Origin of the sequence: Arthrobacter sp. CAN_A214, assembly GCF_015751955.1 — a bacterium.
In the GTDB taxonomy this organism is placed as follows: domain Bacteria; phylum Actinomycetota; class Actinomycetes; order Actinomycetales; family Micrococcaceae; genus Arthrobacter_D.
In genome coordinates this window covers 1-57204 of record NZ_JADOUU010000002.1, presented here as the reverse complement: position 1 = coordinate 57204, position 57204 = coordinate 1, and the positions used below count along the sequence as shown (strand labels likewise).

Annotated in this window: 51 protein-coding genes and 2 tRNA genes (1 of these 53 only partly in view); 20 read left to right on the top strand and 33 right to left on the bottom strand. The window is 67.4% G+C overall.

Going from position 1 to position 57204, the window contains the following annotated elements:
• A protein-coding gene (locus tag IWX65_RS02120; protein ID WP_196880825.1) for a 3-isopropylmalate dehydrogenase crosses the window boundary here: on the bottom strand, positions 1–431 show its 5' end (the start). Its footprint begins 643 nt before the window's first position; 431 of the gene's 1074 nt are visible here — the first part of the coding sequence; the start codon lies at positions 429–431; its stop codon lies off the left edge, out of view.
• A 141-nt stretch (positions 432–572) separates the two neighbouring features.
• Here IWX65_RS02120 and IWX65_RS02115 point away from each other — a divergent pair, with 141 nt between their 5' ends.
• Positions 573–1115 (top strand): hypothetical protein, encoded by a 543-nt coding sequence (locus IWX65_RS02115; protein ID WP_196880824.1) that lies wholly within the window; start codon positions 573–575, stop codon positions 1113–1115.
• A 41-nt stretch (positions 1116–1156) separates the two neighbouring features.
• On the opposite strand, the gene metG is transcribed toward IWX65_RS02115, so the two are convergent.
• The 7 genes from metG to ilvD all read right to left on the bottom strand — a co-directional run bounded on the left by metG (position 1157) and on the right by ilvD (position 10935).
• Positions 1157–2731: a methionine--tRNA ligase gene (gene metG, locus IWX65_RS02110; protein ID WP_196880823.1), complete on the bottom strand. Its 1575-nt coding sequence runs from the start codon at positions 2729–2731 to the stop codon at positions 1157–1159.
• A gap of 52 nt (positions 2732–2783) precedes the next feature.
• Complete coding sequence (locus tag IWX65_RS02105; RefSeq protein ID WP_196880822.1) at positions 2784–3716, bottom strand: acetamidase/formamidase family protein; 933 nt, start codon at positions 3714–3716, stop codon at positions 2784–2786.
• Between the two features lie 16 nt (positions 3717–3732).
• Positions 3733–5325 carry a phosphoglycerate dehydrogenase gene (gene serA / locus IWX65_RS02100; protein WP_196880821.1) on the bottom strand — a complete coding sequence of 531 codons (1593 nt, stop codon included), beginning with the start codon at positions 5323–5325 and terminating at the stop codon, positions 3733–3735.
• 95 nt (positions 5326–5420) lie between these two features.
• Positions 5421–6446, bottom strand: a complete 1026-nt coding sequence (ilvC, locus tag IWX65_RS02095) for a ketol-acid reductoisomerase (RefSeq protein ID WP_196821308.1) — start codon at positions 6444–6446, stop codon at positions 5421–5423.
• A 77-nt stretch (positions 6447–6523) separates the two neighbouring features.
• Positions 6524–7036 carry an acetolactate synthase small subunit gene (ilvN, locus tag IWX65_RS02090; protein ID WP_196880820.1) on the bottom strand — a complete coding sequence of 171 codons (513 nt, stop codon included), beginning with the start codon at positions 7034–7036 and terminating at the stop codon, positions 6524–6526.
• A 2-nt stretch (positions 7037–7038) separates the two neighbouring features.
• Positions 7039–8934, bottom strand: coding sequence for an acetolactate synthase large subunit (locus tag IWX65_RS02085; RefSeq protein ID WP_196880819.1), 1896 nt, complete (start codon positions 8932–8934; stop codon positions 7039–7041).
• Between the two features lie 297 nt (positions 8935–9231).
• On the bottom strand, positions 9232–10935 hold the full coding sequence (gene ilvD / locus IWX65_RS02080) for a dihydroxy-acid dehydratase (RefSeq protein WP_196880818.1): 1704 nt from the start codon (positions 10933–10935) through the stop codon (positions 9232–9234).
• A gap of 185 nt (positions 10936–11120) precedes the next feature.
• On the opposite strand from ilvD, the gene IWX65_RS02075 reads away from it, so the two are divergent.
• The gene (locus tag IWX65_RS02075; protein WP_196880817.1) at positions 11121–11594 is read left to right on the top strand and encodes a hypothetical protein; all 474 of its coding nucleotides are present in this window, start codon (positions 11121–11123) and stop codon (positions 11592–11594) included.
• An 87-nt stretch (positions 11595–11681) separates the two neighbouring features.
• Here the strand turns inward: IWX65_RS02075 and IWX65_RS02070 are convergent, their stop codons facing one another.
• Positions 11682–12656, bottom strand: a complete 975-nt coding sequence (locus IWX65_RS02070; RefSeq protein WP_196880816.1) for a 2-hydroxyacid dehydrogenase — start codon at positions 12654–12656, stop codon at positions 11682–11684.
• A gap of 115 nt (positions 12657–12771) precedes the next feature.
• Between IWX65_RS02070 and IWX65_RS02065 the strand changes: the two genes are divergently transcribed.
• Positions 12772–13968: a PQQ-dependent sugar dehydrogenase gene (locus IWX65_RS02065; RefSeq protein WP_196880815.1), complete on the top strand. Its 1197-nt coding sequence runs from the start codon at positions 12772–12774 to the stop codon at positions 13966–13968.
• Between the two features lie 93 nt (positions 13969–14061).
• A tRNA-Lys gene (locus tag IWX65_RS02060) sits at positions 14062–14134 on the top strand.
• Between the two features lie 239 nt (positions 14135–14373).
• Here IWX65_RS02060 and IWX65_RS02055 read toward each other — a convergent pair.
• The 3 genes from IWX65_RS02055 to IWX65_RS02045 all read right to left on the bottom strand — a co-directional run bounded on the left by IWX65_RS02055 (position 14374) and on the right by IWX65_RS02045 (position 18073).
• The gene (locus IWX65_RS02055; RefSeq protein WP_196880814.1) at positions 14374–16533 is read right to left on the bottom strand and encodes a hypothetical protein; all 2160 of its coding nucleotides are present in this window, start codon (positions 16531–16533) and stop codon (positions 14374–14376) included.
• Between the two features lie 265 nt (positions 16534–16798).
• Entirely contained in the window at positions 16799–16963 is a 165-nt protein-coding gene (locus IWX65_RS02050; protein WP_196880813.1) for a DUF4236 domain-containing protein, read from the bottom strand.
• A gap of 141 nt (positions 16964–17104) precedes the next feature.
• Positions 17105–18073, bottom strand: coding sequence for a TIGR03885 family FMN-dependent LLM class oxidoreductase (locus IWX65_RS02045; protein ID WP_196880812.1), 969 nt, complete (start codon positions 18071–18073; stop codon positions 17105–17107).
• Positions 18074–18478: 405 nt separating this feature from the next.
• Here IWX65_RS02045 and IWX65_RS17645 point away from each other — a divergent pair, with 405 nt between their 5' ends.
• Genes IWX65_RS17645 through IWX65_RS02030 form a run of 3 tightly spaced genes read left to right on the top strand, consistent with a single transcriptional unit; the run spans position 18479 to position 19327 of the window.
• Positions 18479–18673 (top strand): hypothetical protein, encoded by a 195-nt coding sequence (locus IWX65_RS17645; RefSeq protein WP_334683594.1) that lies wholly within the window; start codon positions 18479–18481, stop codon positions 18671–18673.
• 6 nt (positions 18674–18679) lie between these two features.
• Positions 18680–18850 (top strand): hypothetical protein, encoded by a 171-nt coding sequence (locus IWX65_RS02035; protein ID WP_196880811.1) that lies wholly within the window; start codon positions 18680–18682, stop codon positions 18848–18850.
• A gap of 60 nt (positions 18851–18910) precedes the next feature.
• A complete protein-coding gene (locus IWX65_RS02030; RefSeq protein ID WP_196880810.1) occupies positions 18911–19327 on the top strand; it encodes a VOC family protein in 417 nt (138 codons plus the stop codon).
• 75 nt (positions 19328–19402) lie between these two features.
• Here IWX65_RS02030 and IWX65_RS02025 read toward each other — a convergent pair whose 3' ends face one another.
• Genes IWX65_RS02025 through IWX65_RS02010 form a run of 4 tightly spaced genes read right to left on the bottom strand, consistent with a single transcriptional unit; the run spans position 19403 to position 23410 of the window.
• Entirely contained in the window at positions 19403–19591 is a 189-nt protein-coding gene (locus IWX65_RS02025; protein ID WP_196880809.1) for a DUF2795 domain-containing protein, read from the bottom strand.
• A gap of 35 nt (positions 19592–19626) precedes the next feature.
• The gene (locus IWX65_RS02020) at positions 19627–20493 is read right to left on the bottom strand and encodes a glycosyltransferase (protein ID WP_196880808.1); all 867 of its coding nucleotides are present in this window, start codon (positions 20491–20493) and stop codon (positions 19627–19629) included.
• Entirely contained in the window at positions 20490–21989 is a 1500-nt protein-coding gene (gene rfaE2 / locus IWX65_RS02015) for a D-glycero-beta-D-manno-heptose 1-phosphate adenylyltransferase (RefSeq protein WP_196880807.1), read from the bottom strand. Before rfaE2 (IWX65_RS02015) ends, IWX65_RS02020 begins: the two co-directional genes overlap by 4 nt.
• Positions 21989–23410, bottom strand: a complete 1422-nt coding sequence (locus tag IWX65_RS02010) for an aldehyde dehydrogenase family protein (protein ID WP_196880806.1) — start codon at positions 23408–23410, stop codon at positions 21989–21991. The genes rfaE2 (IWX65_RS02015) and IWX65_RS02010 overlap by 1 nt, the downstream gene beginning before the upstream one ends.
• Before the next feature lie 222 nt (positions 23411–23632).
• On the opposite strand from IWX65_RS02010, the gene IWX65_RS02005 reads away from it, so the two are divergent.
• A complete protein-coding gene (locus IWX65_RS02005; protein ID WP_196880805.1) occupies positions 23633–24790 on the top strand; it encodes a glycosyltransferase family 9 protein in 1158 nt (385 codons plus the stop codon).
• On the opposite strand, the gene IWX65_RS02000 is transcribed toward IWX65_RS02005, so the two are convergent.
• The 7 genes from IWX65_RS02000 to IWX65_RS01970 are packed head-to-tail and all read right to left on the bottom strand — an operon-like array spanning position 24756 to position 31482.
• Complete coding sequence (locus tag IWX65_RS02000; RefSeq protein WP_196880804.1) at positions 24756–25481, bottom strand: SDR family oxidoreductase; 726 nt, start codon at positions 25479–25481, stop codon at positions 24756–24758. The two genes, IWX65_RS02005 and IWX65_RS02000, sit on opposite strands and share 35 nt — an antisense overlap.
• Before the next feature lie 48 nt (positions 25482–25529).
• Positions 25530–26897: a D-glycero-beta-D-manno-heptose 1-phosphate adenylyltransferase gene (gene rfaE2 / locus IWX65_RS01995; protein ID WP_196880803.1), complete on the bottom strand. Its 1368-nt coding sequence runs from the start codon at positions 26895–26897 to the stop codon at positions 25530–25532.
• Entirely contained in the window at positions 26894–27520 is a 627-nt protein-coding gene (locus IWX65_RS01990; protein ID WP_442859157.1) for a D-sedoheptulose-7-phosphate isomerase, read from the bottom strand. Before IWX65_RS01990 ends, rfaE2 (IWX65_RS01995) begins: the two co-directional genes overlap by 4 nt.
• Positions 27521–27549: 29 nt before the next feature.
• Positions 27550–28842: a glycosyltransferase gene (locus IWX65_RS01985; protein WP_196880802.1), complete on the bottom strand. Its 1293-nt coding sequence runs from the start codon at positions 28840–28842 to the stop codon at positions 27550–27552.
• The gene (locus IWX65_RS01980; RefSeq protein WP_196880801.1) at positions 28839–29840 is read right to left on the bottom strand and encodes a glycosyltransferase; all 1002 of its coding nucleotides are present in this window, start codon (positions 29838–29840) and stop codon (positions 28839–28841) included. The genes IWX65_RS01985 and IWX65_RS01980 overlap by 4 nt, the downstream gene beginning before the upstream one ends.
• The gene (locus IWX65_RS01975; RefSeq protein ID WP_334683593.1) at positions 29837–30937 is read right to left on the bottom strand and encodes a glycosyltransferase family 9 protein; all 1101 of its coding nucleotides are present in this window, start codon (positions 30935–30937) and stop codon (positions 29837–29839) included. The genes IWX65_RS01980 and IWX65_RS01975 overlap by 4 nt, the downstream gene beginning before the upstream one ends.
• Positions 30934–31482 (bottom strand): D-glycero-alpha-D-manno-heptose-1,7-bisphosphate 7-phosphatase, encoded by a 549-nt coding sequence (locus tag IWX65_RS01970; RefSeq protein ID WP_196880800.1) that lies wholly within the window; start codon positions 31480–31482, stop codon positions 30934–30936. Before IWX65_RS01970 ends, IWX65_RS01975 begins: the two co-directional genes overlap by 4 nt.
• A gap of 205 nt (positions 31483–31687) precedes the next feature.
• Between IWX65_RS01970 and IWX65_RS01965 the strand changes: the two genes are divergently transcribed.
• Both IWX65_RS01965 and IWX65_RS01960 read left to right on the top strand, forming a co-directional pair.
• Entirely contained in the window at positions 31688–33169 is a 1482-nt protein-coding gene (locus tag IWX65_RS01965) for a protein adenylyltransferase SelO (protein WP_334683592.1), read from the top strand.
• Between the two features lie 49 nt (positions 33170–33218).
• Positions 33219–34184 (top strand): glycosyltransferase family 9 protein, encoded by a 966-nt coding sequence (locus IWX65_RS01960; RefSeq protein WP_196880798.1) that lies wholly within the window; start codon positions 33219–33221, stop codon positions 34182–34184.
• A gap of 16 nt (positions 34185–34200) precedes the next feature.
• Here IWX65_RS01960 and IWX65_RS01955 read toward each other — a convergent pair whose 3' ends face one another.
• On the bottom strand, positions 34201–34992 hold the full coding sequence (locus tag IWX65_RS01955; RefSeq protein ID WP_196880797.1) for a sigma-70 family RNA polymerase sigma factor: 792 nt from the start codon (positions 34990–34992) through the stop codon (positions 34201–34203).
• 171 nt (positions 34993–35163) lie between these two features.
• Positions 35164–35679 (bottom strand): MarR family winged helix-turn-helix transcriptional regulator, encoded by a 516-nt coding sequence (locus tag IWX65_RS01950; RefSeq protein ID WP_196880796.1) that lies wholly within the window; start codon positions 35677–35679, stop codon positions 35164–35166.
• A gap of 142 nt (positions 35680–35821) precedes the next feature.
• Between IWX65_RS01950 and bcp the strand changes: the two genes are divergently transcribed.
• The 8 genes from bcp to IWX65_RS01910 all read left to right on the top strand — a co-directional run bounded on the left by bcp (position 35822) and on the right by IWX65_RS01910 (position 45734).
• On the top strand, positions 35822–36292 hold the full coding sequence (gene bcp, locus IWX65_RS01945; protein ID WP_196880795.1) for a thioredoxin-dependent thiol peroxidase: 471 nt from the start codon (positions 35822–35824) through the stop codon (positions 36290–36292).
• Positions 36293–36357: 65 nt separating this feature from the next.
• Positions 36358–36439 (top strand) — tRNA-Leu (locus tag IWX65_RS01940).
• Between the two features lie 225 nt (positions 36440–36664).
• Positions 36665–37393 carry a fasciclin domain-containing protein gene (locus IWX65_RS01935; RefSeq protein WP_196880794.1) on the top strand — a complete coding sequence of 243 codons (729 nt, stop codon included), beginning with the start codon at positions 36665–36667 and terminating at the stop codon, positions 37391–37393.
• 212 nt (positions 37394–37605) lie between these two features.
• Positions 37606–39318: an ABC transporter substrate-binding protein gene (locus tag IWX65_RS01930; protein ID WP_334683591.1), complete on the top strand. Its 1713-nt coding sequence runs from the start codon at positions 37606–37608 to the stop codon at positions 39316–39318.
• Between the two features lie 101 nt (positions 39319–39419).
• On the top strand, positions 39420–40916 hold the full coding sequence (locus IWX65_RS01925; RefSeq protein WP_196880793.1) for a malate:quinone oxidoreductase: 1497 nt from the start codon (positions 39420–39422) through the stop codon (positions 40914–40916).
• Between the two features lie 51 nt (positions 40917–40967).
• Positions 40968–44159, top strand: a complete 3192-nt coding sequence (locus tag IWX65_RS01920) for an efflux RND transporter permease subunit (RefSeq protein WP_196880792.1) — start codon at positions 40968–40970, stop codon at positions 44157–44159.
• 147 nt (positions 44160–44306) lie between these two features.
• A complete protein-coding gene (locus IWX65_RS01915) occupies positions 44307–44762 on the top strand; it encodes a MarR family winged helix-turn-helix transcriptional regulator (protein WP_196880791.1) in 456 nt (151 codons plus the stop codon).
• Positions 44763–44813: 51 nt separating this feature from the next.
• Positions 44814–45734: an oxidoreductase gene (locus IWX65_RS01910; RefSeq protein ID WP_196880790.1), complete on the top strand. Its 921-nt coding sequence runs from the start codon at positions 44814–44816 to the stop codon at positions 45732–45734.
• Here the strand turns inward: IWX65_RS01910 and IWX65_RS01905 are convergent.
• The 6 genes from IWX65_RS01905 to IWX65_RS01880 are packed head-to-tail and all read right to left on the bottom strand — an operon-like array spanning position 45722 to position 52243.
• The gene (locus IWX65_RS01905) at positions 45722–46489 is read right to left on the bottom strand and encodes a hypothetical protein (RefSeq protein WP_196880789.1); all 768 of its coding nucleotides are present in this window, start codon (positions 46487–46489) and stop codon (positions 45722–45724) included. The genes IWX65_RS01910 and IWX65_RS01905 overlap by 13 nt on opposite strands.
• A 4-nt stretch (positions 46490–46493) precedes the next feature.
• Positions 46494–47672 (bottom strand): cysteine desulfurase family protein, encoded by a 1179-nt coding sequence (locus IWX65_RS01900; RefSeq protein ID WP_196880788.1) that lies wholly within the window; start codon positions 47670–47672, stop codon positions 46494–46496.
• Positions 47669–48589, bottom strand: coding sequence for a carboxylating nicotinate-nucleotide diphosphorylase (gene nadC, locus IWX65_RS01895; protein WP_196880787.1), 921 nt, complete (start codon positions 48587–48589; stop codon positions 47669–47671). The genes IWX65_RS01900 and nadC overlap by 4 nt, the downstream gene beginning before the upstream one ends.
• A complete protein-coding gene (gene nadB, locus IWX65_RS01890) occupies positions 48586–50205 on the bottom strand; it encodes an L-aspartate oxidase (RefSeq protein ID WP_196880786.1) in 1620 nt (539 codons plus the stop codon). The genes nadC and nadB overlap by 4 nt, the downstream gene beginning before the upstream one ends.
• On the bottom strand, positions 50202–51491 hold the full coding sequence (gene nadA / locus IWX65_RS01885; protein ID WP_196880785.1) for a quinolinate synthase NadA: 1290 nt from the start codon (positions 51489–51491) through the stop codon (positions 50202–50204). Before nadA ends, nadB begins: the two co-directional genes overlap by 4 nt.
• The gene (locus IWX65_RS01880) at positions 51488–52243 is read right to left on the bottom strand and encodes an NUDIX hydrolase (protein ID WP_196880784.1); all 756 of its coding nucleotides are present in this window, start codon (positions 52241–52243) and stop codon (positions 51488–51490) included. The genes nadA and IWX65_RS01880 overlap by 4 nt, the downstream gene beginning before the upstream one ends.
• Before the next feature lie 470 nt (positions 52244–52713).
• Here IWX65_RS01880 and IWX65_RS01875 point away from each other — a divergent pair, with 470 nt between their 5' ends.
• Both IWX65_RS01875 and IWX65_RS01870 read left to right on the top strand, forming a co-directional pair.
• Positions 52714–53520 carry an alpha/beta fold hydrolase gene (locus IWX65_RS01875; protein WP_196880783.1) on the top strand — a complete coding sequence of 269 codons (807 nt, stop codon included), beginning with the start codon at positions 52714–52716 and terminating at the stop codon, positions 53518–53520.
• Between the two features lie 151 nt (positions 53521–53671).
• Positions 53672–54697 (top strand): serine/threonine-protein kinase, encoded by a 1026-nt coding sequence (locus tag IWX65_RS01870; protein ID WP_196880782.1) that lies wholly within the window; start codon positions 53672–53674, stop codon positions 54695–54697.
• A 76-nt stretch (positions 54698–54773) separates the two neighbouring features.
• Here IWX65_RS01870 and IWX65_RS01865 read toward each other — a convergent pair whose 3' ends face one another.
• Positions 54774–56102: an MFS transporter gene (locus tag IWX65_RS01865; protein WP_196880781.1), complete on the bottom strand. Its 1329-nt coding sequence runs from the start codon at positions 56100–56102 to the stop codon at positions 54774–54776.
• An 87-nt stretch (positions 56103–56189) separates the two neighbouring features.
• A complete protein-coding gene (locus tag IWX65_RS01860; RefSeq protein ID WP_334683590.1) occupies positions 56190–57122 on the bottom strand; it encodes an MFS transporter in 933 nt (310 codons plus the stop codon).
• Positions 57123–57204: the final 82 nt, after the last annotated feature.

The following is a 57204-nucleotide window of genomic DNA, read 5'->3' as shown; positions in this document are numbered from 1 at the left end:
TCGGTGCCCTCGCGCACTACGAGGAAGTCGATCTCGCCAGGATTGGCGAGCGTGCTGGCTACGCCGGGATAGAGGCGGGAGGGCCGCAGGTTCACGTAGTGATCGAACGAGAAGCGCAGTTTCAGCAGCATTTCCCGCTCGATGAGGCCTGAGGGGATGCGGGTGTCTCCAGGAGCGGCCCCGACGGCACCGAAGAGGATGGCGTCGTGCTGACGAAGCTTCGCGAGGGTCTCATCGGGGAGCGTCTCCCCCGTGGCGAGCCAATGTTCGGCACCGAGGTTGTAGTGCGTCGGCGTCACCTCCACGTCCCCGGCCGTGACGGCCCGCAGTACCTTGAGCGCCTCCGCCGTTACTTCGGGGCCGATGCCGTCCCCTGGAATGACTGCGAGGTCGATGGCGGAGCCGGAGCCCTGGTACGTTGATTTGCTCATTCCCCAAGATTAGGGAAACGTCCGTCTGCTGGACAAACCGTCTCAGTTAGTGGATAACTCTTTCTGGCGGTGGCACCGTGTCCCCGCCGTCGGCTAGCGTAGCGCAGCAGAACATCGACGCATCATTGAAGGGAACCAGGAATGAAACAGAGATCCGAACCTGCTGACGGTACTGCAGGGCGCATCGATCGGGAGACGTTGAACTCCTACCTTGACATGCACCTTTTCGGCGCGACGAACGGTGTCCGGCTGTTCGAGGCGGCCGCACGCTCGTGGGTCGACACGAAGCACGGCCACGTCATCGCGGGTCTCGAGAAGGACATCGCTGGGGAGCGCCGGCAGCTTCGGCGCGTGATCGAGCGGTCCGGGCACCGACCGGGGCGGATCAAGATGTTCGTCGCCCATGTCATGGCGAGGCTGGCCGAGGTGAATCCCGTCAATCCTTTGCGCCGGAAGACCAGCACCGGCGCCCAGCTGGAGCTGGAGTCGCTGCTGTCCCTGCTCCGCGGGAAAGAATCCCTCTGGGAGACGCTGATCGCCCTCCGCTCCATTGATCCCTCGGCGGATGGGCTTGAATTCAGCGACGAGGAGCTGCAGCAGCTTCTGAAGGAAGCCCGCGAACAGCAGTCCCGAATCGCCGAAGTCATCAGCAGCACCGCCGCGGACCGCTTCCTCAAAAGCTGAAGCGCCCCTCGGGCCAGTAATTCAGGCCGGCTGAAGCATCCTCAGCCGGCTTCGGGCTCCCCCGCGTACTTGGGGAACACCGGAACAGGTGCGGGCAGTTCGGTTCCGGGCACCAGCGGAGTTCCGATCGCCGCGAAGGTGCGCAGGGCGTCGTCGTCCGCCGTTCCCTGGCCCAACGCGGTCAGGAGCTGTGCTGCACCGCCGGGCATCACCGGCTGAGCCAGGATCGAGACGATGCGGAGGACTTCGAGGGTGACGTACAGCACCGTCTCCATCCGTGCCGGATCGGTTTTGCGGAGGACCCAGGGCTGCTGGTCGGCGAAGTAGGCATTGGTGTCTCCGAGCACCTTCCACACGGCCTCCAGGGCCCGGGAGAACTCCTGCTTCTCGAACGCGGTCCTGCAGGTTTCCAGCAGGCCGGCCGCCTGGGCGAGGATCGCGGTGTCGGCGGCGTCCAGCGCACCCCGTCGGGGAGCCCTGCCCCCGCAATTCTTCGCGACCATGGAAAGGGACCGCTGGGCGAGGTTGCCGTAATTGTTCGCGAGGTCCGCATCCATCCGGCCCACGACGGCGTCGTGGTTGTAGGAGCCGTCCGCGCCGAAGGGCACCTCACGCAGGAGGAAGAACCGGACCTGGTCGAGACCGTACTGGTCCACCCAGTCCTGGGGCGCCACGGTGTTGCCGAGCGACTTGGACATCTTGACGCCCTTGTTGTGCAGGTGCCCGTGGATCATGATGCGCCTGGGCAGTTCGAGCTGCGCGGACATCAGGAAGGCCGGCCAGTAGATGGCATGGAAGCGTGAGATGTCCTTGCCGATCACGTGGATGTCGGCGGGCCAGTACTTCCGGAACGCTTCGGACTCGGTGTCCGGGAACCCGGCCCCGGTCAGGTAGTTGGTGAGGGCATCGACCCAGACGTACATGACGTGGCGCTCGTTGCCCGGTACCGGCACACCCCAGTCGAAGGTGGTGCGGCTGATGGAAAGGTCCTCGAGTCCGCGCTTCACGAAACTGATGACCTCGTTGAAACGGGACTGCGGCGCACCGAACTCCGGCTGCTCCTCGTACAGGGCGAGGAGCTTGTCCTGGTAGGCGGACAACCGGAAGAAGTAGCTCTCCTCCTCCGTCCAGGTGACTTCGGTGTCGGTCTCCGTGGCGTACCGGAGGCCGTCAGCGCGGACTTCGGTATCGTCCTCGACCCAGAACGCTTCGTCGCGTACCGAGTACCAGCCTGAGTACTTGTCGAGGTAGATGTCGCCGGAGGCTTCCATCCGGCGCCAGATCTCGGTTGCGGCAGCATAGTGGTCCGCGTCGGTGGTGCGGATGAACCGGCTGTAGGAGGAACCGACGACGTCGTTCATGGTCTGGAAGGACCGCGCGTTGCGCGTGGCGAGCTCGCGCACGGGGACGCCCTCCCGATCAGCCGTCTGCTGCATCTTCAGGCCATGCTCGTCAGTGCCGGTGAGGAACAGGACGTCATACCCGTCGAGGCGCTTGAAGCGGGCCATGGTGTCAGTTGCGATCGCCTCGTAGGCGTGCCCGATGTGCGGCACGCCGTTGGGGTAGGAGATGGCGGTGGTGATGTAGAAGGGGGGCTGGGCGCCTGAGGAAGTCACCCTACGAAATTACCCTGTCCAGGCGGGCATCGCCGATTGTTGCCCGCCGGCGTCAGCGGTTCCGAACGACGGCGTCATCGGCAAGGACCGCGTGTACTCCCCAGGTCTCGTTGGCGATCTGGGTGATGCGGAGGTCCACCACCGAACTTGCGAGGGCCAGGGCGTGCGTCCGCGACAGGCCCAGCAGCGCCTGCAGCCAGGTGAGCATCGCACCGAGCGCCTCGGCGGTTGCCGCATTGAGATCGGCATTGAAGCCGAAGGTGATGCGGGCCCCGGGCGTCACGGCGTGGATTGCCTGGAGGGGCGGGTTCGGCTCGAGGCCGAGGACGAGCCGGGAGGTCATGGGACATTCGATGGCGGTGCCACCCACTTCGCCGTCACCCTGTGCCGCGTGGCCGTCGCCCACGCTGAGGAGGGCTCCGGGGACTGTCACGGGGAGGAACAGCGTCGAGCCCGCCACCAGCTCCCGGCAGTCGATGTTTCCACCGCCCGCCGCGCGGGGAGGGGTGGTGGAGAACTCCCCGGCTTCGGGCTGCGGCATGCCGACGACGCCGAGGAAGGGCCTCAGCTGAACCGTGTGGCCGAACTGGTTCGTCCCGGTTCTCCGCTCCCGGTCCAGTTCCCACAGGAGCCATTCGGGCTCACCTCCCGCGACTCCCAGCGACCGCGTGAAGGCGTCGTCGCGCCGCCCTGCCACGGTGAAGCCCCAGCCGCCGGGGGTGAGCGCTTCGAAGTGGACGGACAGCATGTCCCCCGGTTGCGCGCCGCGCACCTCGATGGGACCGGTGAGGCAGTGGCCCCGCCGGTCGGTGAACATCAGCGGACGCACCTCACCGGGGAAGGACTGAGGCTCCAGGTGACCGGAGGCATCGAGGGACTCCACCACCACCGTGTCGCCGGGATCCACTGCCAGCACTGCCGGGGTGTCACGCGAGAAGACCTGGGTGACGGTGCCGGGGCGCACCTCGAGCTGGTGAATGGTCATCGCCGTCCTTTCGGATTCAGTCGTGCAGGTCCACTTCGCGGGCCACGCTCGCGCCGATCTCGGTCCGGATGGCGTCGAGCACCTCCTGGGGCACCGAACTGTCGACCGTGAGGAGGGACAGCGCCTGTCCGCCCTCGTTGTTCCGGGCCACCTGCATTCCGGCGATGTTGATGTTCCGTTCACCGAGGAGGCGGCCGAGCGTCCCGATCACGCCGGGGCGGTCGGCGTACAGGATCACCAGGAGGTGCTCGCTGATGGGGATTTCGAGGTCGTAACCGTTGACACCCACGAGCTTCTCGATCTGCTTCGGGCCCGTGAGGGTGCCGGCCACCGAGATCTGCGTGCCGTCGGACAGCGCCCCCCGCAGCCGGAGCACGTTCCGGTACTCCTCCGACTCGGAGGTGGTGATGAGCCGCGTGCTGATGCCACGCTGCTCCGCCAGCAGCGGCGCGTTGACGTAGGACACCTGCTCCGAGACGACGTCGGTGAAGACCCCCTTGAGTGCCGCCAGCTCAAGCGCCTTCACATCGAGCGAGGCGATCTCGCCGGCCACCTCGATCTCGACCGAGGTGAGCGAGTCGTGGGTCAGCGCGGTGAAGATACGCCCCAGCTTCTCCATCAGCGGGATACCGGGACGCACCTTCGGATCGATCACTCCGCCAGCCACGTTGACGGCGTCGGGCACCAGTTCACCAGCCAGGGCGAGCCGCACCGATTTCGCCACGGAGATGCCGGCCTTCTCCTGTGCCTCTTCGGTGGACGCTCCGAGGTGGGGAGTCACCACCACGTTGTCCAGGGCGAAGAACGGGAGGTCGGTGCTCGGCTCGGAGAGGAACACGTCGATGCCGGCGCCTGCGATCTGTCCCTCGGTCAACGCGGTGTGCAGGGCTGCTTCATCCACGAGCCCGCCGCGCGCCACGTTGACCACGTACGCCGTCGTCTTCATCTTCTCGAAGGCCGCGCTTCCGAGCATGCCCAGGGTTTCCGGGGTTTTCGGCATGTGGATGGTAATGAAGTCTGATTCCCTCAGGAGTTCATCGAGGCTCACGAGCCGCACGTTCAGCTGCTGCGCCCGGGCGGAGGTGACGTATGGGTCGTACGCGAGGATCTCGGTACCGAAGCCCTGCATGCGCTCGGCGACAAGTGCGCCGATGCGGCCGAGGCCGATGATGCCGATCTTCTTCTCATACAGCTCGATGCCCGAGTACTTCGACCGCTTCCACTCCCCCGCCTTCAGTGCCCCGCTGGCCTGCGGAATGTTCCGCGCAAGGCTGAGGATGTGACCCACCGTCAGCTCAGCTGCCGAGACGATGTTCGACGTCGGCGCGTTGACCACCATGACGCCGGCGCTTGTCGCGGCCTTGATATCGACGTTGTCGAGGCCGACTCCGGCACGCGCGATGACCTTCAGCTTCGGCGCCGCTGCGATGGCTTCGGCGTCCATCCGCGTTGCTGAGCGCACCAGCACGGCGTCGACGTCGGCGAGGGCCGCGAGCAGTTTGGAGCGGTCCGCCCCGTCCGTGGTGCGGATATCGAAGTCCGGTCCGAGCGCCTCGACGGTGGCAGGTGAAAGTTCCTCTGCGAGCAGGACGACAGGTTTTGGGTTCACTGGAAAAAGATCCTTGCAGCTGGTGGGATGAGAACGGGAATACACCCTGACAGGGCGCACCGTCCGGCGCGCCCTGTCGGTTGTGGCTGGTGGTGCTAGCGGGCTACCGAGCCTTCGGTGTAGTCGTCATTCGTCTTGATCCAGGAGAACAGCTTTCGCAGTTCGCGCCCCGTGCTCTCGATCGGGTGGTCCTCACCCTTCTTGCGCAGCGCTGTGAACTCGGGAGCACCGGCATCCTGGTCGTCGATGAAGCGCTTGGCGAACGCGCCGTTCTGGATGTCGGCGAGGACGGCCTTCATGTTCTCCTTGACCGACGGGTCGATGACGCGGGGGCCCGACACGTAGTCGCCGTACTCGGCGGTGTCGGAGACGCTCCAGCGCTGCTTGGCGATGCCGCCCTCGACCATCAGGTCGACGATCAGCTTGAGCTCGTGCAGTACCTCGAAGTAGGCGACCTCGGGCTTGTAGCCTGCCTCGGTGAGCGTCTCGAAGCCGTACTGGATGAGCTGCGAGGCGCCGCCGCACAGCACTGCCTGCTCACCGAAGAGGTCGGTTTCGGTCTCTTCGGTGAAGGTGGTCTCGATCACGCCGGCGCGGGTTCCACCGATGGCCTTCGCATAGGAGAGCGCGAGCTCCCTCGCCTTTCCGGACGGGTTCTGCTCGACCGCGATCAGGTCCGGAACGCCGCGCCCGGCCTCGAATTCGCGGCGGACGATGTGGCCCGGGCCCTTCGGCGCGACCAGTGCGACGTCGACGTCGGCCGGTGCCTGGATGTAGCCGTAGCGGACGTTGAAGCCGTGCCCGAAGAACAGGGCGTCGCCGGCCTGCAGGTTCGGCGCGATGTCCTCCTTGTAGACGTGGCGCTGGACCTGGTCCGGGGTGAGCACCATGATGAGGTCGGCTTCGGCGGTTGCCTCGGCGACCGAAAGGACGCGTAGCCCCTCGGCTTCGGCCTTGGCGCGTGACGCCGAGCCCTCCTTCAGGCCTACGCGCACGTCGACGCCGGAATCGCGGAGGCTGAGTGCGTGGGCATGGCCCTGGCTGCCATAGCCGATGACGGCGACGGTGCGTGCCTGGATGATGGAAAGGTCTGCATCGTCGTCATAGAACATCTCGGTCACGGGTGTTTCTCCTCTAGGTGGATGGTGCTGAAAATCGTTACGGTCCTGAATGCTAGTGCGGTGCGGCCCGGGCGGGCTCAGGCGGTGCGCAGGGCGCGGTCGCTCATCGACTTCGCGCCACGGCTGATCGCGAGGGTGCCCGATTGGACGATCTCGCGGACGCCGAACGGCTCGAGGACGGACAGCAGGGCGCTGAGCTTCTCCGGCGTTCCGGTGGCCTCGATGATGAGCGAGTCGGTGGAGACGTCGACCACCGACGCGCGGAACAGGTCGGCCGCCTGGGTCACCTGCAGCCGGGTTGCGGCATCAGCACGGACCTTGACCAGGATGTGGTCACGCTGCACTGACGTCTCGGGAGTCAGCTCAACGATCTTGAGAACGTTGATGAGCTTGTTGAGTTGCTTGGTGACCTGCTCGAGGAGGTCACCCTCAGCCTCGACCACCACGGTGATTCGGGACATGCCCGAGATCTCCGTGGGGCCGACGGCAAGGGAGTTGATGTTGAACGCGCGGCGGGCGAAGAGGCTCGCAACGCGCGTCAGGACGCCCGGAACGTCTTCGACCAGGACGGAAAGCGTATGACGGGCCATGGTTAGTCCTCCTGCTCCCACTGTGGGGTCATGTTCCGGGCGATCTGGATGAGGTCGTTGCTGACGCCCGAGGGCACCATCGGCCAGACCATCGAGTCGCGGCTCACCACGAAGTCGACGACGACGGGGCGGTCATTGATCTCGAGGGCCTGCTGGATGGTGGCGTCGATGTCCTCGTCGCGCTCGCAGCGCAGACCCGCACAGCCGTAGGCATCCGCGAGCTTGACGAAGTCGGGAACCCGCGCGGTGTCGTGGCCGGTGTTGAGGTCGGTGTTGGAGTAGCGGCCCTCGTAGAACAGGGTCTGCCACTGCCGGACCATTCCGAGCGACGAGTTGTTGATGACCGCTACCTTGATGGGGATGTTGTTGATGACGCAGGTGGCGAGTTCCTGGTTGGTCATCTGGAAGCAGCCGTCGCCGTCGATGGCCCAGACCACGCGGTCCGGGTTTCCGACCTTGGCGCCCATGGCCGCGGGCACCGAGTAGCCCATGGTGCCGAGCCCTCCCGAGTTGAGCCAGGAGTCCGGGCGCTCGTACTGGATGAACTGGGCCGCCCACATCTGGTGCTGCCCGACCCCGGCGACGTAGACACCCTCGGGTCCGGTGATCTCACCGATCCGCTTGATGACCTGTTGGGGTGCTGAAAGGCCGTCGTCGGGCTGGACGAAGCCCATGGGATAGGTTTTCCGAAGGTGGTTCAGGGTGCTCCACCACGCGGCGATGTCCGGGGCATCCCCGGCAGCATGCTGGTCCCGCACCGCCTGGGTCAGTTCAGGGATGATCTCCTTGACGGAGCCGACAATCGGGACGTCCGCGGTGCGGTTCTTCGAGATTTCCGCGGGGTCGATGTCCGCGTGGATGACCTTCGCCGCCGGGGCGAAGCTTGAGAGGACGCCGGTGACGCGGTCATCGAACCGAGCTCCGAGCGTGATGAGGAGGTCGGCCTGCTGGAGCGCGGTCACTGCGGAGACCGCTCCGTGCATACCCGGCATGCCCACGTGCTGGTGGTGCGAATCAGGGAAGACGCCGCGGGCCATCAGGGTGGTGACCACCGGAGCGCCGACGAGCTCGGCGAGTTCCTTCAGTTCCGCTGCGGCATGGGCCTTCATGACGCCGCCGCCCACATAGAAGACGGGCCGGGTTGATTTGGCGATCAGCCGTGCCGCCTCACGGACCTGCTTGGAGTGTCCGCGCAGTACCGGCCGGTACCCCTGGAGTTCCACTTTCGGCGGCCACGAGAAGGTCATCGAACCCTGCTGGGCGTCCTTGGCGATATCGACCAGCACTGGGCCGGGGCGACCGGTGGAAGCGATATGGAAGGCCTCTGCAAGGACCCGGGGGATGTCGTCGGGGTTGGTGACCAGGTAGGAGTGCTTGGTGATGGGCATGGTGATGCCCACGATGTCGGCTTCCTGGAACGCATCCGAACCGATGAAGGCGCTGGACACCTGTCCGGTGATGACGACCATGGGAACCGAGTCCATGTGCGCGTCGGCGATCGCCGTAACCAGGTTCGTGGCCCCAGGGCCCGAGGTCACGATGCAGACGCCCGGTTTGCCGGTCACCATTGCGTAGCCCTGGGCTGCGTGGCCGGCACCCTGTTCATGCCGGACGAGGATGTGGCGCAGCTTGGTGGACGCCATCAGCGGATCATAGGTAGGCAGGATGGCTCCGCCCGGAAGTCCGAAGATATCGTCGACGCCGAGCTCTTCGAGGGAGCGGACGATCGCCGCCGATCCGAGCATCTGGATGGGTCCCACGACCTTGTTCGGTCCGCGGACAGCGCTCGGCGGGACGGCAGGCGGCGCTGCATCCCTGCCGGAGGGTGCCGACGGTGCGGCTGGTGCGGCTGGTCTTGCTGCCATCAGCGCAGGGCTGATGGGCGATCCCTTGGACATCGGTAACTTCCTTTGGAACGGTACTGCACGAACTTCCTGGACACTGCGCTTCTGCCGGTTCCAACAAAAAAACCCCTCAGCCCGGTGAGGCTCTGTGAGGGGTTGCGCGTGACGTAAAGTCGACCGGTCGGGCTTTAGGCCACGCGCTGGGTAAGGACGACGACTACGGATACAAGCTGCATACCTGTAGTTTCCACGCACCCGGGAAAGGGTGTCAACTGGCCCCCTGTCCATCTCACATACTGGACAGGGAGTCCAGTTAGTGGACATTAACCCGAGCGGCCGCCATTTCGGCCGCTAACCGCAGTAGGCGCCTTCGGACGCGGAGTGCACGAGCTTGGCGTACTTCGCGAGGACGCCCTTGGTGTAGGTCGCGGGGAGCGGCTCCCAACCGATCTTGCGGCCCTCGAGTTCCGCTTCGTCCACCAGGAGGTCGAAGCTCTTGTTCGGGATGTCGACGCGGATGCGGTCGCCGTCCTTCACGAAGGCGATGGGTCCGCCGTCGACGGCCTCGGGCGCCACGTGCCCGATGCACAGGCCGGTGGTGCCGCCGGAAAAGCGTCCGTCGGTGAGCAGCAGGACGTCCTTTCCGAGGCCCGCGCCCTTGATCGCACCGGTGATTGCGAGCATCTCGCGCATCCCCGGCCCACCCTTGGGTCCCTCATAGCGGATGACGACGACGTCGCCGGCGTGGATACGCCCGGCGTCGAGGGCGTCGAGGGCTCCCTGCTCGCGCTCGAAGACCCGGGCGGTGCCCTCGAAGATGTCTGCATCGAAGCCGGCACTCTTCACGACGGCGCCTTCCGGAGCCAGCGAACCGTGCAGGATGGTGATGCCGCCGGTCCTGTGGACCGGATTGTCGAGTGCGCGGAGGATCTTGCCGTCGAGATCCGGCGGGTTGATTGCCGCGAGGTTCTCGGCCACCGTCTTGCCCGTGACCGTGAGGCAATCGCCGTGGATCAGGCCGGCGTCGAGGAGCGCCCGCATGATCACCGGCACGCCGCCCACCTTGTCGACGTCGGTCATGACATAGCGCCCGAAGGGCTTGAGGTCGCCGAGGTGCGGGACGCGGTCACCGATGCGGTTGAAGTCCTCAAGGGTCAGCTCGACTTCGGCCTCGCGTGCAATCGCCAGCAGGTGCAGCACGGCGTTCGTTGAACCACCGAAAGCCATGGTCACCGCAATGGCGTTCTCGAAGGCCTTGCGCGTCATGATGTCGCGCGCGGTGATGCCGAGGCGAAGCAGGTTCACCACCGCCTCCCCGGACTTCCGCGCGAACTCGTCGCGACGACGGTCGGCCGACGGGGGTGCCGCCGAGCCGGGCAGCGACATTCCGAGGGCTTCGCCGATGCAGGCCATGGTGTTCGCGGTGTACATGCCGCCGCAGGCGCCTTCGCCGGGACAGATCGCCTTTTCGATGCGCGTCAGGTCACCCTCGGACATCTTCCCGGCAGCGCAGGCGCCCACCGCCTCGAAGGCGTCGATGAGCGTGACTTCCTTCTCAGTGCCGTCCTCGAGCTTGACCCAACCGGGCATGATCGTGCCGGCGTAAAGGAAAACGCTGGCGAGGTCCAGCCGGGCGGCGGCCATCAGCATGCCGGGCAGCGATTTGTCACAGCCGGCCAGGAGTACCGAGCCGTCGATCCGTTCGGCTTCCATGACGGTTTCAACCGAATCGGCGATGACCTCGCGTGAAACGAGCGAAAAGTGCATGCCCTGGTGGCCCATGGAGATGCCGTCGGACACGGAGATGGTGCCGAACTGCATGGGGAACCCGCCGCCGGCGTGAACGCCCTCCTTGGCACCCTGCGCCAGCCGGTTGAGGGACAGGTTGCAGGGCGTGATCTCGTTCCAGGAGCTGGCGACGCCGATCTGCGGCTTCGCGAAATCGTCGTCGCCCATTCCGATCGCCCGGAACATCCCGCGTGCAGGCGCCGCATGGATTCCGTCGGTTACTACTCGGCTTCTCGGTTTGATGTCAGGAGTTGTTTCCACGCTCATGGGTCAAAGTCTAGGCCCACAGGCGCCCCCCGCCGTGCTCTATGACCCCGCTGTTACTCGTTGGAAGGGGTCGAAAGGGCCCGGGCGGTACAGTGGAAATCCGGGGGCCGGCACTTAGGTGGCCACCGGCTGTGCGCCCAGCACTTCATGCGAACCTGCTGGTATCCCTACCTTGATGGCGTGATATGACTTCCGACGAGGCCGGCGGCCGATTCGAACAACTGCACGGAGGACGTGGCCTGAAGAACGCCCTGCGGCGCGTCTTCGACACGCAGATCCCCAATTACGGCGACTACAACCTGGTATTCGCATCGCATGAGCGGGAGGGAGGCGAGCTTCGGCCTCCCCTCAACGCTGTGGGTTCCTATGTGCTCGGCTACCGCTGGCAGCCTGCCGAAATCATGATGGCGCCCGTTGACGTGGCAAGCGTCACCGGAGCCGGAATCCCGGTCGAGGTCAATATGACCAACCTCGCGCACGCGCTGCAGTGGAATGACGGCAGCTACGAGGTGGGCACGAGCACCGGCCGCATCTTCCGGTTCCGGGTCCGTCCGCAACCCACACTCGACGTCGGGCCGGGTAACGCACTCGTGCTCGAACAGGATGAGGACGTGATCGACTTCGACGCCTTCATGGAGGCGTTCATCGCGATGGCTTAGGTGCATCGGCCCAGGTTCATCAGCCCAGGATGAAGCCGTTCGGCGGCAGTGGTCAGTCTTCGGCCGTGGATCAGTCAGCGGCCGGGGTCAGACTTCGGCCCACGGACCGGCCTGTACCAGGTTGACGGGCGCCCCGCCCTCTCCCAGCAGCCGGATCTGCTGGTCGAGCAGCCGAACGATCCGCGGCCAGAAAGCACCGGTGTTGCCTCCGACGTGCGGGGTGATGATTGCACCCTCCTGCTTCCACAGAAGATGGTCCGGCGGCAGCGGTTCGGGATCGACGACGTCGATCGCGGCCCGCAGCCGCCCTGCTGCCACCTCCTGGGTCAGTGCGTCGGTATCGACCACTGCTCCCCGAGCCACGTTGACGAGCAGCGCACCGTCCGGCATGGCAGCCAGGATCTCCCGGCTGATCAGGCCGCGCGTGGCGTCGCTGAGCGGGGTGATCACGATGATGACGTCGTGGTGCGGGGCAAGGGCAGCGAGTGCCGAAGAGGCATGGACATGGCCGGAGGCGTCGTCGCGCGCCGTACTTCCCACCCTCGTCAGGACCACCTCGAACGGCTCGAGGCGCCGCTGGATCTCGACGCCGATGCCGCCGACCCCGACGAGCAGGACGCGGCGGTCCGCGAGTCCGGCATACCGATGGGACTTCCAGACGCCCCGCTGCTGGTTGCGGACGGCGACGTCGATGCCCCGCAGCGAGGCGATGGCAAGCCCGACGGCCAGCTCGGCGGTGGCTGCGGCATGCACGCCTGCCGCGGTGGCGATCGCAGTACCGGAGGACACGAGCGCCGGCACACCGTCATAACCGGTGGACTGGGTCTGCACCAGTGTCAGGTTTGGCACGCTGGCCAGCGCCGGTCCCGGATCAGCGCCGCCCCCGTAGGGAAGGACGACGGCGTCGATGGTGCCGCGCGCTGTGGCCTCGGGTTCGGAGCCCAGATCCCAGTGGACGACGTCGATGTTCGGACTGGAGTCCACGAGCGCGTCCCGCAATTCGACGGTAGGAACGGTGAGCGTGGCGACGGGGCGGCTCGATGACCGGAGGCGGTGCTGCATGCGCCAAGCCTAGTTGGAGGAAGCCGGGACGGCGTGCCGCACTCCCCGATCGGGAAGGTTTCCTCGTGTATCGGACTTCTGGACTCTCCGGCAGGCTGCCCGTAGGGTCGGAACCATGCTTGGCGAAAGGATTCCTCCCGGCGTCCGCGTGGGTGGTTTCTGCGTGCTCCTCGGACTCCTCGCCGGCTGCTCCGGTGGATCCAGCGCTGAACCGATCTTCCAGGGATCGACTGCACCCGAATCGGCCGTGTCGACGGCACCGGCCGCTCCGGCCGGACCTGCTGCTTCTGCGTCGACGCAAGCTCCCGGAACTGCCTCGGGCGAGGATGTTCCGCCGTCGTCCGCGGGTCCCGCCGTCCTGCCCACGGTGACCTACGACGGCGATGAAGTGACGGGACTCGGCGTGCCCTGGTCCATCGCCGTCCTTCCGGACGGGGCCCTCCTGTTCTCCGACCGGGAGACCGGTGAAGTCACGCGGACGGCGGCCGGTGAGACAACCGTCGTCGGGGGACTGCCCGACGCCGCTGATGCCTCCGGCGAGGGCGGCCTGCTCGGGCTCGCCGTCGCCGAAAATTTCAGCGACGACCCGGTGGTGTACGCGTACTACACCTCCGCCGAAGATAACCGCGTGGTGCGGATGCCGTATGAGGACAATGCTCTGGGTGAGCCCGAGGCCGTCCTGACCGGCATTCCGAGGGGAACCATCCACAACGGCGGAAGGATCGCTTTCGGTCCCGACGGCCGGCTGTACATCGGCACGGGAGATGCCGGCGACGGCCGCAACGCACAGGACACGGACAGCCTGGGCGGAAAGGTGCTTCGACTGTCGCCGGACGGAAGCGTGCCCACCGACAACCCCATCCCCGGCTCCCCGATCTACAGTCTGGGGCATCGCAACGTGCAGGGGCTCGCCTGGGACTCCGAGGAGCGGTTGTGGGCCACGGAATTCGGGCCCGACGTCGACGACGAACTCAACCTGGTGGTTCCGGGCAGCAACTACGGCTGGCCGGAGGTGACGGGCGCGCCGGGCAGGGACGGGTTCGTCGATGCCCAGGTGGTGTGGCCTTCCACCGCGACCTCGTCCCCGAGCGGCATGACGATCATCGATGACACGGCCTACATCGGCGGCTTGCGGGGGCAGCGGTTGTGGCAGGTGCCGCTCGCCGGCGGGCAGGCCGGCAGGCCCGTCAGCCATTTCGACGGCGAGTTCGGACGCCTGAGGGATGTCGCGGAAGGGCCCGACGGCGGCTTGCTCGTCGCCACGAACGAAAACGACGGCCGCGCGCGGATACTTCGGGCAGCGCTCGACTGAGGTGTTCGATTTCGGCTTTCCGGCGCGATGCTGGTAGAGTTTCTTGCTGTTGCGGATGACCAAGTCAGCCGCGAATCGCAGGAAAAATGCCAAGCACCTCTAGCTCAATTGGCAGAGCAATTGACTCTTAATCAATGGGTTTCGGGTTCAAGTCCCGAGGGGTGCACTGCGAAACCCCGTACTTCCAGTCTCGCCGCTGGCAGTGCGGGGTTTTGTTTTGCCCTCCGGCTTTCCGTTCCCGGCGCCAGCGGTCGATCGAATCGAACGACCGCGCGCACCGCACCGCCGTCGAAGTCGGTTGTTGCGGTGCGCGGTGTCCGGGTATAGTCCAACGACTCCTTGAACACTTCCTGTCGGGGCTCATCGTCGGTAAGCAGGACCCTTCGGCGGATCTGCGGACACTGATCAGCGGAAAGTCGCTACTCCTCCGCTTTCTCCGGTCCAGGTGATGTAGCCGCCCTGGTAGTCCTGCCGTACCCCGCCGGCGACGCCGTACTCGTTGGACGTCGGGTACCCCAACCGCCCGTTCTCGAGGCCGACACGGGCGTAGGCTTCGCGGATCCCGCCGAAGGACAGACGGGCGCCGCTGGCCGGTGACCAGAGGATCGCGCCATTCTGGAACGCCTGGTACTTGCCGCCATCTTTCAGGCCGCTGATCACCCCGGAGGTGGGATACCCGAGGAAACCGGCTTGGGAACCATAGGCCTTGTAGGTGTCCAGGATGGGCCCGTTCAGGGTGACCTGCCCGCCGGTCGCGGCCGACCAGAAGATCCCGCCATGTTGGAACTGCTGGTAGGCACCGCCCTTCACCGCGGTTTCCCGACCTGTGGGGTAGCCGAGGCTCCCGTTTTCGGAGCCGCTGCCGACATAGGTGGCTCGCATCCCGCCGAAGACCAGGTGTGCTCCGCCGGCCGGCGACCACATCAGGGTGCCGTTCTGGAACGTCTGGTACTTCCCGCCGTCCTTCAACCCGCTGAGTTCGTTGGAGGTCGGGAAGCCCAGGAACCCGGTCTGCGCTCCGTAGGAATTGTAGGAATCCAGGATGAAACCCTTCAGGGTGACCTGACCGCCGGTGGTGGCCGACCAGAAGATTCCGCCGTGCTGGAACTGCTGGTACGCGCCGCCCGCGATTCCCGCTTCCCTGGCCGTGGGGTAGCCGAGACTCCCGTTTTCGGAGCCGCTGCCGACATAGGTGGCTCGCATCCCGCCGAAGACCAGGTGTGCTCCGTCGGCCGGCGACCACAGGATGGTGCCGTTCTGGAAGGTCTGGTACTTCCCCCCGTCCTTCAGGCCTCCCAATTCACCCGAGGTAGGGAAGCCCATCAAACCGGACTGGAACCCGTAGGCGTAGTAGGTGTCGCGGAGGGGCCCGTGCGGACTGACCTGCCCGCCGGTGGTCGGTGACCAGAAGACTCCGCCGTGCTGGAACTGCTGGTACGAGCCGCCAGCAACGCTCACCTCGTCGGCCGTCGGGTAGCCCAGCGGCCCGGCGGTGGCCCGTGCGCCAACATAGGTGGCATGCATGGCGCCCCTCACAGCGACCGCACCGGCGCCGGACCAGAAGATCGAGCCCCGCTCATAATCCTGGCGCGCACCACCCGGAAGGACGGTCTCACCACCCACCGGCGCGCCGAGCAGGCCTGGAACTCCCGGCTGCCCGTACTTCGCCTCGATCGCAGTGCGGACCGGGACGCTGGATACAGCCGGCGTTGCTGACGAGAACCGATTCACCGGGGCGTATCCGGCCCTGGTGCCGGTCACATTCACTGTCATGGCGCCACCCGCGTCAGCACCGGTCAGCGGATAGGTGGAGCCGGTTGCACCGGCAACAGCCTCGCCTGACCGGTACCACTGGTACTCCAGTGGAATGGGTGCAGGTGTCCACGCTCCGGGAACGGCAGTAAGAACCGACCCCGTCGCTGGAGACCCGGAGATCGTCGGCGCCGCCGAACCGATCGTGCCCGGTGCGATGAGCTTTCCGTCGGACGTCGTCGCTACGGTGGGGTAACCGCTCTTGGAGCCGGTCACCGATACCCGGACGAACTCGTTCACGTCATCGGCAGTGAGTTCGTACGTTCTTCCAGTTGCCCCGGCGATGACGAAGTTGCCACGCAGCCATTGATAGGCGAGGGTGACAGGCGCGGGTCCCCAGGCTCCGGCGTTGGCCGTCAGGGTGGCGTCCATCGTCGGAATTCCGGCGATGATCGGGACCGCCGAGGTGAGGCTTCCGGCAACTGCGGCGGCGGACCGGACCTGGCCGACGTCGCTGACGAGCGGTGGAGGCGTGACCTCTGGTGAAGCTCCTACTTCCGGCGAAGCCGTGACCTGTGGCGACGACGCCACCTCCGGTGAATCCGCCACCGTTGGTAAATCCGCCACCTTTGGTGAGTCCGAATCGTCCGGTGGAGCCGTCACGTCCGGTGAGACGGCAACCAGCGGCGGAGCGGTCGTTTCCGGCGCGGCTTCCACGGCAGCGGCCGGCACGGTGGACAGGGAGCCGGCAAGGAGCGCCACAACCGCGGCGGCCACTGCTCTTCGGGTCAAGCGGCGGGACTGGATTGGCATGCGCATCCTGGAGACTCGTTCCCACGAACAATGGGTGATCAGTGGGGAGGCCGATGCTGTCCCCGCGGGAAGCATAACCGAGGAACTCCTGTTACCAAAGGTGCGAATGTGAAAGCAGCGCTTAAAGCTTCCTCCGGCCCGGGTCACGGGAACCGTTGCTACGGCTTCCCGCACCGCAACCGGCATGCTCCCGTCAGAAGTTATCTACCCCGTCGACAGTGCGACAGTGCGACACTGCAACGGCGCGGCAGCACGCCTGATACTGCTACCGAAAGCGCCAGGAAATTCCCTCGCCGGGCCGGAGCGATGCCCGTCCACGGCTGTTCACGACCAGCGGACCGAAGATCCTCGAGTTCGACAGCCCACTTTTCGACAGATTCAACCTGGTGGTCTCGCCGAGCTTCTTCGACTTCCGAAATACGAGTCCCACGAATGTTCCTTTCGGATGAATGCTGACCGAGCTGCTAACCCTTCGGGTGGTGCGGTTGAACTACCGGCGTGCCGCCCCGCTGGTCCATAGGGACAAGCGGCTGGCTTACGAGGGACAGGACCAGCGACGTCGCCCGCAGAATCACACGCCGCGCAGTTGAGGCAGTACCTCCTTGCCGAACGTGTCGATGAAAGCGTGCTGGTCCTGGCCGACATGGTGAAGGTACAGCTCGTCGAAACCGAGCTCCCCGTATTCGTGCAGCCACTGGGCATGCCGGGCAGTATCGCTCGAGACATTGACCGCCTGCCGCACCTGCTCCCGGGAAATCTCCTTCCGCTCCGCCAATTCGACGAAGTCCTGCGCCGTTGCTGTGTCCCAGGTCAGCGGAGGCCCCACCGAATTTGTGCACCACTGTCCGTAGGCGAGGTCGTCGGCGTCGTCGTCGGAATCCGCCCAGCTGAGGTGGACCTGGAGCACCGCCTTGCCGCGGCCCCCCTCTTCCCGATAGGCACCCAGAAGCTTCCGGAGCGTGTCGGCGTCCTGGTTGGTGGTGATCAGCCCGTCCGCCCAGGTTGCCGCGCGGCGCGCAGTCTCCACCGACATCACCGGTGCGATCAGGGACGGCGGAACCTCCGGCAGATCCCAGAGCCTGGCCCGCTCCACGGTCACCAGCCCGCGGTGGGTCACCTCCTCCCCCGCATGGAGGCGCCGGATGACGTCCACGCACTCTTCAAGGCGTTGCTGGCGGACCGCCTTCTCCGGCCAGGGATCACCGGTGATGCGCTCGTTCATGTTCTGGCCACTGCCCAACGCAGCCCAGAACCGCTCCGGGAACATGGCGGACAGCGTGGCTGTCGCCTGGGCGGTGATGGCCGGGTGGTAGCGCTGCCCCGGGGCGGTGACGACGCCGAATCGGAGCTCCGTCGTCGCAAGCGCCGCGCCGAGCCAGGTCCAGGCATACCCGGCATGTCCCTGGGAGGGCGACCACGGCTCGAAGTGGTCCGAGCACATGGCCGCCTGGAAACCGGCCGATTCGGCATGCTGGACGTCCAGGAGGAGCTGCGCAGGAGAGATTTGTTCATGCGAGGCATGGAAACCGATTAGAGGCATGATCAATGTCTAACACCGCGGCGAAACGGCTGTCGAGGACCGTTTTCCAGGATCGGCTCCCGGACCCTCGGCAGGACCACAGCGCTCCTTTCGCCGGCAGTGCCGCTGTGGTGCAAGGCACACCGGCGGCACCACCATGGATTCGTGGAGCCCCTCTTCGATTTTCTCGGTAGTTACTGGTGACTCGCCTTCCCCCTGAGTGGTGCCTTCGCAGCCTGGGGAAGTTCCTGGTCGAAGGCGAGCGAGCGGCGGCACCAGCGCAAGCTCTACCGGCTCAAGCACCAGGGCCTCGCCGTCGAGCAGGCGCGCAGCGGTGAGATCCAGGCTCTACTGACCGCGCACGACGCCGTCGACAAGCGCTGGCTGGAGTACGAACTCGACGCCGCCAAGCTCATCGACTACCCCATGAGGACCGACGTGCGGGAGCCCCTGACCGTCGCCGTCGACGAGGCAGCGACCCCTGCGGAACGCCAGACCGCCTACAAGAGGGCACGCCGCGAGCTCGACAGGCTGATCGTCCTTCCCGATGCCACCATCGCTTCCCTCGAGGAAAAGGTGGCGCGCATGCTCGGTGCGGGACCCTCGAAGGCGCAGGCCTGAGTGCGGATGGCGGCTTTCGACCACGACGTCGCTGCTGGATCCAGCGTCTACATTCCGGGCAACGCAGTTCATGGGATCCGCAACGCCGGGAACGGGATCCTGCGGTTCTTCTACGCGCTGGCCGCCGACTCCTTCGACGAGATCGACTATCACTTCGTAGGGACCGACGCCGGATAGCTTCCCGGGCGGGGCCACCTGACCCATAATCGGAGCATCCGAGAGAAAAGGAGTGCTCCCATGACCACCCGACTCAATTCCTACCTCAGCTTCCGAGACACCGCAGCTCCCGCCATGGCGTTCTACCAATCAGTGTTCGGCGGCAACCTCGTAAAGAACACTTTCAGTGAGTTCCATGCGAGCGAGGATCCTGCCGAGCAGGACAAGCTCATGCACGCCGAGCTCACCACACCCAACGGAATGGTGCTGATGGCAGCAGATACTCCCAACAGCATGGACCTGACCGTGGGCACCAACCACTCGCTGTCGCTCAGCGGCGAGGACGAACAGGAGTTGCGGGGCTACTGGGACAGACTGTCCGACAGCGGCACCGTCATGGAACCGCTAGCGCAGGCACCATGGGGAGACAGCTTCGGCATGTGCGTGGATAGGTTCGGTGTTCACTGGATGGTGAACATCGCAGGACCGAAAGCCTGATCCCGCCGAGATCCGAGGAAACGGGGGAACCGGCCGGCGGCCGGCTTCCCCGTCGTCGTCCTCGGCAGCTGCTGCCTACTTCGCGGCTTCCTTGTTGACGTCGGTGGGGGAATCGTACTCCCGGTCCGGAAGGTTGTTCAGGGTTTCCATCACGGAGTCGTTGGCTCCGGATCCTTCGGCGTGCTTGACCAGGTTCTCCTTGGATACCGGGTAGTCGATGCCGCCCAGTGCCTTCTGGATATCGATGGGGCTCGGATTTGCCATGGGTTCCGTCCTTTACTTGAGGGTTTGCCTTGCATTCACTGCTTCGGTTGCCCGTGGACAACTGAAACGGCGTCTATGGCACGGTCGGTGACCGTGGTGGGCGATTCGAGGTGCACGGCGCCGGAGGGAAGAACTCCTGCTCCGCCGTACCGCTCCATCACACGCCACTGCGCCGCGACATCTTCTCCGGCGTGGGCTTCCGGCAGGTCCTCCCAGAAGTCGAATCCTCCGCAGTTCACCAGTGCCTCGCGGTCGAACAGGACGCAACCGCCGATCCACGCAACCTTGTAGAGCACCCAGGACCCAGGGTCGAGGTCAAGGTCCTGCGCGGCGTGCACGAGGTTCGCGGCATTGTGCAGCTTCCACCGCGGGAAGCCCTCGGCATCGGGCCGGATGCGTTCGGGGAGCACTTCCCCGCCCTCCCAGAATTCGAGCTGCACCCGCTCACTGGGGCGTCCATCGTCGAGATAGGACAACCCCTGCACCGCGGAACCGACAAAACCGCATCCCGCGCGCCGCAGCGCCGAACAGAGGCGCAGGAGGGTACCCGGCTCAAGCCATACGTCGTTGTCGAGGAACAGGACGAAGGGGGCGGTCGAGAGTCCGAGCAGGAAGCTCCGGTGCTCCGCCAGGCCGCGGAGTGGAAAATGCTGTTCAAGGAGCACCTCGGCGCCCTGCGCCCGCAGCACGCGGACCATCGCCTGCACCGCGGGGTGGTCGTAGGCCGGTTCGTTCTCCGTCTGGTCGCTCACGATCACCCGAAAATCGGTGCCGTCCTGCGCGGCGAGCCCCGCCAACGTCACCGCGAGCTCCGCGGGACGGGTGAACGAGGGAATGAGGACGTCCATCTCCGGATCCGCCTCCGCGGCGGCCCTCCCCCACCCTCCGGACCAGCGGGTCATGGCGCGCCCTCTGCCGCCGGTTCCGCGGAGGTCCTGATCTTTCGCACCACCGCCGTCGTCGACCGCTCCGGGACGTAGTCCAGAATGCGCACGGATCCCCCGAAGGCCTCCACCACCGGGGTCTCCTCGAGCATCTGCGCGGAGTAATCGCCGCCCTTTGCATAGATGTCCGGGCGCAGCGCCTCGATCAGCGGGATGGGAGTGTCGGTCGCGAAGACAGTCACGTAGTCCACGCAGCTCAACGCGGCGATCACCCCGGCGCGGTCGGCGAGCACATTGATCGGCCGGTCTGGGCCCTTCAGCCGGCGGACGCCGTCGTCATCGTTGAGTGCCACCACCAGAACGTCACCCAGCTGTTTGGCCTGGTTGAGGTAACGGGTGTGACCGCGGTGCAGGACGTCGAAACACCCGTTCGTCAGCACGATGCGGAGGCCGGCCTCCCGATCACGGGCGACGCGCCGGGCGAGGCCCTCCGCGCTGAGGGCAGTGTCGGCGAAGCTGCCAAGGTGCACGGCGAGGTCCTCCGTCGAGCACACCGAGGTCCCGGGCCGGTGCACGACGACGTCGGCCGCCGCCTGGGCGAGATCAAGGCTGGTCGTCAGGGGCAGTCCGGCGGCCCGTGCCGCGGTGAGGCAGGCCACGAAAGTATCTCCGGCACCGGAAGCCTGCCGTTCCACGGCCGGCCGGGCCCACGTCCGGTGTTCCTCGGAATCCTTCGTGAACAGGACGGTGCCATCACGGTCAAGGGTGACCACCACGGCGGATGCCCCGGTGGCGGCGAGCAGTTCGGTGCGCCGGGCCTGCACTGCTTCGGCGCGGTTGCTGCGCGCGTCGAGCCGACAGTCGAGTACGCGGGAGGCCTCCTCCGCGTTCGGCGTCACGATATCGGGGCGAAGCTCGGCCCAGGCAGCGGGATCATGCGAATCGACCACGGTCAGCGGCGGCAGGTCGGCCTCCATCAGGGCTTTGCGAACCGGACCGCGCACCGCCCCGGTGCCGTAGTCGCACACCACGACGGCGTCGCTGCCGGCGATTGCCGCTGCCACCCGGCCTGCAACCCGGAGTGCCGCTGCTTCCGGAATCTTCTCGGGGGTGTCGTCGAGCCGGAGCATCACCTGGTCTCCACCGACGATGCGGTACTTGGTGGTGGTACGCACGCCGTCATCCGCAACGAGCCCCGTCACGTCCACGCCGGCGTCGGTCAGGATCGAGCGCAACCGGCGGCCGGCGTCGTCGTTCCCCGTCAGCCCGCAGATCCGTACCCGCGCACCGAGCGCCGCGAGATTCACTGCGGTGTTCGCCGCTCCGCCGGCAGCGTACTCGCGGCGCTGGACGTCGACGACGGGCGCGGGAGCCTCACGGCAGAACCGCTCGATGCTCCCGGTCCACCAACCGTCCAGAATGACGTCGCCCACCACAGTCACCGCAGGGGCAGCCTCGGCGATCCGCTGCGGCACCCAGCCGGCGAGTCCGCGGACGTCCTTCAGCCCCTCCATCAGGAGCCCCCGGCTCCAGGGATGCCGATGTGCACTACCTTCACGAGGGTGAACTCGTCGAGCAGTTCCGGCCCGTACCCGAAGCCCGCCCCGCTGATGCCGCGCGGCTGCGCGGAGCCACCCGGCGCTCCGCCGAAGACGGCGTTGACCTTGACCGTTCCGACGGGGAGAGCCGCGATGGCGCGCTGCGCGGAGGCGATGCTGCCCGTCAGCACCGAGGCGGCCAAACCGTAGGGCCCCGACGCCGCGAGGACAAGGCCCTCCTCGAAGCTGTCCACCACGGTCACCGGCGCTACGGGCCCGAATGTCTCCTCGGTCATCACGGTCATGACGTCGCTGCAGCCGGACAGCACCGTAGCGGGATAGGAGGCGCCGGCGCCCTCCGGGACGACACCGCCCTCCAGGCAGCGCGCACCGAAGGAAACGGCCTCGGTGACCTGCGCGTGCACGGCGTCGCGGAGCCGGCGGTCCACGAGGGGTGCAACCGATCCACTGGTGTTCCGCCGTCGGGCCTCGGCCGCCAGGGCGTCGAGGAACGGCTCGGCGACTGCGCGGTGCACGTAGATCCGCTCCACCGCCGTGCAGATCTGTCCGCTGTTGCTGAATGCACCGACCGCGGCCTGTCCGGCGGCCCAGACCGGGTCCACGTCGGCGTCGACCAGCAGTGGATCGTTGCCGCCGTTCTCCCGGATCACATGGCTCCCCGTGAGCGCGGCGGCCTCGGCGATGCGGGCACCGGTGGCACTTGAACCAACGTGCGCGAGCACGTCGACGTCCGTCTCCGACGTGATCAGCCGCCCGACATCGGCTCCCCCGGTGAGGGTCGAGAAAACTCCCTCCGGGAAACAGGGGGCAAGGAGTTCCCCCAGGTGGATGCCGAGGTGCGGGCAGCGCTCGCTGGGCTTGTGGACGACCGTGTTCCCCGTCACCAGCGCCGCTCCGAGGAGCCCGGCTGCAACGGCGACGGGATCGTTCCAGGGCGTGAGCATGGCGGCAACACCGCGGGGCTCGGTCACCGTGAAATTCGAGGCGAGCAGCGAGCCGCGCAGGCTGAGGCCGCGGTGGAGCGGACCAAGCTCCGCGTACTGCTCGAGTGTCGACACGCCCGCCTCGACGCCGGCGAGCGCCTCATCGATCGGGCGCCCGGTTTCACGGTTGTTCAGCTCGGCCAAGGCGCGGGCACCACCGCGGAGGGCGTTCGCCGCCTCCCGCAGCATGCTCCCCCGCACTGCAGGATCGGTTCCGGCCCAGCCGGGCTGGGCCGCCCGGGCATGGGAGAGTGCGGTGAGTACCTGTTCCCGATCGGCGCACTGCACCGTCCCCACCTCGCTGCCGTCGCTAGGATCGAAGATGGTGATGGTTCCCTCGTCGACGGTCTCGTCGACTAGGTCGTGCTGCGTGAGACCCGGGTGGGTGGACATAATGCTCCTCAGCTTCCGTGCCGATCGTTCCGGCGCCGCGGCAACGGTGGGCCCGGCTGTTCCTCAAGTACCCAGCACTCCTCCCGTTTACACATCAACCGGTGCCTTTTTCACACTTCTTGCCCTGTGCGGGCACCTCCTCGCCGATGGCTGATCGTTTTCATCAGCAGGCTTAGGATGTCAGGGAGGAAGCGGCTTCGCAACAAGTTTCAGGAGGTAACGATGGGATCGGAAACCCGGGCGGAATTCGGTGGGTCGGCTGAGCAGTCGAGGCTGGTGGGCCCCGTCCTCGAGCGGTTCCGGAACGTGCGCCGCATTGCCGTTCTGCGGGGCGGCGGTCTGGGGGACCTGATGTTCGCCCTGCCTGCGGTCGAGGCGCTCAGGGCCACCTACCCTGAGGCCGCCATCACGCTCCTCGGCACTCCGCTCTCCGCCGCGCTGCTCAAGGACCGGCCCGGTCCCATCAGCCGGGCCGAGATCCTCCCGTATGCGGAAGGCGTACGGCCGGGTGTTCCCGATGCCGCCGCCGTGGAGGAATTCTTCACGGGGATGGTGCGGGAGAAGTTCGACCTCGCCGTCCAGCTGCACGGCGGGGGCAGGAACTCCAATCCGTTCCTCTTGAGGTTGGAGGCGCGCCACACCGTGGGGAGTCGCACGGCCGACGCCGCTGCCCTCGAGCGCACTATCCCCTATGTCTACTACCAGCACGAGGTGTTCCGTGCCCTGGAGGTGGTGGGCCTGGCCGGCGCCGAACCGCAGTCGCTCGAGCCCCGGCTCGAGGTCACCCCCGAGGAGACGGCCGCAGCGACGGAGCGCCTGGGCGGCACCGCTCCCCTGGTCGGCATCCACCCGGGCGCGACGGACCCACGGCGGCGATGGCCGGCGTCGTCCTTCGCCGCTGTCGCCGCGCTCGCCGCAGGGGACGGAAGCCGCGTCGTGGTGGTGGGCGACGACGGCGATGCCGCGGCCGCCGACGAGATTGTGCGGCTCGCCCTGGCGAGCGCACCGGGCACCGACATCCGCTCACTGGCCGGAAAGCTGTCCCTGGGGGAACTCACCGGCGTGCTGGAGGCGTGCGCCGTCCTGGTCGGCAACGACAGCGGCCCGCGGCACCTGGCGCAGGCGGTCGGCACCCCGACCGTGGGCATCTACTGGATCGGGAATGTCATCAACGCCGGCGCCCTGGGACGCACCCTGCACCGGGTCCACCTCTCCTGGGTGACGGTCTGCCCCGTCTGCGGCGTGGACGTCACCCAGGTGGGCTGGACCGCCGAGCGCTGCGAGCACGATGACTCCCTCGTGCACGCGGTCCGCCCCGCGGATGTCTACGAGGACGTCCGCGAACTCACGGCCACGAGCCTTCTTCTTCGTGGGCGATGAGCATCTGGCGGATCTCGCACCCCTTGGGCTGTGAGAGCGCAAACAGGATGGCTTCGGCAACTCGCTCGGGATCATTGAGCCGGGAGTCGTCCTGCGGCTTGTACTGCTCGTCGCGGTCGTCGAAGAACCGCGTCTTCATGCCGCCGGGAATGATGGTGGTGACGCCGATCTGGCCGGTGGTCTCCGCCGCCAGCGCATGCGAGAACCCGATCACCCCGAACTTCGATGCGCAGTAGGCGGTGGCGTCGGCCACCGCCTTGATGCCGAGTGTCGACGCGATGGTCACCACCCGTCCATGCGTCTTCCGGAGGTACGGAAGCGCGGCACGGGCAGTTGAGACGGTGCCGAACAGGTTGACGCCCACCACCTTCTCCCACTGGTCCGCGGGCACGTCGGCGAGCGCACCGCAGCGGTCGATCCCGGCGGCGGTCACCACGGCATCGAGCCCGTCCATCGTCTCGGCGGCCTCGGTGACGGCGGCCTCGACCGCGGCGCGGTCCGCGACGTCCACCGCGAACGCCTTGACGCCGGTGACCCGGCTGATGTCGAGGTCGAGTACTACGGGAGTTCCCCCTGCCGCGAGCACGGCCTGGACGACGGCGGCTCCGAGCCCGGAGCCTCCGCCCGTCACGAGGACGCGTCCCGGGTTGTAGGGACTGCCGGTCGCGGAGCCTGCTGTTTCGAGCGTCATGTCTTCCTTTCGATTGCCTTGCTGGAATTCTCTGGAGGTTGGAGCTGCTCAGCCCACCTTGGCGAGCGCGGCGGCGAGTTTGGTGGTCGACCGCGCGGGGATATAGGGAACGGTGACGGTGCGGCCGCCCCAGCTGCTGACGAGCTTCGCCTCCGGAAGGTCCTCGGCCGCGTAGTCGCCGCCCTTGACCCAGATGTCGGGGCGGAGCCGGGCAATGGCCTCTTCGGGCGTCGACTCGTCGAAGACCAGCACTGCGTCCACGCATTCAAGGGCCGCCAGCAGTTCGGCGCGGTCCTCCTCCCCCATGATGGGCCTGGAGTCACCCTTGAGCCGCCGGACCGAGGAGTCCGAGTTGAGGCAGACGATCAGGCAGTCGCCGAGCCTCCGGGCCGCGGCGAGGGTGCGTGCGTGTCCGGCGTGGATCAGGTCGAAGCACCCGCCGGTCGCCACCACGGTGCCACCGGCCTCCCGGGTGCGCCGGGCGATGTTCAGTGCGTCGAGGCCAGGCACGTTCAGTTCGCGGGGCTCATCCGGCGGCGGTGCGAACAGGGCTGACACGCCTCCTGCCGCAAGGAATGACGCCGCGGCCTCCGCTGCCGCCTGTGCCGCCGCATCAACGGCGAGGCCGGCCGCGAGGTTCACGGCGAGCGACGACGCGAAACGGTCCCCCGCGCCGCAGGGGTCCGCTGCCGGGACCCGCGGAGCCGGGACGACCTGCGGAAGGGTGCCGTGGGCCGCAACAAGGGCGCCCTGCTCACCCAGGGTGACCACGACGGCGCGGCTCTTCCATCGCGCGAGCAGCACCTCGGCTGCCGAGGCGGCCGCCTGCGTGCCGGTCCCCTCCACTCCGGTGAAACGCAGGGCCTCTCCGAGGTTGGGGGTGATGGCGGTGACTCCGGGAATCGGGTCGGCCCCGGCCGGGTGCGGATCCCAGACCACGGGGATTCGTCCGAGCTGCCGCGCCAACGCCGCCCGTAGGTCAGGATTGGCCGTGAGCCCGCGGCCGTAGTCGGCCACGACGATCGCGTCGGCGGATTCGAGGGCTGCCAACATGTCGGCCGTGCACTCCGGTACGGGCGGTTTCGCGCACCCCTCGTCGAAGCGCACCACCGGGTGGCCTGCCGCCCGGACACGTGTCTTGACCGGTGTGGGAGCTCCTGACGGCCCGGACGTCACGGTGATGCCGTCGAGTTCGGCGCGCAGCAGCCCGGCGGCGTCGTCGCTTCCGAAGACTGTGACCAGGCCGCTCTCGTGCCCGTCGATCTGCAGCATCCGGGCCACCAGCCCTGCTCCTCCGGCTCGGCGCTGCACGACGTCGACGTCGACCACGGGAACCGGCGCATCGGGCGACAGCCTGCCCGCGTCTCCCGAGAGGTCAGTGTCCAGCAGGACATCGCCCACCACGAGGATCTTCATCGTCCTGCCCTCCGCCGGCCCAGCACCTCGGCGTCGAACGCCCGGCAGATCGCATGCAGCGCCATCAGGTGGCCTTCCTGGGCGTTCGCCGACCCCGCCTCGATGGCCACGTACTCGTCCACGCAGTCGGTCAGCGGGTTGGGCCCGGTTCCCGTCAGGGCCCAGGTGGTGATCCCCGCGTCCCGCGCTGCCGCCGCCGCGTGCAGGAGGTTCGGGCTCTTGCCGCTGGTGCTCAGCAGCACCAGGATGTCCCCGCGCCTCCCGTGTGCCCGGACCTGCCGCGCGAACATTTGGTCGAAGCCGTAGTCGTTCGCGATGGCAGTGACGGCAGAGGTTTCCGCGTGAAGCGAGATGGCTGAGAAGGGTTCCCGTTCACCGTCGAAGCGGCCCACGAGCTCCGCCGTCAGATGCTGCGCCTCGGCGGCCGAACCCCCGTTGCCGGCGGCGAGCACGCGATGGCCGGCCATCAGGCGGTCGGCGAGTTCAATCCCCCACTGCGCGAGGTGGTCGGACTGGGCGAACAGCGATTGAAGGGCCGGCATCACTCCCCGGAGGTGGTTCCGGACCAGTTCTCCCGGGTCCGGCTCCCGAGAGGGGGGCGCCTGCGGCTCAGCAACGTGCAGGGGCGTCAGGAGGCTGCTCGCTTCGGCGCTCACAGTGCCCTCCCTCCCGTGCTCTCCAGGTGCCGGGCGGCTCCCGGCGAATCGGAATCCGCCGAAACGGCGCTGCCGCTGCGCAGGGCCGACTGGTAGGCCTTTTCGGTGTCGGCTGCGATCCTGCTCCACGAATACCGCGCGCGCACCCTGCGGTACCCGTTCCGGCCCAGGCCGGCGGCCCACTCGGGGTCGGCAAGGATTTCCGCGACGGCACCGGCGATGGCTGCAGGGTCCCGCGGCGGAACGTGCAGCCCGGTGCGGCCGTCCACCACCGTGTCCACGAGCCCGCCCACGGCAGCGGCGACCACCGGCACTCCGCAGCCCATCGCCTCCAACGGCACAATGCCGAACGGTTCGTACCAGGGAGCGCAGACCACGGCGTCGGCGCTGCGCAGGAGGGCAGGCATCTCGCCCCGCTGCACCTGCCCTCGCAGCTCCACCCGGTCCTCGACGCCCAGCGTCCGGGCAAGGGATTTCAGCCGCTGCGCTTCCGGATCACCCTCCAGCCCCGTAGAACTGCCGGGACCGCCCACGATCACGAGTTCGACGTCGTCGTGCCCGGCGTCCTTCAGCTCGCGCAGGGCACGGATCACCAGATCCATGCCCTTGCGCGGCACCAGGCGCCCCACGCTGACGATGCGGTGGGACCTACCCCTGGATTCGACGGGACCGGTGGGTGTGAAGAGTTCCAGGTCGACGCCGCAGGGTGCAATGGATACCCGGTTCCCGGCGACCCCCATCGATTTGAGTTCGAAGACCTCGTCGGAACAGGTGGCCACCACGCGGCGCGCACTCCGCGCCACCATCGCCTCGAGCAGGATGCGGTCGGCGGGGCTGGTGTCGTCGGTTCCCTGGTGCCGTTGCTTGACCGTGCCCAGCGCGTGGAAGGTCTGGACCACCTCGACAGGCCTGCCGGCGGCGCGCGAACGGCCTGCGGCATCGAGCGCCGCCAGACCGGACATCCAGAAGTGCCCGTGCACGATGTCCGGCGGCCGGTTGCCCCAGTCGGCGAAGATGCCCTCGGCGAGCGCGCCCATGTAGGGCAGCAGTCCGTCCTTGGGAACTCCGCGCGCCGGCCCGGCCGTCACGTGGACCACCTCGAGCCGGGACCCGGTGCGCACGCGGTCGGGGAGGAAGGGGTCATCACGCCGGGTGTACACCGTGACATCGTGCCCGCGCCGGGACAGCGCGAGTGAAAGCTCCGCCACGTGCACGTTCTGGCCGCCGGCGTCCACTCCTCCGAGCGCCGCCAATGGACTGGCATGCTCCGACACCATGGATATCTTCACTGGGCTCTCCTCTCGGTTACTGCCAGGACGCGGGAGCGCCCTGCTGTCCGCCCAAGGACGCTGTCCCAGTCGGCAAGGAATCGGTTGAGTCCGTAGCGTCCGAGGGCCGCCGCTCGCGCGACTGCTCCGCGCGCCCGGGCCTCGTCCGGATTCTCGATGAGCACCCTCGCCGCGCGGCGGAGATCCTCGACGTCCGTTGATACAGCGCCGGCACCAGGAGGGACGGCGCGTGACGCCTCGGTGGTTGCCAGCGCGAGCACCGGCATGCCGAGATGCATCGCCTCGAGCAGTGCCAGTCCGAGAGAGGTCCACCGGAGCGGGTGGAGATAGGCGCGGGAACGGGCCAGCCGGGCATGGAGTTGCGCCGTCGGGAGGTCCCCGCCGATCCGCACGCGTACCGGGTCGAGGCCCGTGCCTTCGGCCAGGCCGGCGGTGCCCATGCCGAACACCTCGAGCGGGGCAAGGTCAGTGAAGCGTCCCAGGAGGTCGGTTCCGGTGACGCGGCCCCTGCGGACGGGCTCGTTGATGACCACCGCGAGCTGTTCCAGCTCTCCCGTGTACCGGTGGCCCGGGTCCACGATTCCGTGCTCGATCACCGTGGTCGGCGCGATCCCGTTATCCCAGAACAGGTCGTTGAAATGCGTGACGTGCACGATCGGGATCTCGGTCTGGCTCCGCAGCGGATGCTGCGTGCCGGGTACCCCGCCCTTGGGGGTGTTGTGCTCGAGGAAGACTGCTGGGATGTCCCGGCCCGGCGTCCGCCCCAGCAACCGCGTGCACTCGGCGACCTCCTCGACCCGCTGGAGGACGACGACGTCGAATTCCTGGTCCCGCAGGTCCTCGTGCGCCACCTCGAGGACGGAGGGCGGCCAGGCGCGGCCCGCCCGTCCGAGTCCCCAGGGACCGCCCTCGGCGCTGGTGGGCAGGACGTAGGTATGGTCCCCCCGCACGAAGGCGTCGGTCCACCCGCCATGAACGTGCCACAGCAGTATCTTCATCGGGTTCCCCTCCTCTGGCGCCTGCCGTCGGTGCGCCCGATACTGCGGCGCGAGCCCAGGGAGGTCACACCCGAGCTGAGCCTCAGCACCGCTTCCACCACGTCCTCGGGGGACACCCCGGACAGGCAGGGATGCCCCTGCACAGGGCAGATCCGCGCCCTGCTTCCGGCGCAGGCCGCGTGCTGGTCCCCCAGCAGTTCGACCGGAACCCGGTACGGCGCCCAGCGCACCGCCGGCACCACGGGCGCGAACAGGCAGACCACCGGCGTTCCGACGGCGGCGGCGAGGTGCGCCGGCCCCGTGTTCCCGGTGACCACCACGGTGGCGCCCTGCAACACGGCTCCGAGGAAGGGAAGATCGGTGCGGCCGCCCAGGTCGACCCCCTCGGGTCCTGCAACCGTGGCCGTCAGCTCCCGCTCGCCCGGGCCACCCGTCACCACTACCCGGAAACCCGCCGCGGTGAGAAGCTCCACTGCGGCAGCGTGGTGGAGCGGCGGCCACGCCCGTGAAGGGACGGCCGCTCCCGGATGGACCGCGATATAGGGTCCCTCCCCCACCAGGTGGCGAACGTCTGGAAGTTCCGTCACCTGGAGGCGGCCGTCGTCGTCGTCGGGCAGGGGAAAGCCCGCCGCAGCAGCGATACCGAGCGCACGCTCCGCTTCGGGCTGGTCCTCGGGGAAATCCTCGCCGGGCTTGAGGCGCACGTCGAGGAGGCTTCCCGCGTAATCGACCGACGCGCCGGTGATGCGGTCCACCCCGGCAAGCCGCAGCAGCAGTGCCAGCGGAAGCGGCGACTGATGGAACGAGGTCAGGATCACCGCTTCCTCGATCCCCGCCCCGGCAACGGCGTCCGTCAGGTTGCCGGTCAGTGCCGGAGTCACCGCCGGTGCGGGGTCGACGATCCATGGGGCCTCCCAGATGAGGACATCAGTCACCCCCGGGAGCAGTCGCGCCGCCGGCGCACCCTGCGGCCCGCACACCATCAAGACGTCGTTCGGCGCACCGTTCCGGCCTGCCGCGACGGCACGCACGGCGGGCCCTGCCAGCAGCACGTCTCCGGCGCTGTCCAGCCGGGCCACGAGCACCTTTGCGCTCACTGCGCTTCCCTCCACAGGAGCTCGAGGGCGCCCGAAAGGTCAGGGGCGACGAGCTCTGCCGCCTCGACTTCTTCAGGACGGGTTACTCCGGTAGGGACGAGCACCCCCCGGGCGCCGGCAGCCACGGCGGCGTCGACGTCGGCTCCGATATCACCGATCAGCGCCACGTTCGAGGGGTCGATGCCGAGCCTGCGCGAGGCACTCAGGACCATGCCAGGCTCCGGCTTCCTGCAGGCACACCCGTCACCGGCGCCGTGCGGACACACCTCCCATACCTGGAACGGACCAAGGAGTTCCTCCACCCGGGCATTGACGGCGTCCACCTGGCCACGGGTGAGAAGGCCGCGGGCGATGCCCGACTGGTTGGTCACCACACCGACGGGTACGCCGGCCTCCCGCAGTGCGTCGAGCACCTGCCGGGCTCCTTCCACTTCCCGCACGAGCTCCGGATCGCCGTTGTAGGGCACATCGACCACGATGGTGCCGTCGCGGTCGAAGAGGACCGCCCGGGGCGCCGCAGCGGATCCGATGGGGAGAAACGTCATACAAGCTCTGTTCCCGAGAAGAAGCAGTGCTAAACACTTGGGAACGAACTTCTTCTCCTCCTTCTGCTTTTCCGTTCTCACTCGACCCGCGGCTCCCTTCCTTCTCCTCCTTCTCCGGCGGCCGGGATGTCAAGTGCCGGTGTCTGTTCCGTGGGGCTGCGGCGGACCGTGGCCGGTCGGCGCGTCCCGCGGTAACGTGGAGAACGTGAGCGTTGCATCGGCACCAACAGTTCCCCTTTCCAGCCACTTCGCCCGGGACCTTCCGGAGCTGGCCCTTCCGTGGGAGGCAGAGGAAGCTCCCGACCCCCGGCTGCTCGTGCTCAACGAGCCACTCGCCGTGGAGTTGGGTCTGGACCCAGCATGGCTGCGGAGCCCGGACGGCCAGCGCCTCCTGGTCGGCAACCTCGTCCCCAGCGGGGCTACTCCGGTGGCCCAGGCCTACGCCGGTCATCAGTTCGGCGGGTTTTCCCCACGCCTCGGTGACGGGCGGGCACTCCTGCTGGGCGAAGTCGCCGACGCCGACGGCCACCTTCGCGATATCCATCTCAAGGGCTCCGGGCGCACACCGTTTGCGCGCGCCGGTGACGGCCTGGCCGCGGTGGGACCCATGCTGCGGGAGTACGTCATCAGCGAGGCGATGCAGGCCCTTGGCATACCCACAACGCGCTCGCTCGCGGTGGTGGCGACCGGGCGGTCGGTGCGCCGGGACACCCTGCTGCCGGGAGCGGTACTCACCAGGGTCGCGGGCAGCCACCTGCGCGTGGGCAGCTTCCAGTACGCCCGGGCCACCGGCGACACCGCCCTCCTCCGCCGCCTCGCGGACCATGCCCTCAGCCGTCACTACCCCGACGCCACGCAGGCCGACAACCCGTACCTCGCACTGTTCGGATCGGTGGTTGCCGCCCAGGCGTCGCTGGTGGCCCAGTGGATGCTCAGCGGCTTCATCCACGGAGTCATGAACACCGACAACACGACGATCTCGGGGGAGACCATCGACTACGGACCGTGCGCTTTCCTGGAGGCCTTCGACCCGGCCACCGTCTACAGCTCGATCGACTCCGGCGGGCGCTATGCCTACGGGAACCAGCCGGGGGTGGCCCAGTGGAACCTCGCCCGCCTCGCCGAGGCCCTCCTGCCCCTCTTCCACGAGGACCAGGACCAGGCGATCCCGCTGGCCATGGAGCCGCTCGACTCGTTCCCCCGGCAGTACAGCGCCGCCTGGTCGGCCGGCATGAGGGGGAAGTTGGGCCTGCCGAGTCTGCCTACTCCCGATGACAACCTCGACGACGACGTCGCCCCGCCTCTCGTGGACGAACTGCTCACCCTGCTCCAGGCGGGAGGCATCGACTACACATCGTTCTTCCGCGGTCTCGGCGGTGCCGCCCGCGGCGATGCCGGACCGGTGTGTGCCCTCTTCCCCGAGGCGTCGGCGTTCGACGCGTGGGTGGAGCGTTGGCGCGCTCTGGATCCGGACGCCGACGCGATGGATCGGGCGAATCCCGTCTACATCCCGCGCAACCATCTGGTGGAGGAGGCCCTCGCCGCGGGCACCGAAGGCGACCTCGATCCGCTCGAAAGGCTGCTGGACGCGGTGACCAGGCCGTACGATGAGCGGCCGGGCCTGCAGCGCTACGCCGCTCCCGCACCGGAGGACTTCGGCACCTACCGAACCTACTGCGGAACCTGAGGCAACCCTCCCCTGCCTTCGTCGGCCGCAGTTCTGGCAGGATGAAGGGATGGACTCGCTTGCCCTGCCCGCAGCACCACCTCAGCCCGATGGACGCCCTGAGCTCCTCGCACTGCGTGCGTTGAAGCTGGGAGATCTCCTGGTGGCGCTCCCGGCACTGCGGGGCCTCCGAAGGTCCTTCCCCGAACACCGGATCTATTATGCGGCGCAGTCCTGGCTCGCCCCCATCGTCGCCCTGACCGACAGTGTTGACGACCTGCTGCCCACCCACGGGCTCGACGATCCGCTGCCCATCGAGACCGGCCGCGTGGACGTTGCCGTGAATCTCCACGGCAGCGGCGGCGAGAGCCGGCAGCGCCTCGAGGAAATTCGGCCGGCGAGGCGGATCGGGCACCGCTCGCCGGGCTGGGACGGTCCCGAGTGGCGGCACGGCATCCATGAGCGCCAGCGGTGGGCAGACCTCGTCTCCTGGCACGGCATCCCCGCCGATCCCCTCGATTGCCGCCTGCGCATTCCCGACGCCGGAAGCCGCACGCCGGGCGCCGTCGTCCTGCACGTCGGAGCCGCCTATGGAAGCCGTCTGTGGCCGGTGGAGCGGTTCGCCGAAGTGGCACGGGTGCTCGCCGGCGCCGGGCATGAAGTGGTCTTCACGGGAAGCACGAAGGAACGTCCCCGCGCCCTGGCGGTGGCCGATGCGGCAGGGCTTCCGGCGCAGTCCGTGGCGGCGGGGGAACTCGCCCTGGATGCCTTCGCCGGATTGATTTCCGGCGCTTCCCTCGTGATCTCGGCGGACACCGGGGCGGCCCACCTCGCGTCCGCGTACGCACGTCCGTCGGTTGTCCTGTTCGGCCCGGCCCCGGCCGCGGAGTGGGGCCCGCCCCCGGGACCGCATCTTGTCCTGACCGACGAATCGGTGCGGCGCGGTGAGACCTTCTCGGAGGACCCCGACCCTGCGATCCTCGCTGTGACGGTGGAGGACGTGCTTGCCGCCGCGGCCCGGCTCGGTATCGACTGAGGCGCCTCCTGCGGGGTCAGGCGATGCGCGCGGACGCGGCAGAGCTATCGCCCTGTTCGGCGGGCTCACCGAGGAGGCGCTTCTGCAGGGTGACCAGGACACGCGCCAGCTTCCGCGAAACCTGCATCTGGGACATTCCCAGCTGCTCACCGATCTGCTGCTGCGTTTCTTCGTTGAAGTAGCGCCGGTAGAGCAGTTCCTTCTCGGTGCTGGACAGTTCGTTGACCGCCGAGCGCAGGGACAGCATCTCGTCGGTGCGGTCGGTGCTGCTTCCCGGGGTCTCGAGCGTATCCGCCCAGCTTCGGCCGTCGAACGGCGCGTCCAGGGAATCCGGGCGGAGGCTGCTCTGGCAGGCCAGTGCTTCCCGAACCACGTCCTCATCCCAGCCCAGCTCGCCGGCGAGCTCTTTCGGTGACGGCTCGCGGCCGAGCCGCTGCGCCATGGCCGGAGAGGTGCGGGCGATCTCGGTCCGCAGGTCCTGCAGGTGGCGCGGCGGGCGGACCACCCAGCAGCAGTCCCGAAGGTACCGCTTGACCTCGCCGGTGATGGTCGGGATGGCGAAGGAGGCAAAGGGCACACCCCGTGAGGGGTTGAACCGCTGGACGGCCTTGATCAGACCGAGATAGGCGACCTGACGGATGTCCGAGGCATCGGGGCCGAATGACGAGAAGGAGCGAGCAACGGATTCGGCGAGGTCCATATGCCGCACGGCGATGTCATCCTGCAGTGCATTCTTCAGAGGAGTGGGTGCGCGGCCTCCTCCGGCGGCGGAATCCGGAAATGGTCTGGCTGCTGGAGGTTTTGGCATGCTGTCCACTCCGGGTCGGCGTCAACTCACTAACGCTTCCCACGAGACCATGAGCCGACTTACTACGCAATGGTTTTTCGAATTCGCACCGCATCAAATCTTCTATTTCGTCGGAGGATGCCGTGTAGGGTTCCGGGGCTGCGAGGTTTCCCAGCGAACGCTTCGGGGAAGCTACTCGAGAATCGGGAGAGGTTCCGCGGGCTCGCCGGGCGGAGGCGGAACTTGCGCGAGCACGACGACGCCGGGCGCGGCTGCCGCGGTCCAGTTCCAGCGGGGCGCTCCCAGTTCCTGGATCACGCTCTGCAGGTGTCGCCGCAACTCCTCCGACACGAGGCCGCCGCCGGCGACGAGGGTGCGCTCGATATCATCGGACTTCTTCAGGACCAGCAGCCCGTCCGCCGTGACCGAGACGAGATGGGAGCGGCGGTCGAGGTCATTGCGGACGCGCGTGACGTGGCCCCGGGCCTCGAGCCTCGAAAGGGTCTTTCCCATGGTCTGGGCCTGGACCCGCACGATTTGGGCGAGGGCCGCCTGGGTCATGGCGCCCTGGGCTGCCAGCACTCCGAGAGCAATCACTCCGGCGTGCGTGACTCCGATGTCCACCAGCCGCTCGTTCCAGGCATGCTCGACCAAGCGCGCCGCCGTCGTCAGCAGCCTGCCGGTTGGCCATTGCTCCAGATCGGGCATATAACCGTGCACTTCCTCTCGCTTTTGAACCTGCGCTCCCCAGCGACGCCGATCCTCCACCCCCTATGATAGCTAAGCTGGCTGATATTTTTGAGCCTGCCCGAATCAGCCGACCTATCAACTGACCTACCAAGGAGTGCTAATGACACAACGATTGTCACCCGGGGATCGTGCTCCCGACTTCTCATTGACCGACGCCGACGGCAACCTGGTCGAGCTTGAGAAGGAACGGGGCAGCAAGGTCGTTGTCTACTTCTACCCTGCTGCGGCAACTCCCGGCTGTACTACCCAGGCCTGCGACTTCCGGGACAACCTCGCCGGCCTCTCTGCCGCGGGATACAAGATTTTCGGTGTGTCACCGGACCCGCAGGACAAGCTCAAGGCATTCGTGGATCAGGAACACCTGACGTTTCCACTGCTCTCCGACGAGGATCACGCGGTGGCCGACGCCTGGGGTGCCTGGGGTGAGAAGAACAACTACGGCAAGACCTCCGAAGGATTGATCCGCTCGACAGTCGTCCTCGACGAGGATGGCGTCGTCTCGCTGGCCCAGTACAACGTCAAGGCCACCGGGCATGTCGCGAAGCTCCGCCGCGACCTCGGTGTGGACTGATTTCCACGTACACTGGATCCTGACGTTTTCGGCGGGGAAGGATTCGTCCTACCGGAACGACGTCGGCGCGAGTGGCGGAATTGGCAGACGCGCTGGATTTAGGTTCCAGTGTCTTCGGACGTAGGGGTTCAAGTCCCCTCTTGCGCACAGGAAAGGCCCCGGTCAGAACCTTCTGACGGGGCCTTCGGTGTTAACCGGTGCCGCACCCCTTCGAGGGAGTTCTGCGGCGTGTAGAAAAACTTTTCGCTCATCCACCCATCCTCCTTTCCGGCGCATCCGAAGTACCTCCTGAGACATCAACACGATGTGTTTCACAAATCAGTCACCTGACTCCAGGCTCCCGCCGGGTCACGTCTATGGAGGAAAAATCTCATGGAACTCACCAAGCGCAGGAATCTTTCGATCCTCTCACTCGCGGCAGTGTCGATGTTCGGCCTTGCGGCCTGTGGCGGCGGCGAGGAAGCAGCAACCGGAACCGAGACGGAGGCCATGACCACGGAGGCCTCGGCCGAGGCCACCGAGTCGATGACCCCCGAAGCCACCGACATGGCCACCGAGGAATCCACCGACATGGCCACCGACGGCGCGATGGACCCGGCAGCGAACCTCGTGGGCCCCGGCTGCGCCGGCTACGCCGAGACCGTCCCCGACGGCGCCGGCTCTGTAGCAGGAATGGCCCTTGACCCCGTGGCAACCGCTGCGTCGAACAACCCCATCCTCACGCAGCTCACCGCGGCGGTCTCGGGCCAGCTCAACCCTGACGTCGACCTCGTCGACACGCTCAACAGCGACGAGTTCACCGTCTTCGCCCCCGTTGACGAGGCCTTCGCCGCACTGCCCGGCGAGACTGTCGAAACGCTGAAGACCGACGCCGATCTCCTCTCCAGCATCCTGACCTACCACGTAGTGCCCGGCCAGGTCCTGCCCGCAGACCTCGAAGGCACCACCCAGACGACCGTCCAGGGCGGCGACGTCGAAGTGACCGGCTCCGGTGACGAGCTCATGGTCAACGGTGCAAGCGTGATCTGCGGCGGAGTCATGACCGCCAACGCCACCGTCTACCTGATCGACACCGTCCTTACCCCCCCAGCAGCACAGTAGTAACGGCCTCCCTGGTCCGACTCCTCTAACGTTGTCCAGGGATTCGGAAGCGGGCCTTCGCACCGACGGTGCGAGGGCCCGCTTTTCTGTTGCGCCTGCACCTGCGGGCAGCTGAACGCCGTTCCGGACCCAGCCCCCCGTACAGGTCGATCCCCTAGACTTGCCTTTCGACTGCCTACACCGGCCCGACGGCCCTTGCGGAGAACCTGCCTGTGAAAAACAACGCCCCAGGGCTGAAGCCCCTGAAGCGCGCCTGCCTCACACTCACTGCGATGGCCTCTGTTCTCGGAATGGCCGCCTGCACCTCCGCCAGCCCCGCCCCGACCTCGCCGTCGGCCCCGCCGTCCTCCCCCGCGACCCCCACGGCAGGAAATACCACCTTTACCCTCGGCACGGCCGCCGATCCGGAGAGCCTGGACCCGGCCATGGTCAGCGACACGGAGTCCTACCGGGTGACGCAGCAGATGCTCCAGGGGCTCGTGGGAGTGGACCCCCTGACCTCGGAGCCGGCACCCCTGCTCGCGTCCTCCTGGGAGGAACGGGACGAGGGACGGGCATATGCCTTCGAACTGCGCGACGACGTCACCTTCCATGACGGAGAGCCGTTCAATGCCGAGGCGGTCTGCGCGAATTTCGACCGCTGGTACACCACTCCCCGATCGGCGCGCGCCGCCAGCACGGCCCTGCCGTTCGAGGATGTGTTCAAGGCCTACTCCGACGAGCCGGAGGTATCGCTCTACTCCTCGTGCCAGCCGCTCGGCCAGTTCGACGTCCTCATCAGCCTGAAGAGCCGGATGACCGGATTCATCCCGGCCCTCGCCTCGCCCGGTTTCGCCATGTCCTCCCCGAAGGCATTGACGGAGCTCGCGGCCGACGAACTCACCGGCACCCGGGAGGGAACACGGATCTCGGAGTACGGCCGGAACCCGGTGGGCACCGGCCCCTTCCGGTTCACCTCCTGGGAGGAGGATCGCGTCGAGCTGTCGTTCTTCGAGGAGTACTGGGGAGAACGGGGTGAGGTGAGGGACGTGATCTTCACCACGATCGCCCACCCCGATGCGCGCGTGCGCGCGCTTACCGCCGGAAGGATCGACGGCTACGACTTCGTCACCGTGGAGAACGCCGGAGAGGTTGCCCGCGCGGGCCTGCAGTTCCTGCAGCGGGACCCGTATTCGGTCCTCTACCTGGGTATGAACCAGGATTTCCCGGGAATCGACGACATCAAGTTCCGCCAGGCCGTTGCCTACGCCGTCGACAAGCCGGAGCTGATCTCCGGCCGTTTCCTGGAGGGGACCAAACCGGCACGCCTCTTCATTCCGGAGAAGCTCGGCATCAGCGGGGAGACCGTCGAGGCGTACGGCCACAACCTGGACAGGGCCAAGGAGCTCCTGGCGGAATCCGGGTACGACGGCTCGGAATTGCCCTTCTACTATCCGCTGGACATCTCGCGCCCCTACCTCCCCGCGCCCGAGAAGACCTATGCCGAACTGAGCCGGCAGCTCACCGCCGCCGGCCTGAACCTCAAGCCGATGCCCACCCAGTGGAACGAAGGCTACGTCGACGCGGTCATGAACGAGGACGCAAGGGCCTTCCACCTCCTCGGCTGGAGTGGCACCTACCAGGATCCCGACAACTTCGTGGGGGCGATCTTCGGAAGCTATTCGAATGAACTCGCCTTCGAGGACAACCAGCTGTTCAGCAAGATCAACCGTGCGCGCACCCTTCCCAACGGTGACGAGCGTCGCGAGGCGTACGCGGACATCAGCAGCCAGGTTGCCGCCAGGGTTCCCGCAGTACCGCTGGCGTTCCCGATCTCCGCCCTGGCCATGGCGCCCCGCGTGGTCAGCTATCCGGTGAGCCCGGTCATGAACGAGGTCTTCAACCGCATAGACCTCGCTGACATCCAGCCGGATACCACGCCCTGAACCGATCGGGCTTCCGAAAGCAACCCGACGGCGGGATTTAAGTAAGCCAGCCGCGAGACGCTACGCTTCTATCGCTAGGACAACAGCGACTGGAGATTACGTTGACCGCAAACAGCCCGGCGGCATTCCCCGCAAAGACCACCGACGTCGTACTCATTGGCGGCGGCATCATGAGCGCCACGCTGGGCGCTTTCCTGAAGCAGTTGCAGCCGGACTGGGACATCTCACTCTTCGAGCGCCTGGACAGGGCGGGCCTCGAGAGCTCGGATCCCTGGAACAACGCCGGAACGGGCCACTCCGCGCTCTGCGAGCTCAATTACTCCCCCGCGGGCAAGGACGGCTCGGTGGAACCGGCGAAGGCCGTCGCCATCAACGAGCAGTTCCAGGTATCACGCCAGTTCTGGGCCCACATGGTGTCCAACGGGCACCTCGGCAGCCCCCGCGACTTCATCAACCCAGTACCCCACATGAGCTTCGTCTGGGGCACCGCCAACGCCGCCTACCTGCGCAAGCGCTACGATGCGCTGAGCAAGCAGCCGCTGTTCAGGACCATGGAGCACAGCGAGGACCCCGCAACCCTCGCCGAGTGGACGCCCCTGATCATGAAGGGCCGCCCCTCCTCCCAGCCGGTGGCCGGATCCCGTGTCCTCGGCGGCACGGACGTCGACTTCGGATCGCTGACCCGCGGCCTCACCACCTACCTCGAAGGCACCGGGGTATCGCTCAACTACAACCACGACGTCGGTGACGTAGCCCGGGCCGCCAACGGCCGGTGGGACGTCAAGGTCAAGAACCGGGCCACCGGGCAGTCGCACACCGTCAACGCGAAATTCGTGTTCATCGGCGCAGGCGGCGGTGCACTGCACCTCCTGCAGAAGACCGGCATTCCCGAAGGGAAGGGCTTTGCCGGCTTCCCCGTCTCCGGCCAGTTCCTGCGCTGCACGGACCCTGAACTCGTCGGCCAGCACAATGCGAAGGTGTACGGCCAGGCGTCGGTCGGCGCCCCTCCCATGTCGGTGCCGCACCTCGACACCCGCTACGTCAACGGCGAGCGTTCACTCCTGTTCGGGCCCTATGCGGGCTTCTCGACGAAATTCCTGAAGCGCGGCTCATTCTTCGATCTGCCGGGCTCCATCCGGTCCTCCAACCTCGTGCCGATGCTCGCCGTGGCGAAGGACAACGTGCCGCTGACCAAGTACCTGATCTCCGAAGTGCTGAAGAACCGGGACGCGAAGAATGCGGCACTGCAGGAGTTCGTCCCCTCAGCAGACGGAGGCGCCTGGGAACTCATCTCGGCCGGCCAGCGTGTACAGGTCATCAAGAAAGCACCGAAAAAGGGCGGTATCCTGCAGTTCGGGACCGAAGTCATCACCTCCGCCGACGGCTCGGTAGGGGCGCTCCTCGGAGCCTCCCCCGGCGCGTCGACCGCGGCACCGATCATGGTCGAACTCCTCAGCCGTTGCTTCCCCACGAAGCTCGCCGACTGGGAACCGAAGCTGAAGGAAATGATTCCCGGTTACGGGGTGAGGCTCAACGAGAACGAGCCCCTCGCCGCGGAAATCCAGACGATGACCGACTCGGTGCTGAACCTCACGTAATCTCCGGCTGTCCCGGCTCGCCAGGCACCCGTCAGCACCGAAGGCAGGTCCATGTTCCGCTTGGCGCACCTCTCCCTGGGCAACCGGGCGCTGATCGCCCTCATCACCGTTCTCGCGTCCGTCTTCGGCGTCATCACCCTGGGCTCGCTCAAGCAGGAGCTCATCCCCTCGCTCGAGTTCCCGCAGATCACCGTGATCTCCTCGGTGCCGGGCGCCTCCCCCGAGTACCTCGACAAGCAGGTCAGCAGCCCCCTGGAGAGCGCCCTGAGCGGCGTCGAGGGGCTCGAGTCGTCATCGGCAACTTCGCGCACCGGGGTGTCCAGCGTGAGCCTCGTCTTCGTCTACGGCACCAATCTCGACCGGGCCCGCGCCCAGGTGGACCGTGCCATCTCCACCGTCCGGCCGCTCCTGCCCGACGACGTCGAACCCCAGGCGCTCGCCGGGAGCATCAGCGATCTACCGATCGTCTTCATGGCCGTCTCCTCGGACCGCACGCTCAGCGAACTGAACAGTGAGCTCGCCCGGTTGGCGGTGCCGAGGCTGCAGAAGATCGAGGGGGTGCGGTCGGCGGAGATCACGGGCGGTACGAGCCAGCACGTGTCGATCCTGCCCCGCGCCGGGCAGCTCGCGGCAGCCGGGCTCACGGTCGCGGACCTCGTCGACACCCTCGAGAACAACGGCGCCCTGTTCCCCGTCGGAACCCTCGAGGCGGTCGAGCGGTCGCTGACCATCCAGGCGGGCAGCCCGGTGGGATCACTCGATGACCTCCGCGCCCTTCCGGTGCTTCCCGGCGACGCCGGCGCCTCGGGCTCGGCGTCGCCGGGAACGCCTGTTCTCATCGGCGGCGTGGCCGAGGTCTCCCTCGCCGACGACGAAGCGACCTCGGTCACGCGCACCAACGGCATCGAGACCCTGGCCCTCACCGTCACCAAGGTGCCCGACGGCGACACGGTGGACATCTCGCAGCAGGTCACCGAACTCATCCCGAGCCTCGAGACCGAACTCGGCGACGCCGCGGACATCACCGTGGTGTTCGACCAGGCACCGTTCATCGAACGCTCCATCAACGACCTCACCACCGAGGGCCTCCTGGGGCTGGGCTTCGCCGTGCTGATCATCCTGGTCTTCCTGCTCTCCATCCGTTCCACGCTCGTGACGGCCATCTCCATTCCGCTGTCCCTGCTCATCACCTTCATCGGCCTGTATGCGGCCGGGTACTCACTCAACATCCTGACGCTGGGTGCACTCACGATCGCCATCGGCCGCGTGGTGGACGACTCCATCGTGGTCATCGAGAACATCAAGCGGCACCTCGGCTACGGCGAGGAGAAGCGCTCCGCGATCCTGACGGCGGTGCGCGAAGTGGCGGGAGCCATCACCGCCTCGACCCTCACCACCGTCGCGGTGTTCGCGCCCATCGCGTTCGTCGGAGGACTGGCCGGTGAACTGTTCCGGCCGTTCGCCGTGACCACCGGCATCGCGCTGCTGGCCTCCCTCGCCGTGTCACTCACGATCATTCCGGTGCTTGCCTACTGGTTCCTGCCAAGGAAGCAACAGGCGCCCGGTCGGGTCCGGGCACGCCATGCCGGTGCGGGAAGGGCAGGCGGAACGGCAGCAGCGGAGGCGGGAAGCCGGGAGGCGGCCGTCGACCCGGTGGCCGAGGCCCACCGCCGCGAGCAGCGCTCCTTGCTGCAGCGGGGCTACCTCCCCCTGCTGCACGGCACGCAGCGGCACCCGGTCTGGACGCTGGCGGCCGGCCTCGCCGTCCTCGGGGCCACTGCCGCGATGGTCCCGTTCCTCCCCACCAACCTGCTGGGAGGCACCGGCCAGAACAGTTTCAGCGTGACGCAGACCCTTGAGGCGGGATCAAGCCTCGCCACGACGACGGCGGCCGCTGCCCGGACCGAGGAGGTCCTGGCCCGTGCGCCCGAGGTGCGGGACGTGCAGCTCACGGTGGGCAACGCCCAAGGGGCCTTCGCCCAGTTCTCCCAGGGAGCCTCTGTGGCCACCTTCACCGTGATCACCGAGGAGGACGCGGACCAGGAGACGCTGCAGGACAGCGTGAGGGCGCAACTCGGGAAGCTCGACGACGCCGGAACGTTCTCCCTCTCGAGCCAGCAGGGCGGCTTCGGCACCTCGAGCACCATCGACATCAACATCACCGCACCGGCCGGGGAGGATCTCCAGGCAGCGAGCGACGCCGTGGTGGCCGGCATGCAGGGGCTCGACGGCGCAGGGGAGGTCTCGAGCAACCTCTCCGCCGCGCAGCCGCAGGTGCAGATCGATGTCGACCGCGCGGCCGCAGTGGACGCCGGGCTGAGCGAGGGGCAGATCGCCGGGCTGCTGGGCAGCAGCATCAGCCCCGTCCCTGCGGGTTCGCTCCGGCTTGATGCCACCGACTACCCGGTGCTGATCGGCGAGGGTACGGCCATCACCAGCCTGGCACAGCTCCAGGGGCTCACCCTCCCGACGCCCGCAGGTCCGGTACCGCTGACCGACGTGGCAAGCGTGGCGGAGGTGCAGGTGCCGCTCTCGGTCACGAGTTCCAACGGCGAGCGCACCGCGCGCATCTCCATCACGCCGTCGGGCGATGACCTCGGATTCCTTACCGAAGCGGTGACCGAACGGCTCGGGGGAATCGGGCTTCCCCCGGGTTCCACCGCCACGCTCGGCGGTGCCGCAGAACAGCAGACGGAGTCCTTCGACCAGCTGTTCCTTGCCCTGTGGGCCGCGGTGGCGATCGTGTACGTGATCATGGTGGCGACGTTCAAGAGCCTCGTCCAACCGTTGATCCTGCTCGTCTCCATCCCCTTCGCAGCCACCGGCGCCATCGCGCTCCTGCTGGTCACGGGCATTCCGCTCGGGCTGCCCTCGCTGATCGGCATGCTCATGCTCGTGGGGATCGTGGTCACGAATGCGATCGTACTGATCGACCTCATCAACCAGTACCGTCTCCCGCACGATGGAGAGCCGGGCATGCCGGTGCGCGAGGCGATCATCCAGGGAGCCCGCCAGCGCCTGAGGCCCATCCTGATGACCGCACTGGCCACCGTGTTCGCCCTGACTCCCCTGGCGCTCGGGCTCACGGGTGAGGGTGGCTTCATCTCCCAGCCCCTCGCCGTCGTCGTGATCGGCGGCCTGGTCTCCTCCACCGCGCTCACGCTGATCCTGGTGCCCGTGCTGTACCGGCTGGTGGAGGGGCGCCGGGAGGACCGGGCGCTCCGGCAGCTCCGGGAGGAATAGTCTTCGGCCGGCAGTACCTGGAATGAATGGGCTTCGCGATGTCCGGGTCAGAGCGGAACAATGCCGGCGCCGTCGGAGTTGGAAAGTAGAGTGGATGCAATTGCATCTACTCCGCTGCAGTGACCCCATCCCAACAGGAGACCGACCATGCTTACCGACCCGCCACCCGTCCGGCTGACCTCCGAAGCCTGGGAGTCGCTGTTCCGGGCGCAGGTCACCGTGATGAGGCGACTGAGGCAGGACCCCGCCTTCCGGCAGTTGGCGATCGGCGAGTACGACGTCCTGTTCAACCTCACCCGGTGCCCCACCGGGTGGACGCGCCTCAACGAACTGAACGGGCACCTGCTCATCAGCCAGCCGAGCCTGAGCCGCATGATCGATCGCCTGGAGGCCAAGGGCCTGGTGGCGCGGCGCGCCGCCGAAGCGGACCAGCGTGGCGTGGAGGTGGCGCTGACCGACGAGGGCCGGGCCCTGCAGCACAGCATCGGCAGCGCACACGTGCAGCGCATCCAGGAGGTGCTCGGTCCCGTCCTCAGCAGTGAGGAACTCGAACAGTTGCGCTTCCTGACGGGAAAGATCACCCAGGCAATGGAGCAGCACTGATCCTCCGCTCCACCCCGAAGTTCCACCCCGAAACCGAAAGGCACTTTCCGCATGAGCCCCTTCACCGCAGATTCCATTCCCGACCAGACCGGCCGGACGATCGTCATCACCGGAGCGAACAGCGGCATCGGCCACCAGGCGGCAACGGCCCTGGCCCGCAAGGGAGCGCGCGTGGTACTCGCCTGCCGGGACGAGGGACGGGGGCACGACGCCGAGAAGCGGATCCGCTCCCTCAGCGGCAGCAGCACGGTGGAACTGCGCCTGCTCGATCTCTCGAGCCTGGCTTCCGTGCGGCGGTTCGCCGACGAATGGACGGGACCGCTGGATGTGCTCATCAACAACGCCGGTGTCATGGCCACTCCGCGGAAGGTCACCGAGGACGGGTTCGAGCAGCAGTTCGGGATCAACCACCTGGGGCACTTCGCCCTGACCGGGCTGCTGCTGGAGCACCTTCAGGAGGCGGAGGCGCCGCGGGTGGTATCGGTCTCGAGCCTTGCGCACAAGCGGGGCCGGATCAACTTCGCAGACCTTCAGTCAACGAAACGCTACCGTCGATGGTCCGCCTACCAGCAGAGCAAGGTGGCGAACCTGTACTTCATGATCGAACTCGACCGCCGCACCCGCGCGGCCGGCTGGCCCCTCGCCTCGGTTGCCGCACATCCCGGACTCGCCAACACCAACCTCACGGCCGGGATGAACCTGCCGACGGCGCTCGACGCCTTCGGCGTCTTCTTCAAACTTCTGAGCCAGTCCGACGCCGCGGGCGCCCTTCCCGTGCTCTACGCTGCCACCGCGCCTGATGTCCAGGGCGGCGACTACTACGGACCCGACGGCCCGGGTGAGACCCGCGGTAACGCGACGCTCGTGGCGCCGTCGTCCCGGGTTCTGGATCGGGACATCGCCACCCGCCTGTGGAACAAGAGCGCCGAGCTTACGGGTGTCAGCTACGCGACCCTGCCTCAGCCCGCCTGAGGCGCAAACTGCAGCGAGGCGATGACCTGCCGCGTCACCGCGAATTCCGGTGAGTCGAAGTAGGTTTGGGCCTCGCTGATGGTGCCGAAGGTGACGTTCTGCGGGCCGGTGTTCGCCGGAGCCTTCGGCACGAGCACCTCGAGGTCGCCGAAGCTGACGCGCCCGAGGGAATTGTTCGCCAGTACCGTGTTGGTGAGCGCGCAGGCCACGCCGTCGGCGCCCCCCACCTGATCGGTGATGCCGTACGAGCTGAAGAACCGGAATCCCTGGATGATCCGCATCACGAGGCGCGGTTCGATGACGTCTACGGCGTCGGGTGGCGCGGAGATACTCAACGGCTCGCTGCCGAGGACGTAGTAGGGGGTGAGGTCGGAGGCGGGGCAGGGCGGCTCCTCGGTCTGGATTCCCGTATGGAGTTCGGCGGCAGTGGTTCCGGCCGGCGTACGCACGGCGTAATGCACCGAATCCGCTGCATAGACGCCGGGACCGGGTTCGATCGGCTGGACCACCCAGTCGGCCGGCAGTTCGAAGCTGAGAAGCCTGAGCGGATCGGTGAAGACCTTCCAGCCCTCGCGTGCCTCCCGGGGAGGTGCGGTCGCTTCCGGGGTGGTGGAGGTCGCGACGGCGGATGGCGCCCCGGCGGTCGGACCGGCGTCCGGGGACCCTTCGCCGCCGTTCGAACAGCCGGTGAGCAGCAGGGTTGCGGCGCTGAGCACTGCCAGAGCCCTGCACCGGAGCAGTTTGGCGGAAGTCATGCCGTCAGTGTAGATGGGCCGGTGCCGGGCCGGCAGGTGGAACGCTCCGCAGGTCCCGGACGTTGCGCACGGCAGCGACGACGGCGCGCGCCGCCGACTCCAGGTCCTCCCCCGGCGTATCACTGGTCCAGGACAACCGAAGGGCGCTCTGCGCCGTCTCGGGATCGATGCCCAGCGCCAGCAGCACGGCGGACGGCTCATCCGACCCCGCGGCACATGCGGAACCGCTCGATGCGACGACGCCGAAACGCTCGAGCTCCAGGAGGACCGCTTCACCGCTGACCCCCGGGAAGCAGAACGATGCGAGACCAGGGAGGCGCTGCGTACGGTGCCCTGTCAGCCGGGCGCCCGGTGCGTGCTCGAGAACGGAGGAGATGAGCCGATCCCGGTGGACCGTCGCCGCCCGGGCCGCGTCGGGCAGGGCTCCCTGCGCCAGGTCGAGTGCGGCTGCCAGTGCTGCGGCACCGGCCACGTTCTCGGTGCCAGAGCGGCGCCCGCGTTCCTGGCCGCCGCCGTGCTGCACCGGTTCGAGGGGGATCCTCCCCCTGCAGAAGAGCGCTCCGATCCCTTTCGGCGCGCCCAGCTTATGCCCCGAAATGCTGAGGGCGTCCACTCCGAGGGCTCCGACGTCGAGCGGCAACCAGCCTGCCGCCTGCACGGCGTCGCTATGGAAGTACACGCCCGCGGCGGCGCACACCGCTGTGAGCTCGGCGAGGGGCTGGACCGTGCCCACCTCGTTGTTCGCGTACATGATGCTGCACAGCGTGGTGTCCGGGGTGAGCACCTCCTTCAGCGCAGCGGGCGACACGATGCCCTCCGCCGTGACAGGGACGACGGAGATCCGGAAGCCGTGGACGCGCGCGAGGTACTCGAGCGGGCCGGACACTGCTGCGTGCTCGATGGGGCTCGTGACGATGTGCCGGCCCCGGGGCGCCGCGAGCGCGATCCCCTTGAGGGCGAGGTTGTTCGACTCGGTGCCACCCGAGGTGAAGGTGATTTCCGACGGCCGGCAGGAGAGGAGGCGTGCGACGGTGCGGCGTGCTTCGTCCAGCGCGATGGCTGCCGCTTCCCCCGGTGCATGGTGGCTCGAGGGGTTCCCGAAGTTCGAGGTCAGCAGCGGCCACAGTGCCTCGAGTGCTGCGCGCTGGAGAGGGGCGGTCGCGGCGGCGTCGAGGTAGATCATCTGTTCGGGATGAAGTCGAGGCCGAGGTCGAGGGCACGCGCGCTGTGGGTCAGGGCGCCTGAGGAAATCACGTCGACGCCCGTTCGAGCGATGGCGGCGATCGTCTCGAGGCGGACGTTGCCGCTGGCCTCCACCAGTGCACGGCCGTTGATCTGCACCACTCCCGCAGCGAGGTCCTGGAGGGAGAAGTTGTCGAGCAGGATGGTGTCAACGCCCGCGGCGAGGACGGGATCGATCTGGTCGAGGCGGTCCACCTCCACCTCGAAATGCACTGTGTGGGGCAGGCGTGCGCGTGCTTCGCGTAGACGCTCCGTGAGGGCGGCTGGTCCGTCCGCCGACAACAACGCTAGGTGGTTGTCCTTGGCCATCACGGCATCGGAGAGGCTGAACCGGTGGTTGAAGCCGCCGCCGCAGCGGACCGCGAAGCGCTCCAGGACGCGGAGGCCGGGGGTGGTCTTCCGGGTATCGACCACCCGGGCGTCGGTGCCCTGCACGGCCTCGACGAAATCCCGGGTCAGAGTGGCGATGCCGCAGAGCCGCTGGACGAGGTTCAGGGCGGAGCGCTCCGCGGTGAGGATGGCCGCGGCCGGGCCGTCAAGGGTGGCGAGGACGGTTCCGGAGCCGAAGGATTCGCCGTCGCGCACTGCTATCCGCACCTCGATCGAGGGATCGGTGAGACGAAAGGCCGCCTCGAGAATCGAGGCACCGCAGAAGATCCCCGCCTCACGCGCGGTGATCGAACCGCTGGCGCGGAGCCCGTCCGGCACGAGTACCTGGCAGGTGATGTCACCCCACGGCGCATCCTCTTCGAGGGCCGAGGCCACGATGCGGTCCACCACGGCGGCTGGAGGAGGCTGCACGAGGGGGCCGGGCGCACCGCCGACGGGAGGTCCGGAACGATGCTGGGCTTCGGTCATGGGGCCACTCCTGCTGCTGCGTTCGAGAAGGCCATGGGGCTGCCGGACCCTACCGGCGTCCCGGATCCTTCGGGCACTGGATGTCCATTCGATGCGGAGTCCGGGTCATCGGAGCGGTAATGGGCGCCCCTTGATGCGGTCCTCGCTGCCGCAGCGCGCACCACCAGGCGTGCGGCGAGGAGGAGGTTACCCTGCTCACGGTCCGCCACGGAGGAGCCGGCTATCCCGAACTGCGCGAGCTGCTTGGCAGCGATCCGCAGGCCGCCTCCGTCCCGGACCACGCCGGCGTGGTCGGACATGAGGCGTTGCAGCTCCACGCGGGTGAACGCCTGCTCCACTCCGGAACCGCCGAGGTCGAGGGGCGTCGAGGCGAAGACCGGCCAGGAGGCGCCGGACGCCGGAGCCGAAAGGGCCGCCGCTGCCCTCGCACCGAAGACAAGACCTTCGAGCAGCGAGTTCGACGCGAGCCGGTTGGCCCCGTGGACGCCGGTGCAGGCGACCTCCCCCACCGCATACAAACCGGGCAGCGAGGTGCGTCCCGATGTGTCGGTCTGCACGCCACCCATCCAGTAATGGGCCGCCGGCACCACGGGAATCGGCTCCGCCGACCAGTCGAGCCCGTGCCCCCGGGTCAGCGCCGTCAGGGTGGGGAAGCGGCGCTCGAGGAAGGGACGGCCCAGCCCTGTCGCGTCGAGGAACACCCGCGCCTCCCCCGTGGCTGCCAGATGGCGGGCGATGCTCCGGGACACGATGTCGCGGGGCGCCAGGTCGCCGGCTTCGGAGAAGTACTGAAGAAACCGTTTCCCCGACGCGTCGACGAGCCTGGCCCCTTCCCCGCGGACAGCCTCGGAGATGAGCGGATGACCTGGGACGTCCAACGCCGTGGGATGGAACTGGAAGAACTCGGCGTCCGCCACCACCGCTCCCGCACGCCAGGCGAGTGCGACGCCGTCGGCCGTGGCCACGGAAGGGTTCGTCGTGTGTTCGAACAGCTGGCCGGCACCGCCCGTGGCCAACACGACGGCGTCGGCCTCGAGGACCGACACGGGCCCGGTGCCGGTACCGGAAATGAATTCGACGCCGGTGGCGCGGCCGCCGGACCCGTCGCCGGTGTGGAGGATGCGGGTAACGAACGCGTGTTCGATCACGTCGATAGCGTCGTCGGCCCGGACGGCAGGAATGAGCCCGGCGGCGAGGCCGGCGCCCGAGGCATCGCCGCCGATACGCAGGATGCGTGGTGCGGAATGGGCGGCCTCACGCCCGACGGCGGGCTGCCCGCCGTCGGCGTCGAACGGCACTCCGAGTTCTTCGAGGCGCGCGATGTGCCGTGGAGCCTCCTCGCACATCAGCGTGACGGCATCCTCGGCGCAGAGCCCCGCGCCGGCGGCCAGGGTGTCTGCAATGTGCGCGCCGATGCTGTCAGGGCCGGCAGTGCCCGGGAGGACAGCTGCGATACCGCCCTGGGCATACCGGGTATTGCTCTCCTCGATATTCCGCTTCGTCAGCAGCGTCACGCGAACGCGGGGGTTCAGCGCGCGGAGAGTGAGCGCCGTGTACAGTCCCGCGGCGCCACCGCCCACCACCACGACACGGCGCGCCTGCGCGCCCTGCCTCACGGCTGCACCGCGAGCATGCGCGTCAGGGCGATCCGGGAGGGCCCGGCGACGTCGTCGGGGACGGTGATGCGGTTCAGCACCTCGCCGCGCACCAGCGCCTCGAGCACCCAGGCAAGGTACCCGGGATGGATCCGGTACATCGTCGAGCAGGGGCAGATCACCGGATCAAGGCAGAAAATGGTGTGCTCGGGATGCTGTGCCGCGAGCCGGTTGACCATGTTGATCTCGGTCCCGACGGCGAAGACGCTTCCGGGAGCGGCCGCCCCGATGGCTTTCCGGATGTAGTCGGTCGACCCTGCCTCGTCGGCGGCATCGACGACGGCCATGGGGCATTCGGGGTGCACGATGACGCGGACTCCCGGGTGTTCGTTCCGAGCCTGTTCGATCTGTCCGACGGTGAAGCGCTTGTGGACGGAACAGAATCCATGCCAGAGGATCACCTGCGATTCCAGCAGGGTCTGCTCGTCGCTACCACCCAAAGGCTTGCGCGGATTCCACATCGGCATGTGCTCAAGGGCCACGCCCATGGCCTTGGCCGTGTTGCGTCCGAGGTGCTGGTCCGGGAAGAACAGGACGCGCTGCCCGCGCTCGAAGGCCCAGCTGAGGACGGCCGCGGCGTTGGACGAGGTGCAGACGATGCCGCCGTTCCTGCCGCAGAAACCCTTCAGCGCCGCCGACGAATTCATGTAGGTGACGGGGATCACCGGAACACGGCCGGCGGCGTCAGGCTCCGTTCCGAACAGATCCACAAGCTGTTCCCAGCACTCGGTGACGGAGTCGATGTCCGCCATGTCGGCCATCGAGCAGCCAGCCGCGAGGTTGGGAAGGATCACCGACTGCGCCGGCTGCGACAGCAGATCCGCTGTCTCGGCCATGAAATGGACGCCGCAGAAGATGATGGCTTCAGCCGCCGTGCGCTCGGTTGCCGCGCGGGCCAGCTGGTAGCTGTCCCCGACGAAATCGGCGTACTTCACCACCTCGTCGCGCTGGTAGAAGTGCCCGAGGATCACCGCCCTGTCGCCCAGGTCCTCCTTGGCGGCGAGGATCCGCGCGTCGAGTTCCTCCTCCGACGCCGTACGGTATTCCGCGGGCAATTCGCCTTGGCGAGGGGTCGCGGCGGGAGCGCTGTCCGCCATTGATGCGCCGGGACCGTATTCGGGAAGAGGTGCGGTGTCGAACGCCCAGGGAGCTGATGCAAGAGCCGGGGAGCAGGTGCGTGCGGTTCCTGCGGAACGCTCGGCATCGCGGCGTGTGACGAGCTGGATTGCGGTGTTGACCGAGGTCATGGGTTTCTCCCTGTATTGACCGGAGCGGGCGTGCCGGCCGGGCTGTCCGCTGTTGTTTCAGCTGTGGCCGACGCTTGTGAGCCGATGTAGCGGTAGAGGCGCGGGGGCCGGTGGCGGCCACCCTGCTGGAACTCTTCGGTAGCCGCGATATCCGGAGCGGCACGCAGGTGGCGCCGGAAATTCGCCGGATCCAGCTCGAGGCCCAGCACCGCCTCGTAGACCTCCCGTACCTGAGCAAGCGTGAATCTCTCACCCAGGAAGTGGTAGGCAATGGACCCGTAGGCCATCTTGTTCCGAAGCCGCCACAGCGCGTAGTCGACGATCTCGTTGTGGTCGAAAGCCATCGGCTCCAGGGAGTCTGCACGGAACCACCGGACGTTCTCGGACTCACGGGCATGGTGGGCCTCGTCGGGCTGCACGAGGGCCCAGTACACGATCGACACCAGGCGCTGCGTCGCCGCCCGGTCCACGCCGCCGAAGGCATACAGCTGCTCGAGGTAGCGCGGAACGAGCCCCGTGGTGTCGGAGAGGTTCCGCCCGGCGGCGTCCTGAAGCGACTCATGGCTTTCCAAGGGCCCGCCTGGAAGCGCCCATTTCCCGCGGTGCGGCTGGCGGATCCGCCGGACCAGGGGCAGCCAGAGCTCGGGGCGGCCCGAGTCCGGGTCGTGCCGCAGGGCAAAGATCACGGTGGAGATCGCGAGCGACGGCGGCTGGAGTTCCCGTTCGGAGACATTCGCCGAGGAGAAAGCCATGGCAGATCCCTCCCGGCATCAGCATCGTCGGTGAGTAATGGTCGACGTGACTATTACTCATTGTTGACTATAGCCCATGTCGCGGCACATGCTGCCGGCAATCCGCTGGGTGATGCGCCGGACGTCAGTTCGCCGGCGCAACCACCCTGCAGGCGCCACCCGGTAGTACGGCCACTGGGTTGCGTCGCCCCGGAGTGGTGACTAGGATCACAAGTGCCGGTTCGAAGCTGGCCCGGCGGCGGGGATGTGTTCAACGGAGCACACGTTCCTGCCGTCTCCACCCGAGGTAGAGCTTCCCGGGAGCCGGCCCGTTTCCGCTCAGCCTCCTCAGCCGTCCGTGGCGCATCACTGACGCCGGACCGACTACCGACCGGGAAATCCTGAGCCCCCGATGGACGAAGCGCCTGCAGTGGGTAGTGTAGTAGTCCGCGGCCGCCCGGCCGTTGAACGATGTACGGGAGGGGCGGGCCATGGGACGGCACAGCGATCATCTGGTGGAGGGCACCGACCCGCAGCTGTCGGTGGCACTGCACCCCGCTCCGGCCGGGAGCGGATTGCGACCTATCCTCCTTCTGCACGGCTTCGCCTCGTCCTCGCGCCTCAACTGGGAGGACACGGGCTGGGTGCGGTACCTCAACGACGCCGGCAGGAACGTCGTCACCGTCGACCTGCCGGGTCACGGTGGAAGTGCGGCGCCGGAGGAACGTGACGCGTACTCCCCCAGCCGTATGCGCGCGGACCTGCTCCAGATTCTCCAGGACCAGGGAGTCCTGCCGCTGACGGACGGGAAGCCAGCCTCAGGGGTGGACATCATCGGATACTCGCTCGGCGCGCGCCTCGCCTGGGAGTTTGGCGCCACCCAGCCCGAGCTCGTCCACCGCATGGTGCTGGGCGGGCCCGGCGTCGAGGATCCCCTTGCCGAGTTCGACCTGGATGCCGCCCAGCAGTTCATCGCCGACGGTGCCCCGATCGCGGACACCTCAACAGCGAATCTGCTGCGGATGGCCCGGCTCGTCCCCTCCAACAACGTCTTTGCACTGCTCACCATGGTGGAAGCCGTCAAGGGTGAGCCCTTCGTGCCGGCCGAGGCCGTGCCGAAGGTCCCGCTCCTCCTGGTGGCCGGAGACCAGGACGAGTTCGCCCGGTCAGCGCCGGAGCTTGCCGCTCTGGCGCCCCGCGCGCAGCTCGAATGGCTGCCGGGGCGCACCCATTCCAACGCCATCACCTCCCGCGGTTTCAAGGCAGCCGCCGTTCGATTCCTTGCAGAAGGGGCCTAACAGGACACGAAGCGGCATTAAGTTTTGGTAAAGTCGATCTGCCGAGGGGCAGGCGCCGGGTGGAAGCGCGCTATAATCGGAACTGATCAGTAGGCTTACCTTTGATCCAGCGGTCTCACTCTTTCCACATTCAGCTTCCAGGAGAACACCCATGGATGTGCTCCTCGCCGAGCGGTACCAGACCACGAGCCTTTTGGGCGTAGGTGGCGCCGCCTCCGTGTACCGGGCGGTGGACAGGAACCTGTGCCGCGACGTCGCCATCAAGATCTTCAACCCCACGACCTCCGACGACGACGATTACCGGCGTCAGCACACCGAGACCATGCTCCTCTCCACGCTGAACCATCCGGGGCTTGTCACCCTCCATGACGCCGGCATGTACGAGGACGCCGACGGACACGCCTCCGGCTTTCTGGTCATGGAGCTCATCGACGGCGAGGATCTCCGCAAACTACTGAAGAAGGGGCCTCTCCAGGCGGCTGAAGTGGCACAGGTGGGAGCCGATCTCGCCGACGCTCTCGCCTATATCCATGCCCAGGGAGTAGTGCACCGGGACGTCAAGCCCGCGAACATCCTGATGTTCCACTCCGGCGACAACGACACCCGCATGTACCCGAAGCTCACCGACTTCGGAATCGCGAGGATGGTCGACGCCACCATGGCGACGGCCACCGGGGCCACGATCGGGACCGCCAATTACCTCAGCCCCGAGCAGGCCCAGGGCGCCGCGGTCGACGGAAGCAGTGACATCTATTCGCTGGGACTCGTCCTGCTGGAGTGCCTCACGGGTGAGAAGGCCTTCCCCGGCCCCATCGTCGAGGCTGCCCTCGCACGCCTCCTCCGCGATCCCGGGGTTCCGCTGTGGCTGGGGCCCGACTGGGTGGAGCTGTTGACGCTCATGACGGCACGGAACCCGCTCAAGCGGCCGAGCGCGCACGACGTCGCGCTCCTGCTTCGGACCCACTCCGACGACGGCTCCGGGTTCTCGATCGTCGGCCTGCCACCGGAGTCGGCGCCGGCAGCGGCTCCCGCCGTCGGCCATTTCCCATTGCCAGGCCTGGTGGGCGAATCCGGAATCACCGGAGGAATCCCGACGGGCGGCATGATCACCGGAGGCGTCACCACCGGAAACCTCCACATCCCGGCCCCGCCTTCCCAGGCGCCGAGCCTGGGCTAGCGGGAACAGAACGGCAGTTGCAGCACCCCGAGGACTTCGGGTGCTGCAACGGCCGTCGGGACCGGCGAAGGCGGTCCTAGTGCTCCGAGACGCCCAACGGGGCGCCCTTCGTTTCGCGGACCATCGACACGCCGATGAATGAGATAGCGCAGAGAACCATGATGTAGATGGCAACTGCGCCCGACCACTCGTAGGTCTTGAGCAGGAGCTGCGCAACCGTGGCGGCAAACGCTCCGCCGAGGATCGCCCCGAGTGCATAGCCGATGGAGATGCCGGAGTACCGGACCGCTGCCGGGAACATCTCGGCGTACATGGCCGACATCGGCCCGTAGGACAGTCCGAGACCGATCGTCAGGACGAACAGGCCGACGCCGTACAGCACGATGTCGCCCGTATCGACGAGCATGAAGAGCGGCAGCATCCAGACGAAGATCAGCGCGTAGCCCAGCTGGAACGTCCGGACCCGTCCGATGCGGTCCGACAGCCAGCCGCCCACCATGGTGAAGATCAGCCAGCCGAAGGACGCAAGGGTTGTCGCCAGCAGGACCGGAACCAGCGGCATCTCCAGGGTTCCTGTCGCGTAGGAGATGAAGAACGCGATCACGAGGTAGCCTGCGGCGTTGTTGCCGATGAAAATGACGGCAGCGAGGAGCACCTCGCGCGTGTTCTTGCGGAACAGCTCCCGAAGCGGCGCCTTGCTCTCAGCCTTGCGGGCGGCGAGTTCCTTGAAGACAGGGCTCTCGCTGACGGCTCGGCGGATCAGGTAGCCCACGACGATCAGGACAACGGACAGCAGGAACGGCACCCGCCATCCCCACTCGAGGAACTGGTCCTCGGGGATAGCCGTCCGGAGCCCGAGAAGGGTTCCGGTCGCAAGGATCATGCCGATCGGCACGCCGATCTGCGGGTAGGCACCGAAGATACCCCTCTTGCTCAGTGGAGCGTGCTCCACCGACATGAGGGCGGCTCCACCCCACTCGCCTCCGGCTGAGAAGCCCTGGACGATCCGCAGGAGGATCAGCAGGACCGGGGCCCAGGCTCCGATCTGCGCGTAAGTCGGCAGCAGGCCGATCAGTGCCGTGGCGGCACCCATAAGGACCAGCGTGGCGACGAGGACGGACTTCCTGCCGAAGCGGTCACCGAGGTGACCCGCAACGATGGCGCCGAGGGGCCTGAACAGGAAACTGATGCCGATCAGCGAGAAGGCGAGCACCTGGGCAAGGCCGGGGTCCGAGTCCCTCAGCGGCGTCAGGAACAGCGCCGACAGCACGGTGGCGGTCAGTTGCGCGAAGATGAAAAAGTCATACCACTCGATGGTCGTGCCCACGAGGGTGCCCGCGAGGACGCGGCGCTCCTCCGGCGATGTACGGTGCGCGGTACCCTGCGCGACGGTCGAAGACGTCATTGTCACTCCAGATGGACGGAACTGATTTACCGACAGAACGTTCGGTTACTGTGAGCGAAATCATACCCCCTGGAAGGCTTTCCTGCGCTATCCGCCGGCCTCTGCAGCCGGCAGCTCGCCACTCGGACGCTCCTCCGCACGGAGGATTCTCGTGCTCACCAGACCGAGAACGAGGAGCGCGAAGGCTGCGCACAGCGGCACCAGGAATGCCTGCTCGGGGTCCGCGCCGTCGGCGAGGAGCCCGGCCATTGATGATCCGAGGGCCGTGCCCGCGACGATACCGCTGGCGAGGAGTGTCATGACCGTCCCCAGGAGGTGTTTCGGAGCGACGACGGAGCCGATGCTGAAGATGGTCACCATGGTGGGGCCCACCGGAATACCGAGCAGGAACAGGACCAGCAGCATGGATGCGATGGTCTGCGGGAGGAACAGCAGGGCCGCCAGGGCGACCATCCCGCCCGCAGAGACGATCCATCTCCGCTGGTGGGACAATGACCGTCGCCAGTACGCCACCGACAGCGCCGCGGCTGCGGAACTCAGCCCCATCACCGCGTACAGGAGTCCGGCTGAGGTGGAAGCCCCGAATTGGCCTGCAAAGGCGATCAGGGCGGCCTGGGTGGAACCGAAGAACGTTCCCATCGCCACCATTCCCGCAACCGGCAGCGCGACGAGCTTCCATCGCACGGGAAGAACCTGCCCGGCTCCCGTGCTTCCTCCAACTGGACGCCGACCGGGCTCGAGGAGCACCGACGTCGGATGGACGGCGAACGCGATCACCAGAACGACGGTCAGCACCGCAGCCAGCGTGAGCGGCAGCCACGGTGCGACAAGGCTCGCCAACAGGCCCACGAGCGCCGGACCCATCACGAAAGTGAGTTCGTCCGCCGTGCTCTCGTAGGCCAGCGCAGTGTCGAGATCGGACGCAGGCCTGTCCCTGGTCAACGCCATCCAGCGGACACGGGCCAGCGGTCCGATCTGCGGGCAGGTGAATCCCATGGAGAGCGCAGTGAGGTGTGTCAAGGATTTGAGACAGTTGGTTAGTTTCTTTTGGTTAGGCAGCCGCGGGTAGCGGCTGATTTCCTCTTGTGAAGTTGGCCATTGC

Coding starts and splice junctions, on each gene's coding strand:
- IWX65_RS02065 (WP_196880815.1), top strand. CDS start 12,772: ATGCTTGGCGAAAGGATTCCTCCCGGCGTCCGCGTGGGTGGTTTCTGC.
- IWX65_RS01900 (WP_196880788.1), bottom strand. CDS start 47,672: ATGATCTACCTCGACGCCGCCGCGACCGCCCCTCTCCAGCGCGCAGCA.
- IWX65_RS02010 (WP_196880806.1), bottom strand. CDS start 23,410: ATGTCCACCCACCCGGGTCTCACGCAGCACGACCTAGTCGACGAGACC.
- nadA (WP_196880785.1), bottom strand. CDS start 51,491: ATGACCTCGGTCAACACCGCAATCCAGCTCGTCACACGCCGCGATGCC.
- IWX65_RS01980 (WP_196880801.1), bottom strand. CDS start 29,840: ATGAAGATACTGCTGTGGCACGTTCATGGCGGGTGGACCGACGCCTTC.
- IWX65_RS02055 (WP_196880814.1), bottom strand. CDS start 16,533: ATGCCAATCCAGTCCCGCCGCTTGACCCGAAGAGCAGTGGCCGCCGCG.
- ilvN (WP_196880820.1), bottom strand. CDS start 7,036: ATGGCCCGTCATACGCTTTCCGTCCTGGTCGAAGACGTTCCGGGCGTC.
- IWX65_RS01960 (WP_196880798.1), top strand. CDS start 33,219: ATGGACTCGCTTGCCCTGCCCGCAGCACCACCTCAGCCCGATGGACGC.
- IWX65_RS01865 (WP_196880781.1), bottom strand. CDS start 56,102: ATGACGTCTTCGACCGTCGCGCAGGGTACCGCGCACCGTACATCGCCG.
- IWX65_RS17645 (WP_334683594.1), top strand. CDS start 18,479: ATGAGGACCGACGTGCGGGAGCCCCTGACCGTCGCCGTCGACGAGGCA.
- IWX65_RS02025 (WP_196880809.1), bottom strand. CDS start 19,591: ATGGCAAATCCGAGCCCCATCGATATCCAGAAGGCACTGGGCGGCATC.
- IWX65_RS01910 (WP_196880790.1), top strand. CDS start 44,814: ATGAGCCCCTTCACCGCAGATTCCATTCCCGACCAGACCGGCCGGACG.
- IWX65_RS02000 (WP_196880804.1), bottom strand. CDS start 25,481: ATGACGCTCGAAACAGCAGGCTCCGCGACCGGCAGTCCCTACAACCCG.
- nadC (WP_196880787.1), bottom strand. CDS start 48,589: ATGACCGAAGCCCAGCATCGTTCCGGACCTCCCGTCGGCGGTGCGCCC.
- IWX65_RS01905 (WP_196880789.1), bottom strand. CDS start 46,489: ATGACTTCCGCCAAACTGCTCCGGTGCAGGGCTCTGGCAGTGCTCAGC.
- IWX65_RS01920 (WP_196880792.1), top strand. CDS start 40,968: ATGTTCCGCTTGGCGCACCTCTCCCTGGGCAACCGGGCGCTGATCGCC.
- IWX65_RS01955 (WP_196880797.1), bottom strand. CDS start 34,992: ATGCCAAAACCTCCAGCAGCCAGACCATTTCCGGATTCCGCCGCCGGA.
- IWX65_RS01970 (WP_196880800.1), bottom strand. CDS start 31,482: ATGACGTTTCTCCCCATCGGATCCGCTGCGGCGCCCCGGGCGGTCCTC.
- IWX65_RS01875 (WP_196880783.1), top strand. CDS start 52,714: ATGGGACGGCACAGCGATCATCTGGTGGAGGGCACCGACCCGCAGCTG.
- IWX65_RS02005 (WP_196880805.1), top strand. CDS start 23,633: ATGGGATCGGAAACCCGGGCGGAATTCGGTGGGTCGGCTGAGCAGTCG.
- ilvD (WP_196880818.1), bottom strand. CDS start 10,935: ATGAGCGTGGAAACAACTCCTGACATCAAACCGAGAAGCCGAGTAGTA.
- IWX65_RS02035 (WP_196880811.1), top strand. CDS start 18,680: ATGGCGGCTTTCGACCACGACGTCGCTGCTGGATCCAGCGTCTACATT.
- bcp (WP_196880795.1), top strand. CDS start 35,822: ATGACACAACGATTGTCACCCGGGGATCGTGCTCCCGACTTCTCATTG.
- IWX65_RS01950 (WP_196880796.1), bottom strand. CDS start 35,679: ATGCCCGATCTGGAGCAATGGCCAACCGGCAGGCTGCTGACGACGGCG.
- rfaE2 (WP_196880803.1), bottom strand. CDS start 26,897: ATGAAGATCCTCGTGGTGGGCGATGTCCTGCTGGACACTGACCTCTCG.
- IWX65_RS02085 (WP_196880819.1), bottom strand. CDS start 8,934: ATGTCCAAGGGATCGCCCATCAGCCCTGCGCTGATGGCAGCAAGACCA.
- IWX65_RS01870 (WP_196880782.1), top strand. CDS start 53,672: ATGGATGTGCTCCTCGCCGAGCGGTACCAGACCACGAGCCTTTTGGGC.
- IWX65_RS02070 (WP_196880816.1), bottom strand. CDS start 12,656: ATGCAGCACCGCCTCCGGTCATCGAGCCGCCCCGTCGCCACGCTCACC.
- IWX65_RS02030 (WP_196880810.1), top strand. CDS start 18,911: ATGACCACCCGACTCAATTCCTACCTCAGCTTCCGAGACACCGCAGCT.
- IWX65_RS01880 (WP_196880784.1), bottom strand. CDS start 52,243: ATGGCTTTCTCCTCGGCGAATGTCTCCGAACGGGAACTCCAGCCGCCG.
- IWX65_RS01935 (WP_196880794.1), top strand. CDS start 36,665: ATGGAACTCACCAAGCGCAGGAATCTTTCGATCCTCTCACTCGCGGCA.
- IWX65_RS02020 (WP_196880808.1), bottom strand. CDS start 20,493: ATGACCCGCTGGTCCGGAGGGTGGGGGAGGGCCGCCGCGGAGGCGGAT.
- IWX65_RS01915 (WP_196880791.1), top strand. CDS start 44,307: ATGCTTACCGACCCGCCACCCGTCCGGCTGACCTCCGAAGCCTGGGAG.
- IWX65_RS02105 (WP_196880822.1), bottom strand. CDS start 3,716: ATGACCATTCACCAGCTCGAGGTGCGCCCCGGCACCGTCACCCAGGTC.
- IWX65_RS02115 (WP_196880824.1), top strand. CDS start 573: ATGAAACAGAGATCCGAACCTGCTGACGGTACTGCAGGGCGCATCGAT.
- rfaE2 (WP_196880807.1), bottom strand. CDS start 21,989: ATGGAGGGGCTGAAGGACGTCCGCGGACTCGCCGGCTGGGTGCCGCAG.
- IWX65_RS02075 (WP_196880817.1), top strand. CDS start 11,121: ATGACTTCCGACGAGGCCGGCGGCCGATTCGAACAACTGCACGGAGGA.
- IWX65_RS02045 (WP_196880812.1), bottom strand. CDS start 18,073: ATGCCTCTAATCGGTTTCCATGCCTCGCATGAACAAATCTCTCCTGCG.